General features: G+C 40.7%; 46 protein-coding genes, 1 tRNA gene and 1 CRISPR repeat array. Of the genes, 26 read left to right on the forward strand and 21 right to left on the reverse strand.

Annotation, left to right across the window (positions count from 1 at the left end):
• Positions 1-323: 323 nt before the first annotated feature.
• Together PI95_RS19815 and PI95_RS19820 are read left to right on the forward strand one after the other, a co-directional pair.
• Positions 324-1,331 carry an ABC transporter ATP-binding protein gene (locus tag PI95_RS19815; protein WP_039742862.1) on the forward strand — a complete coding sequence of 336 codons (1,008 nt, stop codon included), beginning with the start codon at positions 324-326 and terminating at the stop codon, positions 1,329-1,331.
• An 8-nt stretch (positions 1,332-1,339) separates the two neighbouring features.
• Positions 1,340-1,600 (forward strand): hypothetical protein, encoded by a 261-nt coding sequence (locus PI95_RS19820; RefSeq protein ID WP_163519024.1) that lies wholly within the window; start codon positions 1,340-1,342, stop codon positions 1,598-1,600.
• On the opposite strand, the gene PI95_RS19825 is transcribed toward PI95_RS19820, so the two are convergent.
• From PI95_RS19825 to PI95_RS19845, 5 genes are all read right to left on the reverse strand, one after another.
• Entirely contained in the window at positions 1,589-4,981 is a 3,393-nt protein-coding gene (locus tag PI95_RS19825; RefSeq protein ID WP_039742859.1) for a hybrid sensor histidine kinase/response regulator, read from the reverse strand. The two genes, PI95_RS19820 and PI95_RS19825, sit on opposite strands and share 12 nt — an antisense overlap.
• A gap of 80 nt (positions 4,982-5,061) precedes the next feature.
• Complete coding sequence (locus PI95_RS19830; RefSeq protein WP_039742857.1) at positions 5,062-7,893, reverse strand: methyl-accepting chemotaxis protein; 2,832 nt, start codon at positions 7,891-7,893, stop codon at positions 5,062-5,064.
• 62 nt (positions 7,894-7,955) lie between these two features.
• Complete coding sequence (locus PI95_RS19835) at positions 7,956-8,453, reverse strand: chemotaxis protein CheW (RefSeq protein ID WP_039742855.1); 498 nt, start codon at positions 8,451-8,453, stop codon at positions 7,956-7,958.
• A gap of 4 nt (positions 8,454-8,457) precedes the next feature.
• Complete coding sequence (locus PI95_RS19840; protein WP_039742853.1) at positions 8,458-8,835, reverse strand: response regulator; 378 nt, start codon at positions 8,833-8,835, stop codon at positions 8,458-8,460.
• 77 nt (positions 8,836-8,912) lie between these two features.
• Positions 8,913-9,983: a response regulator gene (locus PI95_RS19845; protein ID WP_039742851.1), complete on the reverse strand. Its 1,071-nt coding sequence runs from the start codon at positions 9,981-9,983 to the stop codon at positions 8,913-8,915.
• A 1,016-nt stretch (positions 9,984-10,999) separates the two neighbouring features.
• Between PI95_RS19845 and PI95_RS19850 the strand changes: the two genes are divergently transcribed.
• The 7 genes from PI95_RS19850 (at position 11,000) to PI95_RS19880 (ending at position 19,073) form a co-directional block, all read left to right on the forward strand.
• Entirely contained in the window at positions 11,000-12,754 is a 1,755-nt protein-coding gene (locus PI95_RS19850) for a TnsB C-terminal domain-containing protein (RefSeq protein ID WP_039742849.1), read from the forward strand.
• Between the two features lie 3 nt (positions 12,755-12,757).
• Positions 12,758-13,588, forward strand: coding sequence for a TniB family NTP-binding protein (locus PI95_RS19855; RefSeq protein WP_039742847.1), 831 nt, complete (start codon positions 12,758-12,760; stop codon positions 13,586-13,588).
• Complete coding sequence (locus PI95_RS19860) at positions 13,588-14,091, forward strand: TniQ family protein (RefSeq protein WP_039742845.1); 504 nt, start codon at positions 13,588-13,590, stop codon at positions 14,089-14,091. The genes PI95_RS19855 and PI95_RS19860 overlap by 1 nt, the downstream gene beginning before the upstream one ends.
• A gap of 67 nt (positions 14,092-14,158) precedes the next feature.
• Positions 14,159-15,073: a PD-(D/E)XK nuclease family protein gene (locus tag PI95_RS19865; RefSeq protein ID WP_163519025.1), complete on the forward strand. Its 915-nt coding sequence runs from the start codon at positions 14,159-14,161 to the stop codon at positions 15,071-15,073.
• Positions 15,070-17,460, forward strand: a complete 2,391-nt coding sequence (locus PI95_RS19870; protein WP_039742840.1) for an argonaute/piwi family protein — start codon at positions 15,070-15,072, stop codon at positions 17,458-17,460. The genes PI95_RS19865 and PI95_RS19870 overlap by 4 nt, the downstream gene beginning before the upstream one ends.
• A gap of 20 nt (positions 17,461-17,480) precedes the next feature.
• Positions 17,481-17,918, forward strand: a complete 438-nt coding sequence (locus PI95_RS19875; RefSeq protein ID WP_039742839.1) for a hypothetical protein — start codon at positions 17,481-17,483, stop codon at positions 17,916-17,918.
• A 9-nt stretch (positions 17,919-17,927) separates the two neighbouring features.
• On the forward strand, positions 17,928-19,073 hold the full coding sequence (locus PI95_RS19880) for a hypothetical protein (RefSeq protein ID WP_163519026.1): 1,146 nt from the start codon (positions 17,928-17,930) through the stop codon (positions 19,071-19,073).
• A 218-nt stretch (positions 19,074-19,291) separates the two neighbouring features.
• Here the strand turns inward: PI95_RS19880 and PI95_RS19885 are convergent, their stop codons facing one another.
• From PI95_RS19885 to PI95_RS19900, 4 genes are all read right to left on the reverse strand, one after another.
• Positions 19,292-19,432, reverse strand: coding sequence for a hypothetical protein (locus PI95_RS19885; protein ID WP_163519023.1), 141 nt, complete (start codon positions 19,430-19,432; stop codon positions 19,292-19,294).
• Positions 19,433-19,478: 46 nt separating this feature from the next.
• On the reverse strand, positions 19,479-19,679 hold the full coding sequence (locus PI95_RS19890; RefSeq protein WP_039742836.1) for a hypothetical protein: 201 nt from the start codon (positions 19,677-19,679) through the stop codon (positions 19,479-19,481).
• A 103-nt stretch (positions 19,680-19,782) separates the two neighbouring features.
• The gene (locus PI95_RS19895; protein ID WP_039742833.1) at positions 19,783-20,085 is read right to left on the reverse strand and encodes a hypothetical protein; all 303 of its coding nucleotides are present in this window, start codon (positions 20,083-20,085) and stop codon (positions 19,783-19,785) included.
• Positions 20,085-20,639, reverse strand: a complete 555-nt coding sequence (locus tag PI95_RS19900; protein ID WP_039742829.1) for a hypothetical protein — start codon at positions 20,637-20,639, stop codon at positions 20,085-20,087. Before PI95_RS19900 ends, PI95_RS19895 begins: the two co-directional genes overlap by 1 nt.
• Positions 20,640-20,811: 172 nt before the next feature.
• On the opposite strand from PI95_RS19900, the gene PI95_RS19905 reads away from it, so the two are divergent.
• Together PI95_RS19905 and PI95_RS19910 are read left to right on the forward strand one after the other, a co-directional pair.
• The gene (locus PI95_RS19905) at positions 20,812-20,973 is read left to right on the forward strand and encodes a ribbon-helix-helix domain-containing protein (RefSeq protein WP_163519027.1); all 162 of its coding nucleotides are present in this window, start codon (positions 20,812-20,814) and stop codon (positions 20,971-20,973) included.
• Between the two features lie 21 nt (positions 20,974-20,994).
• Complete coding sequence (locus PI95_RS19910) at positions 20,995-21,153, forward strand: hypothetical protein (RefSeq protein WP_163519028.1); 159 nt, start codon at positions 20,995-20,997, stop codon at positions 21,151-21,153.
• A 21-nt stretch (positions 21,154-21,174) separates the two neighbouring features.
• Here PI95_RS19910 and PI95_RS19915 read toward each other — a convergent pair whose 3' ends face one another.
• The 7 genes from PI95_RS19915 to PI95_RS19950 all read right to left on the reverse strand — a co-directional run bounded on the left by PI95_RS19915 (position 21,175) and on the right by PI95_RS19950 (position 28,879).
• Positions 21,175-22,884: a restriction endonuclease subunit S gene (locus PI95_RS19915; RefSeq protein WP_039742822.1), complete on the reverse strand. Its 1,710-nt coding sequence runs from the start codon at positions 22,882-22,884 to the stop codon at positions 21,175-21,177.
• Positions 22,881-23,303: a PIN domain-containing protein gene (locus PI95_RS19920; RefSeq protein WP_039742821.1), complete on the reverse strand. Its 423-nt coding sequence runs from the start codon at positions 23,301-23,303 to the stop codon at positions 22,881-22,883. Before PI95_RS19920 ends, PI95_RS19915 begins: the two co-directional genes overlap by 4 nt.
• Entirely contained in the window at positions 23,287-23,511 is a 225-nt protein-coding gene (locus PI95_RS19925) for a hypothetical protein (protein ID WP_039742818.1), read from the reverse strand. The genes PI95_RS19920 and PI95_RS19925 overlap by 17 nt, the downstream gene beginning before the upstream one ends.
• Positions 23,512-23,700: 189 nt before the next feature.
• A complete protein-coding gene (locus tag PI95_RS35300) occupies positions 23,701-24,345 on the reverse strand; it encodes a transposase (RefSeq protein WP_039742815.1) in 645 nt (214 codons plus the stop codon).
• A gap of 95 nt (positions 24,346-24,440) precedes the next feature.
• On the reverse strand, positions 24,441-25,880 hold the full coding sequence (locus PI95_RS19940) for a type I restriction-modification system subunit M (RefSeq protein WP_039742812.1): 1,440 nt from the start codon (positions 25,878-25,880) through the stop codon (positions 24,441-24,443).
• A 68-nt stretch (positions 25,881-25,948) separates the two neighbouring features.
• Positions 25,949-28,282 carry an EcoAI/FtnUII family type I restriction enzme subunit R gene (gene hsdR / locus PI95_RS19945; RefSeq protein ID WP_163519029.1) on the reverse strand — a complete coding sequence of 778 codons (2,334 nt, stop codon included), beginning with the start codon at positions 28,280-28,282 and terminating at the stop codon, positions 25,949-25,951.
• Between the two features lie 120 nt (positions 28,283-28,402).
• Positions 28,403-28,879 carry a MerR family transcriptional regulator gene (locus tag PI95_RS19950; protein ID WP_039743983.1) on the reverse strand — a complete coding sequence of 159 codons (477 nt, stop codon included), beginning with the start codon at positions 28,877-28,879 and terminating at the stop codon, positions 28,403-28,405.
• Positions 28,880-28,960: 81 nt separating this feature from the next.
• Between PI95_RS19950 and cas12k the strand changes: the two genes are divergently transcribed.
• Positions 28,961-30,880, forward strand: a complete 1,920-nt coding sequence (gene cas12k / locus PI95_RS19955; RefSeq protein WP_039742799.1) for a type V CRISPR-associated protein Cas12k — start codon at positions 28,961-28,963, stop codon at positions 30,878-30,880.
• A gap of 445 nt (positions 30,881-31,325) precedes the next feature.
• Positions 31,326-31,791: direct repeats of the CRISPR family, unit length 37 nt; unit sequence GTCGCAACCCTTCTTCCAGCTATGGGAGGGTTGAAAG.
• 280 nt (positions 31,792-32,071) lie between these two features.
• Here the strand turns inward: cas12k and PI95_RS19960 are convergent.
• Positions 32,072-32,153, reverse strand: a tRNA-Leu gene (locus tag PI95_RS19960).
• Between the two features lie 91 nt (positions 32,154-32,244).
• Between PI95_RS19960 and PI95_RS19965 the strand changes: the two genes are divergently transcribed.
• Positions 32,245-32,385 carry a hypothetical protein gene (locus PI95_RS19965; RefSeq protein ID WP_163519031.1) on the forward strand — a complete coding sequence of 47 codons (141 nt, stop codon included), beginning with the start codon at positions 32,245-32,247 and terminating at the stop codon, positions 32,383-32,385.
• Positions 32,386-32,450: 65 nt separating this feature from the next.
• Here the strand turns inward: PI95_RS19965 and alr are convergent, their stop codons facing one another.
• Together alr and PI95_RS19975 are read right to left on the reverse strand one after the other, a co-directional pair.
• The gene (gene alr / locus PI95_RS19970; RefSeq protein ID WP_039742796.1) at positions 32,451-33,638 is read right to left on the reverse strand and encodes an alanine racemase; all 1,188 of its coding nucleotides are present in this window, start codon (positions 33,636-33,638) and stop codon (positions 32,451-32,453) included.
• Positions 33,639-33,718: 80 nt separating this feature from the next.
• Positions 33,719-33,859, reverse strand: coding sequence for a hypothetical protein (locus PI95_RS19975; RefSeq protein WP_163519032.1), 141 nt, complete (start codon positions 33,857-33,859; stop codon positions 33,719-33,721).
• Positions 33,860-33,986: 127 nt separating this feature from the next.
• Between PI95_RS19975 and PI95_RS19980 the strand changes: the two genes are divergently transcribed.
• From PI95_RS19980 to PI95_RS20015, 8 genes are all read left to right on the forward strand, one after another.
• Positions 33,987-34,484, forward strand: coding sequence for an HNH endonuclease (locus PI95_RS19980; protein WP_039742791.1), 498 nt, complete (start codon positions 33,987-33,989; stop codon positions 34,482-34,484).
• Between the two features lie 722 nt (positions 34,485-35,206).
• The gene (locus PI95_RS19985; RefSeq protein ID WP_039742778.1) at positions 35,207-36,481 is read left to right on the forward strand and encodes a DHH family phosphoesterase; all 1,275 of its coding nucleotides are present in this window, start codon (positions 35,207-35,209) and stop codon (positions 36,479-36,481) included.
• Positions 36,482-36,638: 157 nt separating this feature from the next.
• Positions 36,639-37,133, forward strand: a complete 495-nt coding sequence (sixA, locus tag PI95_RS19990; RefSeq protein ID WP_039742774.1) for a phosphohistidine phosphatase SixA — start codon at positions 36,639-36,641, stop codon at positions 37,131-37,133.
• Positions 37,134-37,245: 112 nt separating this feature from the next.
• The gene (locus tag PI95_RS19995; protein ID WP_039742770.1) at positions 37,246-38,382 is read left to right on the forward strand and encodes a citrate synthase; all 1,137 of its coding nucleotides are present in this window, start codon (positions 37,246-37,248) and stop codon (positions 38,380-38,382) included.
• A complete protein-coding gene (locus PI95_RS20000; RefSeq protein ID WP_163519033.1) occupies positions 38,382-38,540 on the forward strand; it encodes a hypothetical protein in 159 nt (52 codons plus the stop codon). The genes PI95_RS19995 and PI95_RS20000 overlap by 1 nt, the downstream gene beginning before the upstream one ends.
• A 131-nt stretch (positions 38,541-38,671) precedes the next feature.
• Complete coding sequence (gene nuoH, locus PI95_RS20005; RefSeq protein WP_039742767.1) at positions 38,672-39,790, forward strand: NADH-quinone oxidoreductase subunit NuoH; 1,119 nt, start codon at positions 38,672-38,674, stop codon at positions 39,788-39,790.
• 94 nt (positions 39,791-39,884) lie between these two features.
• The gene (gene ndhI, locus PI95_RS20010) at positions 39,885-40,469 is read left to right on the forward strand and encodes an NAD(P)H-quinone oxidoreductase subunit I (protein ID WP_039742763.1); all 585 of its coding nucleotides are present in this window, start codon (positions 39,885-39,887) and stop codon (positions 40,467-40,469) included.
• Positions 40,470-40,685: 216 nt separating this feature from the next.
• Positions 40,686-41,333, forward strand: coding sequence for an NADH-quinone oxidoreductase subunit J (locus PI95_RS20015; RefSeq protein WP_039742759.1), 648 nt, complete (start codon positions 40,686-40,688; stop codon positions 41,331-41,333).
• On the opposite strand, the gene PI95_RS20020 is transcribed toward PI95_RS20015, so the two are convergent.
• Positions 41,306-41,533 (reverse strand): hypothetical protein, encoded by a 228-nt coding sequence (locus tag PI95_RS20020; RefSeq protein ID WP_236117120.1) that lies wholly within the window; start codon positions 41,531-41,533, stop codon positions 41,306-41,308. The two genes, PI95_RS20015 and PI95_RS20020, sit on opposite strands and share 28 nt — an antisense overlap.
• Between PI95_RS20020 and nuoK the strand changes: the two genes are divergently transcribed.
• Positions 41,528-41,833, forward strand: coding sequence for an NADH-quinone oxidoreductase subunit NuoK (gene nuoK / locus PI95_RS20025; RefSeq protein ID WP_029636295.1), 306 nt, complete (start codon positions 41,528-41,530; stop codon positions 41,831-41,833). The genes PI95_RS20020 and nuoK overlap by 6 nt on opposite strands.
• A gap of 6 nt (positions 41,834-41,839) precedes the next feature.
• Positions 41,840-42,763, forward strand: a complete 924-nt coding sequence (locus PI95_RS20030; RefSeq protein WP_039742752.1) for an NAD(+) kinase — start codon at positions 41,840-41,842, stop codon at positions 42,761-42,763.
• 91 nt (positions 42,764-42,854) lie between these two features.
• On the opposite strand, the gene PI95_RS20035 is transcribed toward PI95_RS20030, so the two are convergent.
• Complete coding sequence (locus tag PI95_RS20035; protein WP_039742748.1) at positions 42,855-43,247, reverse strand: RidA family protein; 393 nt, start codon at positions 43,245-43,247, stop codon at positions 42,855-42,857.
• A 396-nt stretch (positions 43,248-43,643) separates the two neighbouring features.
• Here PI95_RS20035 and PI95_RS20040 point away from each other — a divergent pair, with 396 nt between their 5' ends.
• From PI95_RS20040 to PI95_RS20050, 3 genes are all read left to right on the forward strand, one after another.
• On the forward strand, positions 43,644-45,272 hold the full coding sequence (locus PI95_RS20040) for a glycosyltransferase family 39 protein (protein ID WP_039742745.1): 1,629 nt from the start codon (positions 43,644-43,646) through the stop codon (positions 45,270-45,272).
• Positions 45,273-45,449: 177 nt separating this feature from the next.
• A complete protein-coding gene (locus PI95_RS20045) occupies positions 45,450-45,926 on the forward strand; it encodes a DM13 domain-containing protein (protein ID WP_039742742.1) in 477 nt (158 codons plus the stop codon).
• A 165-nt stretch (positions 45,927-46,091) separates the two neighbouring features.
• Complete coding sequence (locus tag PI95_RS20050) at positions 46,092-47,534, forward strand: ATP-binding protein (RefSeq protein WP_039742740.1); 1,443 nt, start codon at positions 46,092-46,094, stop codon at positions 47,532-47,534.
• Positions 47,535-47,669: the final 135 nt, after the last annotated feature.

A 47,669-nucleotide genomic window follows, 5' to 3' on the forward strand; every position in this document is an offset into this window, starting at 1 on the left:
CAAAAATGGACAGGCTTCATCCTTTGTGACTCGCTATCGTGTTGAGGATCTTTAAAACAAGCCTGTCCATTTTTGTCTACATGAGTGTGAAACCCCCCGTTGAGTGGACTGGCGTGCGCTTAATCCAAGCGCCCTTTCTTTCCAAGATATTTGTATCACCCAAAAAGTGAAATGGTATTAAAAGTTAGAAGTCAGGAAATATGATTAAATCTGGCTGATGATTTTTTTATTTATCTAAGAATCGCCAGAAATCATCAGATAATTTCGAGCGATCGCCCTTGGCGGCGGCTTCCGCATCGCGTGCATCACCTAAAAGAAAATCTATGTCAATCATCGTTGCTGAAAACCTGAGCAAAGTTTATCCGGTGGCAGTTAAAGAGCCAGGTATAAAAGGGACAATTACCCACTTTTTCCGCCGCACCTACCGGGAAATTAAAGCAGTTCAAGATGTTTCCTTTGAAATCGCTTCCGGTGAAGTTGTCGGGTTTTTGGGACCGAATGGTGCTGGTAAAACCACTACACTGAAAATGCTCACAGGGCTGATTCACCCCTCTAGCGGAAATGTCAGAGTATCTGGACAAATTCCCTTTCGGCGTCAAGAGGCTTTTTTGCAAAAAATTACCTTGGTGATGGGACAAAAGCAGCAGTTGATTTGGGATTTACCAGCGCTGGATTCTTTAAAAATTAACGCCGCTGTTTACAACATCTCAGATAAAGAGTTCCGGCGGCGAGTCGGAGAATTAACAGAAATGTTGTCCCTGGAAGGTAAGCTTACTCAAGCTGTGCGGAAGCTATCTTTAGGTGAGCGGATGAAAGCAGAACTTTTAGCCGCACTTTTGCACCGTCCCTCTGTGCTGTTTCTTGATGAACCGACGCTGGGACTAGATGTGAATGCTCAAGTTGGGGTGCGGGATTTTTTACGCGAGTACAATCAGCGCTATCAAGCGACGGTGTTATTGACTAGCCATTACATGGCTGATATTACAGCTTTGTGTCAACGGGTGCTATTAATTCACCAAGGAAAGTTGATGTATGACGGTAGCTTGGATGGACTGTTAGAACGTTTCGCTCCTTACCGAGAAGTTCATGTAGAGTTAGCTCATCCGCTACCGAGAGAGAAACTGATGTCCTACGGTGATGTAAAGCTTTTAGAAGGGCATACACAACAAACAGATGAAAATCAGACATCGGTGTGTTTTGTGGTGCCGCAAGAGGCTCTTACTCGTACTGTGTCGCGAATTTTGGCGGATTTGGCAGTAGTTGATTTAACTGTAACAGAACCACCTGTGGAAGAAGTGATTGGGCGAGTGTTTCAAGCAGGGGTTGTTTAATAATGGGCATGGGGCATAGGGCAATGGGCATAGGTTTGGCTGTGCGTTGGGGAGGCAGTGCGTTGGTGAAGCAGCGCGGTCATGTTCGTTACCCCCATGAGCGACTGCTGAAAGGGTTTCCCGGCAGACGCGCACCTGCGGTCGGCTCCGCCGACTTGAAGCACCTGCCGTCATGGGGCATAGGGCAATGGGCATTGGTAATTCCTCCTTGTCTCCTTGTCTCCTTGTCTCCATCCCCCATTGCCCCATACCCAAGTTTAATTAGATGATGCTGCCTCTGCCATACGAAAGATGATTTGCTCTAAAGTTCGCAACAATTCTTGCTCATTGTAAGGTTTAGAAAAGTAAGCTCGCGCACCTAATTGCAATGCGAGTTGCCGATGTTTATCACTACTGCGAGATGTTAACATGGCAATCGGTATATTTTTCATATCATTGTTTGATTTCACACGACCTAAAAAGCCGTAACCATCAATGCGCGGCATTTCGATATCACAAATCACCGCTTGAACTTGCAAGCCACTATTAAGTTTATCCAAAGCATCTTGACCATCTTTCGCCTGTTCTACTTGATACCCTCCTTTTTCGAGAGTCAAAGCCAAAAAGCGCCGGACATTTATTGAGTCATCTACGATCAAAATAGTGCCTTTTTGGTTATCAGGTTGCGGCAAAATTGCTTTATCATCATTAGGTACGAGGAAGGCAGTTTTTAATTTTGTTGATGGCAATTTACTGGTTTTAGGTGTGCGCTGATTAGTGGCAATCCAATACAGTAACTCGTTAGCGTTAACTAAAGCCACTACTCGACCATCACCAAGAATTGTACAGTTGCTAAAACCATTAGGCAAAGGTATATTTCCCTCAACTTGGCGGATGGCAACTTCTTGTTCACCCCAACAACGGTCTATTTGCACTGCTGCCGGCTGGTTGTTACCTTTGATGATTAACACATTGGCAGCATTAATCGCCGGGGCAGTTTCTAAATCTGGGCTATTATAACGGGGGCAATTAAATTCTAAGTGCTGTCCTAAGCGAATCAAAGGCAGCATAGTTCCTTGCCAATTGATAACTTCGCTACCAGCCATTGGGAAAACTTGATCGTTTTGGAGTAAGAATATTTCCAAAACTACATCTGTGGGAAATGCCAATAGCATTCGATTACTTTCTACCAGCAGTACTCGTGCTACAGAAAGTGTAAACGGCACTGACATGGTAATAGTGGTTCCAACTCCGAGGACTGTATCAACTTTGACATCTCCCCGGATTTGTTTCAGGTTGTTGCGAACCACATCCATACCGACACCGCGACCGGATAATGTTGTAACTTGGTCGGAGGTGCTAAATCCCGGTTCAAAAATGAGCGATAACAGTTCTTCGTCACTTGCTTGTGCCAGAAGAGTTGCATCTAAACCCATAGCTGCGGCACGATCGCGAATTTTATCCAAGTCCATGCCACGTCCATCATCACGCATAGTAATGATTGTACGATTACTGCGGTGAGTGGCTTTAATTTCAATCAATGCTTGTTCCGGTTTACCGGCAGCGCGACGGGTAGCTGGATCTTCGATGCCGTGATCGAAAGCATTTCTTAATAGATGCATTAAAGGATCGTTTAATGCTTCTAAAATGCTGCGTTCAATTAAAGTGTTGCCACCTTCAACTTTCAACTGAACATTTTTGCCATATTCTACATTCATGTCGCGCAAAGCTCTAGGAAAGCGATCGAGTAAATCTGATAACGGACGCATCCGTATTTGTGTAAGCTTTGTTTGTAAATGCTTTGATGTTTTGTTTAACTTTCTGGCAAATTGATCTGTATCGTCAACACTCAGTTGAATATCAGTTGTGACTTCTTGTACTTGAACAATGGTTTCCATTACCTCTTGCGACAAGAGGCTTAATTCGTTATAGCGATCCATTTCTAAGGTATCAAATCCCCGATCTTGCTGGGGTGAATAGTCGCTATCGTCAAATGCAAAGTTGTCTGAATTGCCATTACCTGGATATGTTAGTGATGGTGAATTAGATGGTACTCCAGCATGAGTAGTAATTTTGTCGTATGCTGTGCGTAGTTCCTGATTTTCTCGCTCTAAAACATGCACTCGCTGGCTAAGATTACGTATGAGTTTGCGTAATCTTTCCATTTGCAAGTTCAGTCCATTGCGCTGAATAATTAGTTCCCCAAATAAATCGTTAATTTGCTCAAGTTGTTTGCTGGGAACTCTAACTGTATTTTCATGAACTTCGCGGTCTTTGCCAACTGGAATTGGCTCTGGTTTGCGTTCAACAAATTTGTAATCTGTGGGGGAAAATTCTCTAGAAACTACTACGCTTGGTGGCTCGTCAATAGTAGCGTTGTCATCGATAATTTCTGCTTCCAAAGATTCAAAACTTGCGGCAATTATTTCTGGATTTAGCCAAGCTTCTTCGCTGTCTTCTGTTTCTAAAAGTAGTGGTTCTACTATTTCTGCATCTTTATCTTGAGATTCTAGCGCATCGCTTGCGAGAAACTCAGCTAGAGCCTCTTGTACTTCTTTATCTTGAGATTCTAGCGCATCGCTTGCGAGAAACTCAGCTAGAGCCTCTTGTACTTCTTTATCATGAGATTCTAGCGCATCGCTTGCGAGAAACTCAGCTAGAGCCTCTTGTACATCTTTATCATGAGATTCTAGCGCATCGCTTGCGAGAAACTCAGCTAGAGCCTCTTGTACATCTTTATCGTGAGATTCTAGCGCATCGCTTGCGAGAAACTCAGCTAGAGCTTCTTGTACTTCTTTATCATGAGATTCTACCGCATCGCTTGCGAGAAATTCAGCTAGAGCATCTTCTGTGGATAGCAGATCCATATTCGCATAACTCGGAGGTGCGATCGCCTCAACTTCGATATCTGTAGGTAAACTATCTCGTTGATTTGTCAGCACCAAAGCTTGCGATCGCCGCCATGCTTGCAATGCTAACCGAGCAATTTGTTCAACTTGTGTATCCGTAACGGTAGCTGCTATGTGATGCGCGATCGACTCACAAAGCTGGGTAAAAGCTGGTAATTGCAACATTTCTCCCAAACCGCCCAATTCAGCTGCCATAATCGCAACTTCTTCTCGCAAGCAAGGTTGTTGACTATCTGCCAACACAGATTCTAGACGTTGCAAACATCCTTCTACTTCTGTCTCAAAAAGCAGAGGTATAATATCTTGCCCCTCGTCTGCGGAAAGTATGGTTGAGGCATCTTCTGGGGTAGGATCGCCCAGGCGATCGTGCAGTTCATCAAAAACTGGATAACAAAAAGTTGCTAACCAATCATCTTCAACCACATTACCCTCTGACAGCAATTCCACTATCTGACGCAGCCAATCTACGCCAGATAGCAGCAAGCTTTGTAATTGCGTGTCAATTTCTAAAGAGTTTTTTCGCGTCCTTAAAACTTTAAAAGAATCTTCTAAACGGTGAGCCAAATCACTTAGGGCACGAAACCCCATCATCCCCGCGCCACCTTTGATAGAATGAGCAGCTCTGAGTGCGGCATTAATTTTATCTAATTCGATGCGGTTGGTTGCGTTGATTTCCAGCAATACTTCTTCTAAAGTATTGAGATAATCTGTTGCTTCCTCCAGAAACTGCATCTGGATTTCAAGTTCTTTATCCTTTGACATAGTTTTTGTCCATAGTCAACAGTAAACAGTCAACAGTCAAGAGTCAAAAGTGCGATCGCCCTTTGACTAATGACTGATGACTAATCCACCTTGAAAGTTTCAACAGTTTCCTGTAACTCTTGGGAAATCACCGCAGTTTGTTGCAAAGATTCAGAAACTTGCCGCGAAGAATAGCTGGTGCGCTCTGATACCTTGGCAATTTCTCTCATCAAGTGGCTGACAGTTTGCGAGGTTTCTACCTGCGATGTGGTAGCGGTGGAAATCGACTGTACTAAAGAATCAATTTGGCGCGAAACATCCAAAATTTGACTCAAGCTGTGTTTAGCATCTTCAACAATTCGGGTTCCTTCTACAACTTGGGCGGTTCCGACTTCCATCGCTTGCACAACTTCGCTAGTTTCTCTTTGAATGTTCTCGACAATTTGCTCAATTTCTTTTGTTGCCGCTGCACTTCGGGCAGCTAATTCACCTACTTCTTCCGCAACTACAGCAAAACCTTGACCTTCTTCGCCCGCACGCGCTGCTTCTATGCCGGCGTTGATGGCGAGTAAGTTGGTTTGCATGGCGATTTGATTAATCAAAGATACCACGCGGGAAATTTGTTGGGTAGATTCTCCCAAACGCTTGACTTTTTTCGCTGTTTCGCCTACAGTTTCCCGCAATCTGAGGATATTTTGCACTGTCATATCCATTGCTTTGCCGCTCTTTTTGGCGGTGTGCGAAGCATTTTGAGCAACATAAGCCGCTTGTTGGGCGTTTTCGGCTACATATTGTATGGAATTGGTCATTTGATCAACAGCATCTAAGGTGCGGTTGATTTCTGAGGCTTGGGTGATAGCATCTTCTGCCAGTTCGCGCATCGCTCCTTGGTTAGAACCGATCGCATAGTTTACTTGATAAGCCGCTTGTTTTACTTGGGTAACAATCAACCGCAAATTTTCCACGATGGAGTTGAAAAAGTCGGCGACGGTGCCAATTTCCCCGGTGGTGACATCAGCCCGCACTGTCAAATCTCCGCTGGCTGCACCTTCTACTTCCCCTAGTAGTTCAAGAAGTTGCATTTGCAAAGCTTCTTTTTGTTGACGTTCATCTTCGGAACCTTGTTCTGCCTTGTGTCTACCTTGTTCTACTTCCTCTAAAAGTTTTGCTTGTTCTAAAGCATAGCCAACTTGAGTGGCTACTTGCTTAAATAAATCAATTTCTGCTTGTTGCCAAAAACGGGGGCTATCGCATTGATGAGTAATCATTAAACCCACCAATTGCCCGTCTGTAATCATCGGTGCGATTAAATTTGCCTTGACGGAAAATTTTTCCAACATTCTAATGTAACAATTTGCATTTCGCAAGCTTGGCTCTTGATAAATGTTAGCCATCGCTCGCACTCTTCCATCTTTATAAGTTTCTACATGGCGTTCTCGAAAACATGGATCGTCGATTTGCACTCCCATCATTTTCGGATAACCGGGCGCAACCGATTCGGCAACGACCATTCCATCCCAAGTGCTACGATCGAAGTTATAGATAACTACGCGATCGCTTCTCAAGCACGAGCGAACTTCTCTCACCGCTGTTTTAAAAATATCTTCGGTTTTGAGATTTCGGCGAATCCGCAAGGTAATTTCTGTGATTATTTTTGCTCGTTCTGCATCCAGTTCTTGTTCTTTTAACAACAACTGTAATTGCTCTGCCATCAAATTAATATTTTCACCCAATTCGCCGAATTCGTCTTCTGAGTCTATTTCTAAGCGAGTAGTGAGTTCACCTTGTCCCAGCCTTGCTACTGTCTGAGTCGCATTCAAAATTGGTTGTGTCGCACGTTTAGCTAACCAAGCTGCAAGCAGAGACACCAACAATGTTGTTAATACCGTCCCACCTAATATAGCCAGAAGTAAGTCTCTTTGCGGCGCAAAGACGATCGCTGTATCTGTAGCCAAAATTACTTGCCATTTTAAATCTGGCAAACCGTTGAGCTTTTCGCCTGCGTAGCTAACTAGCTGTTCTTTATTGTCAATTTGGTTAATTGTTTTGAATGTGGCTTCTTTTTGTGTGGCTTGTAGGTTCGCAAAGCCAGGAAAATTTCTTCTTGCTTCTCTACCTATTTGCTTTGATTGCGAAGACATGAAAAATTTTCCGGAAGCATCAATTAAATGATATTCTTGCCCTTCTAATGCATAATTTTTTACTACTTCTTCTAAAGATTTTACGGGCATCCGCGCTCTGACTATGGCGATAGTTTGCCCGGTGACTGCATCTTTAACTGGCGCAAAGGTGAAAATGCTATTAACTTTTGTATCTTTAGATACTTGTGGTTGACTAATTAATGGGCTGTTGAGTGCAGCTTGAAAGTAATCGCGATCGCTATAATTGGTGAGTGGTTGTGCTTGTGATTGTAAAATCGGCTCGCCCTTTAAGTCAAACACAGCAATGCTGTCATAGACTTTCTTACTCTCTCTAATCTTATCGAGTACTGCTTTTTTATCTTGTTCGCTTACAGCTGTCTTAACGGTGGAATTTGTGAGAATCGGCAGATTAGCCAGCACTTGAATATCGCTATACCGTTCAATCATGAAACGGTTTACTTTGTCTGCCAAGGCTTCGGCTTCAGCTTGTTGCAGCTCGGAAATTTTGTTACTAATCGAAAGGCTTGCAATGTGATAAGCTAAAGTACCAATACCTAATACAGGCAGAGTGCTGATAGCGATCGCCAAAACTGTAGCTTTGCTACGCAAATTGAGGCGTTTGAAAGCAGTTAAGGCACGATTCAAGGGAGAATTGGCATTTTTTGGCGATCGCGCATTGCTTCTCAATCGTGGTATATTACTATCCGCGATTTCCGATGATACTTCAGACGAAATAAACGATGCGTTTTTATCAGCATCACTACTCTTAGCCGAATCAGTTTTATTAAACATAAAGTAATTTGCTTGAATAGGTTTATCTAAAAACCAAAAATCCGTTCTTTTAGTAGTACACCCTAATCATTACGAAGAATCGAAGACTGGACAATTGCCTGTGCATCTAATACCAGCAAGATTTCTTTGTGTTGCACAAAGCATCCACGTAAATAGGGAACTAAACTAGATGCAACTTGTCCTATAGGAGAGTGGATTTCATCCGGCGTAAACTTGGTAGTACCTGTGATTTCTTGCACCACTAAACCCAAAAGCACTGATTCCACTCGAATAATTATCACATTGTATTGCCGCTGTCTATAATCTAGGCTTTCTAGATTCAGCATTTTTGACAGATCAACTGCCCAAACTATCCGACTGCGCCAATTCATCAATCCCAGTACGCAAGCTGGCATACTGGGAATTGCAGCTACAGACTCAACAGAAACAACAATCGCTTCTTGCGTGTGCTTCATTGATAATACAGCAGCCGTCTGGCGATTTAATTGAAATCTAAGATAGCCATCTCCTAAGTTATTTTGAGCTTCTTTGCCAGAGAGTATAGTCTTTGAACTATTCATTGATTCAAATCGCTACTGATTTAATAGCCCGCAGAAGTTGTTCGCGAGTATACGGCTTAGTTACATAGGCATCAGCACCTTGTCTCATTGCCCACAATCGATCAATTTCCTGATTTTTAGAACTGCAAATCACTATCGGTACTTTTTGAGTAATGGGATTTCTTTTGAGAGAACGACACAACTCAAACCCGCTCATTCCCGGCATTACTACGTCGGTAACAATTACGTCTGGCTGTTCTGACACAGCTTTTTCTAAAGCTTCTTTTGCACCACTTGCTTTTATCACGTTGTAACCACTCTCGTTGAGATAATGGCTCATTAGTTCCAATTCACTGGGGGAATCTTCAACAATCAGAATTGTGCCAAGCAAAGTTAGACTCACTCCTAAATCTCCTAAAAAAGTAATTTTGGACTATTAAAGTTACTTTTTCTAATTTTTACTCCTTATTAAGTTATCAGTTAACCAATGTGTTTAAACACCATTTTCAGCAATTCGGGTTGAGTGAAAGGCTTAGTTAAATAGCCTGATGCCCTAACCATCTTTGCCTTGGCTCTATCTATAAATCCTGTTCTGCCCGTTACCATAATGATAGGTGTATTTTTGAATGCTGAATGCCTCCGCAATAAAGAACATAACTCGTAGCCGTCTAAATTCGGCATTTCCACGTCTAATAAGATGAGATCGGGCTTGCTGCGAAGAATTTGCATCAACGCTTTCACCGGGTCGTTAATCATAACAACTGAAAATGTGTTCTCCTCCAAAAAGTTCTTGATGGAATTTAAGACTGTTTGGCTATCATCAATGCAGGCAACTGTATACAGTTGTTTGCTAGCAGTTTGCGCTGGCATTTTATTATTGTTACTATCTTGACTATCAAAATTGCTTTGTTTTGGCAATGGTTGCCCAAGCTGCATTAGTTGGGGCTGAGATTGCGGCAGCTTGGTTGCTTTTTCCACTGGCTTTTGTCCAGGGGAAGGAAGTGGTGACTGGTTATTTTGCTGACTTCTCAATTGCTTTTGACAGTGTTCGACTAACAAGCGTAAATCCAAGCTACAGAATTTTGGCAGTTGATTTAAGCTATTCTCAGCAATAAACTCATAGCTTCCTTCTTTTAAGGTAAGAAATAACTCCACTACTTCTTTAGCCAAGTTCTCTATCAGCGTTTCTGCTTGCGAAGAAGTGATATGATCTTGATTAACTAACCAGCAAATAGCTTGATAATCTGCATCTGATGTCGGCTGGTTTTCTCCCTTCGGTTCAAACATCAGCCGCATCTGCACGCGAGTGGCACTGTTGAGAGCGGGAATTTGCTGACTCAACTGTTGTAAATGGTTATCCAGCCGCTCAAATAACTTATCTGAATAAGAGGCGTAAGTAAGTTTACCGTCCTCTAGATAGATTGACCAAGAAACACTCCCGGTAAATATCCGTAAGCAACCTGTAGCACGCCGACTGGTTAGTTGTGCTAACAGAGATAGCGGGTGTAGTTTCTGGGAAAACTTGTAGCTACCTATAGGAGTTGTGCTCATTTTACTTTTACTAGGGATAATTTCGATACATTTAATCTAAAATTGTACAGAGGTTTTGACAATTTTAATCAAATATTGATATCATAACTGCTGTAGCTTAAAAGACAAACATTATAGCGCTCTTTTGTGGCAGAGCTTAATGGTAGCAAGGTTTTCTATCTATTAAATTTTAGTAAGAGTGTTAATTTACTTACCTGAGATTAACAAACATTCTTTGAGAATAATCACAAAAAATGTAAAGACTAAATAAAGGCAGTCACCTATAGGTAAATGTTCTATAGTCCTAACCGCAATAATAATGTCTTCGGTCACAAGTTCCAACAGGTAAGTTGTAGTATTAATACTTAAGGTTTTTTTTCAGCCAGAAAATATAAAGTAAAATTAATAAAAAGTAACTTTACTTATTGTTAACAAGAATGATGTTCTCACCGTTACTTGAGATTTAAAATGCGATCGCTCGTAATATATGTAATATAGCGGTCAAGGGTTGCGTCCAATACACGCTTATAAGCGTGTATTTCACTCAATTGAGAACCGCTATATATTTTTTATACAAAGTATATTTTCACATTGTTTGACCCTTTCCCCAGCAAAGCACCTAGGAACGTGATACGGCACTCTTTATCAACGAGGGTGAATAAACCTCGATTTTATACAAGTTTTAAGCAAGCAATGAATCAAGCTTTAAACTACATTCTTGCCTAAACAAGATGCCAGTAGAAGCTGACAGTCGCCGCTGAAATGATTGTTTAAGTGTACAGTGACTTTTTATTTGTCGTCGTGACAAATTAATGTCATTGCTAAAATGCTTGTACAGTATATCTTATAGCGTTTTCACAAAATTAGGATCACTTCTTCATGGTGACAAAATAAATGTCGTTATCCGTAATAGTGACAAATTAGTTGTCGCTTTTTTAAATAGAAAAAAGCTTTTGTGTATTTTCATAATGACAAATTGACTGTCGCTTTATCTACACCTAGAATAACAATATGTATTTATAAAAAACTTATGTATTATGAACAGTCAGCAAAATCCTGATTTAGCTGTTCATACCTCAGCTATTCCTACAGAAGGCTTACAAGAAGAAAGCGATAAACCTCTTGAGAGGAATGTGATTGTCACAGCACTCTCAGAGGAAGCCCAACTCAAGCTAGAGGTAATCCAAAGTTTGCTGGAAAAGAGCGATCGCACTACCTATGGGCAGAAGTTGAAAGAGGCTGCTGAAAAACTAAGTGTATCGGTGCGAACTGTGCAGCGATTAGTCAAAAAGTGGGAGCAAGATGGTGTAGTCGGATTTACTCAAACTGGCAGGGCTGATAAAGGAAGGCATCGAATTGGTGAGTTTTGGGAAAACTTTATTCTCAAGACCTACCGGGAGGGTAACAAGGGTAGTAAACGCATGACCCCTAAACAAGTTGCTCTCAGAGTCCAGGCTAAAGCCCGTGAGTTGGAGGACTCTAAGCCACCGAATTACAGAACCGTTTTACGGGTACTAGCACCTGTATTAGAAAAGCAAGAAAAAGCCAAGAGTATCCGTAGCCCTGGATGGAGAGGAACTACACTTTCAGTTAAAACCCGTGAAGGAAAAGATTTATCTGTTGATTACAGTAACCATGTTTGGCAATGTGATCATACTCGTGTAGATGTTTTACTTGTGGATCAACATGGTCAACTGCTAAGTCGTCCCTGGCTAACAACGGTAATTGACACTTACTCTCGTTGCATTATGGGTATTAATTTGGGTTTTGATGCACCGAGTTCAGTGGTAGTGGCTTTAGCGTTACGCCATGCGATTTTACCCAAACAGTACGGTTCTGAGTACAAACTGCATTGCGAGTGGGGAACTTATGGGAAACCAGAACACTTTTATACTGATGGCGGTAAAGACTTTCGCTCCAACCACTTGAGTCAGATTGGAGCGCAGTTAGGGTTTGTCTGTCATTTACGCGATCGCCCTTCTGAAGGTGGAGTAGTAGAACGTCCTTTCAAAACATTGAATGACCAACTATTTTCAACACTTCCTGGATACACCGGATCTAATGTGCAGGAACGCCCAGAAGATGCGGAAAAGGACGCAAGGCTCACTCTGAGAGAACTAGAACAGCTACTTGTACGCTATCTCGTTGACCGCTACAACCAAAGTATTGATGCGCGAATGGGTGATCAAACTCGCTTTGAGCGTTGGGAAGCAGGATTGCCCACAGTACCAGTACCAATACCAGAACGAGATTTGGATATCTGTTTAATGAAGCAGTCACGGCGCACTGTGCAAAGAGGTGGTTGCTTGCAGTTCCAGAACTTGATGTATCAAGGAGAATATCTGGCAGGTTATGCCGGAGAAACTGTCAACTTAAGGTTTGACCCCAGAGACATTACAACAATTTTGGTTTATCGCCAGGAAAACAATCAGGAAGTATTTCTGACCCGCGCTCACGCTCAAGGTTTGGAGACAGAGCAACTGGCATTAGATGAGGCTGAAGCTGCAAGTCGCAGACTCCGCACCGCAGGCAAAACTATCAGTAACCAATCATTATTGCAAGAAGTTGTTGACCGCGATGCTCTTGTAGCAACCAAGAAAAGCCGTAAAGAGCGCCAAAAATTGGAACAGGCGGTTTTGCGATCTGCTGGGGTTGATGAAAGTAAAACTGAATCCTTGTCTTCCCAAGTAGTTGAACCAGATGAAGTGGAATCTACTGCTGAGATTAACTCTCAATACGAAGACATGGAAGTGTGGGACTATGAACAACTTCGTGAAGAATACGGGTTTTAAACAATGACAGAAGCGAGTGCGATCGCCAAGCAGTTGGGTGGGGTAAAACCGGATGATGAGTGGTTGCAAGCTGAAATTGCTCGTCTCAAGGGTAAGAGCATTGTGCCGTTACAGCAGGTAAAAACTCTCCATGATTGGTTAGATGGCAAGCGCAAAGCACGGCAATCCTGTCGAGTAGTAGGGGAATCACGGACTGGCAAGACAGTTGCCTGTGATGCCTATAGGTACAGGCACAAGCCACACCAAGAAGTTGGGCGACCTCCGATTGTGCCTGTAGTTTATATTCAGCCTCCGCAAAAATGCGGCTCTAAGGATTTATTCAAGGAGATGATTGAGTACCTCAAGTTTCGGGCAACAAAGGGAACTGTTTCTGATTTTCGTGGGAGGGCGATGGAGGTACTTAAAGGGTGTGAGGTAGAAATGCTGATTATTGATGAAGCCGATCGCCTCAAACCTGAGACGTTTGCTGAAGTGCGAGATATTTATGACAAGTTAGGAATTGCTGTGGTATTGGTGGGAACAGATCGCTTGGAAGCGGTAATCAAACGGGATGAACAAGTTTATAACCGCTTTCGGGCTTGTCATCGCTTCGGCAAGTTATCAGGGAAAGATTTCCAAGATACTGTGCAAGCCTGGGAAGATAGGGTTTTGAAACTGCCTGTCTCTTCTAATTTAACTAGCAAGGATATGCTGCGGATTCTCACATTGGCAACTGAAGGTTACATTGGTCGGCTGGATGAGATTCTCAGGGAAACTGCGATTCGTTCTTTATCGAAGGGATTTAAGAAGATTGATAAGGCTGTTTTACAAGAAGTGGCGAAAGAGTATAAGTAATGACAGCACCAGATGTTAAGCCTTGGCTTTTTATTATAGAACCCTATCCTGGGGAAAGCCTGAGTCATTTTCTCGGTCGGTTTAGACGTGCTAACCATTTATCTGCTGCTGGGTTGGGTAATCTAGCTGGGATTGGTGCTGTAGTGGCACGGTGGGAAAGATTTCATTTTAACCCTCGCCCTAGTCAGCAAGAATTGGAAGCGATCGCATCTGTAGTAGAGGTAGATGCAGACAGGTTAGCTCAAATGCTGCCACCTTTGGGAGTTGGAATGCAGCATGAGCCAATCCGCCTGTGTGGGGCTTGTTATGCTGTAACACCTTGTCACCAAATTGAATGGCAGTTTAAGGAAATGGGAGGATGCAATCGCCATAATTTGCGTTTACTGTCCAAGTGTCCCAAGTGTGAAGATAGGTTTAAAATACCTGCTTTATGGGAGTATGGACTTTGTGGCAGGTGTAGAACACCCTTTGCTGAAATGGCTGAGTGCCAAAAGAGGATTTGAGTCTTTGTCTTGTCGATTCAGCCTAAATAATTGAGAATGTAAAAATAAAGACTTAACCCTCTTGATAATGAAGTGGTCTATATCTACCCATAATTGTTTTCGTAGGTGTCAAAAACAGTACTTCTTCAGCCAAACGATGGCATCTCACAATGCCAAAGATACTCTTCGTCGGGAAGCATTTATACTTAAACAGTTAAGTAGCCTTGATGAATGGCGAGGATCTCTAATTCACAAAGCTCTTGAAGAGTATCTAGCACCATCTTTACAAAAGCACCAAATCATCTCTGTTAATGAACTCATTGAGCAAACAATTTCTTTGGCGAAAAAGCAGTTTGAATTTTCAAAACAGAAAAAGTATAGAGACGCTAATATCACTAAAAAAGCAGCAGGCAACTCATTTTTGGCTTTGCGAGACCACGAATATGATATCATAATCCCTCAAATATTTATTGATGATTTATATAAACAAATAAAGCAGTGTTATGAATATTTATATTCTCAAGAAAGATTCATTCAATTTTTACAGCAAGGAAATGATTATTTTACCGAGTGTTTAATACAATTTAATATTCATAATTGTCCGGTTTCAGCTAAATTAGATTTAGTAATGAATTACGGGAAAAATAAGTTGTGTATTATTGACTGGAAAATTAGTCGAAGCAAAACTAGTGATTATTCCAAGCAGTTAAATATATATGCTCTAGCAGCTTTAAATAGATGGAAATGGAAAAAATATAATCCAGAAGATTTATTACTAGTTGAAGCTAATATTTTTCAAGGTAAGCTAACGAAACATTATGTGAATGAAGACAGCATAAATACTATAGATAATTTTATTTATCAAAGCATTTCACAAATAAAAGCTTTATCTAGTGATAATAAATATAATCTCGATAATCTAGAGGATTATGATTATGCGAATAGTAATTTATCTTGTGAATATTGTAATTTTCAACAAATCTGTGTGAGGCTCACTTCATGACGAATCACGTTCTAAATTTATTTGCCATCAAAAATTTATCTGAACTATCCTATAAGTACAGATTGTTGGAAGTCACTAAACTTCCACATAAAAATAAAAACTACCTCGAAAATCTTCATCGATTAGCTGGAATGGTTGCATCTTCATTATGCAAACCTGTTTGTCTATATTGGCAAGGAAACAAAGTCTACCTTGCTACTACTGAGCTTACAAAGGATATAAAAACAGAATGGCGTTTAATTCCGCACGTAGCAGTTCTTGTACCAGATTCCAATATCTATGAACTGAATTTTAGTGATATTACTCCTCATCAAATCAAGTTAGCACTTAGACTGTTAAGCTATAATATTCGCTCCGCTTTAATAAAAGTACCAGAAATTTGGAATGATAGCTATGGCTCATTTTATTTTCGAGAAGCTATCAATGCAGGAGATGATAGCCAAGTCGATGTATTACGAGGCTTTGTTTATCGTCTTCACTATTTAGCGGATAAAAATATTTATATATCCTTAGATACAACAATCCGTTATGTAGATAGAATATCTCTTTGGGCGCGTGTAATTAATGGTGAAGATGTAAATCATTACAGAATGCACCATTTTCTCTATAAATTTGGCGTTCAATGGTATCGAATACAATTTTTAGCTTCTACAGATTACTGTATTAGTGAACAAATCTTTTATTCTGAAAGAGATAAGAAAACTTATAATGTGTATGATTACACGAAAAAATTTGCGACTGCTTCTGAGTTAGAAATTACCACACAAGTAGATCCAAATTCAATAGCTATTGTTTACCAATATCCTTATAAAAATCTAGAAAGATATGGAGCATCTGATTTATGTTACAAAACCTATAAAACTAATGATCAAAAAGTGGCAAAATTGCATACTTATTCCATTTTAAAGCCAATAGACAGATTAGAAAAAAGCAAAGAACTGATAGATAAATACTTTCAGAATATTGATTTGGGCAATAATTTTAAATTAGTCATACCCGCAGAACCTTTAGAAAAAAATATAGATAAGTTTGAAATACCTGATTTAATTTTTGGTAATAATAAAATCTTACACATTAACAGAAATGATGAAAACACAGGAATAAATATTCAAGATTATGGAAAAACTAGGTTGAAATTATTACTAGAGAAAGAAGCGGGATTATTAACTAGAGATGCACTTCAAGTTCAGTATATATTTATACCTAAATCTATACATCGCTCTATTGCTCAGAAGTTTCAAGAGGATTTTGAGTATCAAATGGGGAAATTTTTTCCCCATTCTTACAAATTTAAAAAAATAATCTATGATGACCAAAAAGCCAAAAACTTGCGCCAGCAAGTAGAAGTTATTAAAGGAGAAGTAGAGAAGAATGAAATTGATAGAGGTTGTGCTTTATTAATACTACCAGAGAACGCACACTCTGATTTCCATAATTTTATTAAAAGAGAATTGTATGAAACTTTGCAGTTTCAATGTGTGGATGCAGGTAATGTAAAGAAGTTCTTCCTATCAAAAAATAATGAATATCAAATAAATGAAAATCCAAAACAAAAACAAAGGTATTTCTCTTATATACGGTTTACAGCTTTAGGAATGCTGTTGGTTAATCGTCAATGGCCTTTTGCTCTCAAAGATTCTCTGTATTATGAAGTATATATAGGAATTGATGTACTCAATAATTATGCAGGATTTACTTATATATACAATGGGGGAAAAGATTGCTATTTTCGTCCATATCCATCTGCTCAGGGAGAAAAACTTACAGAAAGACAAATTCTGAGCATACTAAAGAAAGATTTACAGAAAGATATTAACTCTCTAGATTTGCACCCGAAATCAATTATCATTCATCGAGATGGGCGAAGTTATATAGAAGAATATCAGGGATTTATCAAGGCAATTAATACTTTACAGCAAGAAGGATTTTTAGTAAAAGATGTTCAGGTAGGAGTAATAGAAATTCACAAAACCAGTTCATCACGTTTACGGTTGTACTATAAGCAAACGAACGAACCAAGTAATACTGTAGAAAATCCTAGTATCGGTGACTACTTTATAATTAATAATGCAGAAGGCATTGTCTGTACAACTGGATGGCCATTTAATTTTTCAGGTACAGCGAATCCATTACATATTAAAATTGCATATAGCAATTTAGAGTTAGATATAACACAGGCACTCAATGATGTCTTTAGCCTATCACAATTGGGGGCTTGGGCTGCCCCTGACAAATCTGCTCGATATCCCGCTACTATAAAATTAGGAGATACTTTCCTGGAACCTATAGCTAGTGAGTCTGATGATGAAGCTGCTCTTTATAGTGAAGATGAGCCTGATGAAGAGGAAAGAGGTACGTATTTAACTGATGAAGATGAAGATGAATAAAATAAGTGAGGTGAAAGATAATGAGCGGAATTGGAATAATTTCTCAAGAATACAAAAGTACCGCTAATTTGTTCAAAAATCTTAACGATTATATTATTCTGCTAAAAAAGCACCACTTTAAGCTACAGAGTGCAAATAAAATAACGGATCAAGAAATTATTACGGCACGAAATTATCTTGCTAATATCTTAGGACAAATAGTTGCACAACTAAGTGACAGTAATGGAGTAGGGGAAAATGAACAAAATCCTTCTCAAGTACCACCCTTTTTTATTAAGCGTTTACAGGAACAACATAAAGGAGATATCTCTTGGTATAAAAATGATCTTGAAGAAGTTCAACAGCGTCTAGTTGGCAATGAACCTCTAACAGAGAAGTTTATTGGTCATCTTGATGAACTATGTGAACAACTTGACGCTGAAACTACAAGGCTATATCGCAAATTGCGAAGAAGGTAGATAAATTTTATGATGTCACAATTTTTCTGCGGACAAGTAATGTTATTACTTAAACGTTGCCATAAATTAATTGAACATTTGAAAGATTTAAACAATTTACCAGAAGAATTTAAATTACATATTAACAATGTATCTACAGAATTAGAAAAATTAGCTTATGATATAGAGGAAATTATTAATGATCCTGATTTTGGTGTAGAAATTCTACTAAAAAATCAAATTAACTCATATAGACGTTATGCAGAAGACGTAAATATTTTAGAAACATCTAAGATCACTTTATTATATCATTTTAATAGAAAAGATTACTATTTTTATAAATTTGCTAAACTCTTTTGCGAGCAAGTAAATTACTCTTGTGAAGAGTATCCTTTAATCAGTACTCACAGTTCAGATTATTTTTCTGCCCTTCCTATAGAAAATATAATTAATATTCCTTTATGTGAAGATAATTTTTTACTAGCTATACCAGATTTTGTACATGAACTAGGGCATTTGGTATATAACTATTACGAAACAGAAATTACTCAACCTTTCTCAAAAATTCTATGTAAATACATTAAGGAACAAAGGGACATCCTAAAAAATAAAACCCCATCAAAAGCTTATCAAAATCATTTTAAGTTATTAGAGCAAACATGGTTACAGGAATATATAGTTGAGTTTTCTTGTGATATCTGTGCTACTTACTTAGTTGGTTCTGCATATGGCTGGTCTCATTTAAGATTGTTGCTGGAATCTGATCCAGAAATTTACTATCCAAGTTTTGGGCAAGAAGGAAGTCATCCTGCCGACGAAGCAAGAATGAGAGCAATTTTATTAACACTAGATGAACTTGGAGACTCTGAACAAGTAGAAAACATAACTCAAGAATGGGAATATTTTAAGTTAATTCTAGTAGATTCGCCTGATGGAGAATATGAATACTGTTACCCAAATGAAATTTTACGGCAACTGGCTAAACAAGTGATAAAGGTATGGGAAAAAGTTGGTCTAGTTCCTTACTACAAGCAACCTGATAGTAAAGAGAATCTACCATTTCTTATGCGGAACGCATGGCAAAAATTTCATGATAACCCTATAGAGTATACGAAATGGGAAACAAAGACAGTAACAGAGTTACAATCAGTTTTGTTAAAAAACACAAGTTATTAATAAAAATTATGCATAATATTTGTATAGATTTAAAAAAATCTAAAAACTAACCAAACTTATTAAACATTCTACACTCTTAATTAGCACAATTTAGTTTTTAGTGGTTATGACTAAGCAATAAAAATATCTAAAATGCTCTGCCTGAATATTCATGTAGCAGGACTTATAAAAAATTTCGTGATGTCCTGAATGTTATCCTCCAAGGTGCAGAATGTTTGCTAAAAATCTTCAGCGAGATTACTGAAGCTTTTGAGATTATCCCTTAATTGTTGATGCACGCGATCGCACCAAAAAGGAATTACAGTTTGTCCCTTGCAAGGAATTACAGTTTGTCCCTTGCAAAGTGCTTCTAACGCCACTTGCTCTCAGTGGCAGTTTCAGGTAACAAGAGGATGCGATCGCTACTTACTTTAAAGCAGTCAAATCTTGTTGCTCTACCCCCACATTGAAAATCAGTGTAAAACTCACACTAGGAATGAGTCGGCGCAAAACTTGTAGATGAGCTTCTGCATCACTGCGGCGACGAAAACGAGCTACAATCTGGTTTTGCATATTAGGGAAAAGCCGGACTATACACCAAGGATTGAGCTTTTCAAGATAAGTCATGAAATTCTCCCGGTAAAATCTGTAATTTCTAAGACAAAAGCCAGCCTACTTTGATGGTGGCTGGCAAGAAATATCATTTTGATATTGAAATTAGATTCAGTTTCTACTCACTTTCGTCTGGAAAACACAGCTTCTGCAATAGTTCTTCGGGAATCTCCTCAAAGTGTTCCAGCAAAAAGTTCATCAGCGCCAGGTGGCGTAAATCGGCTGGCATTGGACGGCGGTAGTTTTTACCTCTAGCAAACCAGCGGCGAACAGTGGAAAGGGAACGATCGCAAATCTGAGCCATTTGTTCGTGGTTTACCTGCCACTTGGTGTAAAACTGCTTGGGAGTCATTCCCAATTGACAATAACTATAGAATTGCATCAAATCTTGCTCTCGCTGCTTGAGTGGATGAGGATTCATCAGTGTGTCTCCTCGCTGATTGGTTCTAAATCTTCTTCCCAAGCAATATCGGCAGATGTCCAAGCAGCACTCTGGCTCTCTTTACTCAACCAAATCAGGTAGCACCAACTCCAGCAGCAGCGATCGCTAGAAAAGCTATAAAATCGACCTATGACAATACCCCAGTCAGTATCGCTTTCATTAGAGAGCCAACGCAAGCGATCGCCATATAAAAATCTGGGTGTCTTCGCTACATGAGGAAAGTTGACAGGAAGCTCAATAGATGCATCTGGGCATTTCAGCTTAATCAAGCCTGGAACTATATCTTGGTTACTGTGCCGGATGAGATTGAGATAATTAGCGATCAACTTACCATTGATGCTGTGAGTTAACTGTGAAATCAGAATCGCAGCTAGACTTTCTATTTCTTGCGGCTGAAGTTGCATCCAAGTGCTATCAAAGTCTGGGTCAGAGTAGTTGTTGAGCTTTGCTAGTAATTCTGTGATGCCGAAATCATCTAAAGCTTGTTGATAAGCTCTGTGTTCGTCTGTTTTGTAGCTAACAGGCTTTAACATTGTATATGTCTCCTGTGATATGGGGGCCAAAAGCCAGCATCCGCCCTGAGAAAGTTGATGGCTGGCTTTTGACTTATAAGTAATTATACGCTAAAATAAAGTGTTTTTATGTTAATTAGTGTGTTTTAATGCGTTAAACATAAAAACAATCAAAATTGCTTATGATGATCACATGGCAAAAGTAACTGTAACTATTTATATGGAAGAAGAAGACAAAGAAGCCCTGCAATTGTTAGCTGATGCAGAGGAGCGTTCTTTGTCTCAAATGGCGGTGTTAATTTTGAAACGAGCGATTAAACAAGCTCAGAATGAGGGGACAATTACACCAAAATAATTCGTAATTTGTTAAGGAAGCGTGGGTAGCGACTGTCTAATTTCTGCCTATCTGTTAGGAGACTTTGGTTATGTGATGCTTGTGATGTACTGCTGTACATCTTGGAGATATTCGCAGAGCGATCGCAGTTTTCCACAATTTGAGTTAACAGTATTCAGCGATCGCTTGCAAGCTGATTGAATGCGAAACGCTAGGAAGTTATCAGACTGTTAACACCTGCTTTGCTGCGACTTCCATCAGTTTCTCGCTGCTATCTCGCCCTTGTTTCAATCTGGCTTCTAGGGTATCGCAGAGAGACATCAGGCGATCGCACTTCTCTACAATGCGTTTTTGTTCAGCGAGGGGTGGAAGGACAATTTTTATTTCCTTAATTTTTCCTAGAAAAAGGTTTGCTTGTGCTGATGTCTTTGATTTTTCAATTATTTGATTTTGCACGAATAAGGATCTCAGGGTATAGGCAAGGAATTCACTAATTACATAATCTTGAAATGGCTTAACCAAGGCTGCACTTCTCACCATTACATAAGTTTTATCTCTGTCTACAATTGCTACTCTGCCAACACTTCCTGAGCAAGAGATAAGGATGTCTCCTTTATTTGGATCGCATCTTTTTCTAATTCTTAGAAATTCGTTTTCAGGAACATAATCAACATCATCTAGGGCAATTCCTTCATCTCTAACATTTCTAGCTGATAGAAGGTAGTAGCCGCTAGAAGCTCTTTGAGGGGTCAGGTGTTCTCCATCTGTGATTTTTGTTGAGATATCAGAGACATAACACCATTCCCACCCTTTTGGAATTACAAACGGTACAATATCTTCTTCAATTTTAGGTAAAGCTTTATCTTGTTTTATTTGTTTGCTTTTAATGAGTTGCTCTTTCTCACATTGAATATTTTTCAATAGAGTTAAAGCTGGTTCATCAATTGGATCTTGAGGTACAAGTTTACCCTGCACAGCCAATTGCAAAATCGCCTGACGCAGTTTAGGAATTGTTTCAGGGATGCTGTAGAGTAAGTCAAAATTATTGCAAATGCGCTGCCAGTGTTGGCGGAATTCGTCGGGATTTTGGGAGGAGAGGAGTTGAGCGATCGCACTCTCATTCATCCTCACAATGCTCTCTTGCCTTTGCTGCTGTCGTTTTTCGATTTCGTCACAGGTTGAGAGGAGGCGATCGCACTTTTCTACAATCCGTTTTTGTTCTGCAAGCGGTGGTAAAGGAATAATTGCATCAGCTATTCGTTTCAAAGCTAACTTAGGTTGAGCTTGCTGATTTGTTTTTTCTTTAAACTGACTTTGCACTATATTAGAGTTTAGAGCAGTAAGAAAATATTTTTTATTTAATTCTTTGAATATAATTCTTGCTGCATTTTCGGTTAAGTTCATTTGATGGCAAAAATCAGGAACTTCTCCAACTTGTCCTATTGTACCTGCAATAGAAATATATAAGTCTTCTTTCTCAATAATGTAATTTTTAATTGCTTGATATACATCCTCATCAATATACTTTAGCCCCTCATTTACAATAGTTCCATTCTTCATATTGGTAACTTGAATGTAAATATAGGGGGTTGTAATTATAGCAAATGAAGCTCCTTGAGGTAAACGTTTTCCACCTCTAACTAAAGCCATTTCTCCAATACGAACCCACTTCCAGTTTTGAGGAATTTTATAGGGTTGTTCATCCAATTTAACGGGTAATACTTTTTCAAAACTTCTATATTTTTTCTCATCAATAAGTTTTGCTAACGTTTTTTGGGCTTCACTAACTAAAATACTGGCACATTCATCATCAGCTTGTTGTGAAAGTTTTCCGCATACTGACAATTGTAAAATGATTTCCCGTAACTTTCCGATTGCATTCGGTGCATCAGTCAACAATTCAAAATTCTGAAAAAACGTATCTACTTTCATTTAAACGGATTCACAATTTGTAATTGATTATCTACCACTAACCCATCCTGCATATCTTCAGAATAGAGAATACTTGCTCCCGCAGCTAAAGCACAAGCAACAATTAAACTATCCCAAAAAGAGAAATTATATCTACTACGAAGATTGGAAGAGTTCACCAAAATATCACGATTAAATGAAATAATGTGAGAACCTTTATAAAATGCCTCTATTAACTGTGTTATTTGTTGCTCAGTAAAAGAAGATTTTTTAATTAGATTTAGACATACTTCATTAACAACTTGTGTACTAATGATTACCCCTTCAGCATCAACTAGACGACAAGCTATATTGCGTTTGTTAATATCTTGATTATTCGCTAGAGCATAAATCCAGATATTAGAATCCAGAAAATAGCCATTCTCATGAATTGCGGTCATAAATCTCTTCTCGGTTCAAAGGAGGCCATTCAAACTCCACCGGATGCTTTATGAGTTCAGCAATAATATCAACTGCTGCTGTTTTTCTAACTTTTTTCATAACAATTACTTTGACAGACTCCCCATCTAGCTCTCCTTTATAAATTTCAGGAATTTGAATTACACCATCTTTGACAATACCTTGAAATTCTACTACTTCCATCTGCATAATCTAATCTCCAGATATTTTAAGATATTTTGTTTATCTGTATTATTCTATAGTAGGGGCGGGTTCACAAATAGTATCGAACATAAACGATGATCTTGGTAAACCCGCCTTTACTGTATATGTTGAAATCTCAACGATGATTTTTATGAACTTGCCCTTAAATATGTAATTATTATCCATCAAAATTAATTACCATTTCGACGGATTATTTGGATGCAATTGATCTTGTTCCCAGGATAAATAATTGTTAATTATATATTCACGAATTTTTTGCAATGCTTCTTCCTTTCGTATAATATGTTCATAATAATTACGCTGCCAAACAGGTATACCTTTTGAGTCTCTCAACTGATTAATACGACGAGCAGAAGATGTTTTAAAATTTTGTATTATTTCTGATAATGATTTATCTCCTGATTTGTTTAATTGAATTATTCCATGTATATGGTTAGGCATTATTACAAATTCATCTAACTGCACATTATTAAACTTCTTAGCCAGAATATTCCAGTTATATTGAACTACTTGTCCATAACGACTTAATTTTATATAGGTAGGGGCAGGTTTATTGATATCATCGTTGAGATTTGATAATATTTGTGAACCTGCCCCCGTTTTATCCAATTCATCATTATCAATCACGGTTGTAGGGGCAGGTTTACCCGGATCGTCATTGGTGGTTGATAATATTTGTGAACCTGCCCCTACCACGTTTCCTAATAGGCATTCACGTTGCCAAATACAAATGGTTATAAAATACATTCCTGCCTGTGTATAATCATAACCCTGTAACCGAATTGATCTACGATGATGTTTTTCTGGATTATATTTCATAATTTATATTATTAATTTATCATTGTAAATCGCAGATGTAGGGGCGGGTTTATGAATATTATCGTTGATAATTGAGCATATCTGTGAACCCGCCCCTACCCATCACCCTCTAACGCTTCCATTAATTCAAATTTCAACTTATTCCGCACATCACCCAACTCTGCTATGAGTTTTTCATGCTCTGCTAACATCTCATCTAAATTAGCGTGTTCTACATCAACTTTGTGAGGATTTTTAATATCTAGATTGTAATTATTCGCTTTCAAATCTGCAATTGAAACCTGCCAAGCAAATTCATTTTCCTCGCGGTTATCCCACCATTCTTGTTCCGGTGCAAATTCCTCAAAGCGAATTGGTTTAGTTTTTGAGTAAGACTTATAACCTGCTGGGTAAGGGTGTTCATAATACCAAATCGTTTCTGTTGGTTCACCTTTAGTGAAAAATAGCAGATTAGTTTTAATACCTGTGTAGGGATTAAATACACCATTTGGTAAGCGAACAATTGTATGAAGGTTACAATCTTGCAGCAGTTTTTCTTTAATCCGCGTTTTCACACCTTCCCCAAACAGTGTTCCATCTGGTAAAACTATTGCCCCTCTACCACCTTCTTTGAGTAAATGAGCAATCAGCACCAGAAATAAATCTGCCGTTTCTCGTGTGCGGAACGTAGTGGGAAAATTGTCCTCAATGCCATCTTCTTCCATCCCACCAAAAGGCGGATTAGTGATAATTACATCCACCCGTTCTTGAGGACTGTAATCGCGCAGTGGTCGTGCCAAAGTGTTATCATGTTCCGCTTCCGGCACATCAATACCATGTAAAATCAAATTCGTCACGCAAAGGTTATAAGGTAACGGCTTTTTCTCAGTACCGCGAATCGTCCGTTGCAGAATTTCTGGAACATCAGCACTTTGAAAATGTTGGCGAATGTAATCAATAGCTGCTGTTAAAAAGCCACCTGTACCGCAAGCTGGGTCAAATACAATTTCGCCTAATTGCGGCTTGATTCTATCAACAATAAACTTTGTCACCGCACGGGGAGTATAATATTCTCCCGCATTACCCGCACTCTGCAAATCTTTGAGAATCTTCTCGTAAATTTCGCTGAACTGCTTTTTCTGCTCTTTTTTATTAAAATCAACTTCGTTGAGCTTATTAATTACTTGGCGGATGAGAGTGCCATTTTTCATATAGTTGTAGGCATCCTCAAACACCTTACCAATCATCTGCCCACGCGCATCAGTTGCCGTAGTTCTCAGTTCTTTGAGAGTTTTAAATAAAGCATTATCTACAAAATCTAGTAAAGCATCTCCAGTCATACCTTCTGCATCTGCTGCCCAGTTACGCCAACGCAACCCTTCAGGAATCGGAGATTTATAATTATCCTCTAGCAGTTCATATTCTTCTTCACGGGCATCAAAAACCTTGAGGAATATCATCCAAACTAACTGGTTAATGCGTTGCGCGTCGCCATCAACGCCCGCATCCTTCCGCATGATATCTTGAATAGTTTTAATTGTAGTGCTGATTGACATAATATGAGACTGCGATCGCCGATTGGCACGATTAACCTAGAAGAGAAATCATATCCTATTCCAGGATGTCAAGATACTCGATATAGTTCTGACTTAAGAACGGACAATGCTTGTAAGTAAGCTTGCTTACCACCAAAAATCTTAATTATCTCTAACGGAGTGCCTAAATCGCTGATTGGTTTCACCTTTAATACATCCAGACTTTCAATATCTTCAATCCCCTCATCAGCATATTTATCCAACAAAGCATTGAGAACAGTTCTAGCTTGTTCGCCATACTTGCTAAAGTAGTCACGCTTGCGGACATTGTTCGCCCTTTCTTTCCGTGTTAGTGGCGGTTGATCAAAGACAATATGACAAATCAAGTCTAAGGGGTCAAAATCCTTACCAACCTCATTTTCCAAAGCTTCTAAAGGCACTCCCAACACTTGTAACTCTTGGATAATAGCCTGCTTCTGCTCCGTAGAGTGCCATTTCTTCAAGAAAGCATCTAACGAGGCATACTCCTGACTAACTGTTTTGCGAGTATAGTCTTTAATCGATTCCGTAATTAGCTTACCGTCTTTGCCGTGGTATTGCTCTCGGATAAAAGCAACAGACACCTCTTCGTCTGCAATTACATACCTATCCCGCGTTTGCTTGCGGCTAATCTCGCCATCATCTATAACTACCTCATCGTCTCCAGGATCGGGTGGGACAATTGGATCAATTGGCTTAGGTTGATAAATTTGTACAGGATCGCCATCAAAGTCAGGGTCAGCAAATAACTCAGTCGCTTTTTTAAAGTCGATAATTGTGAAGAACATTTTGCCATAGTCTTCATCAATGCGAGTTCCGCGACCAATAATTTGCTTAAACTTGGTCATTGACAGGATGCGCTGGTCTAAAACAATCAATTTACAGGTTTTAGCATCAACACCAGTCGTCAGTAACTCAGAGGTAGTAACAATCGTGGGATATTTACTTTCTGGGTCAATGAAATTATCTAGTTCTGCCTTACCCTGAGTATCATCCCCAGTAATTCGCATAACGTAGCGGCTATTCTCCGCCATCAAATCAGTATTTTCGTTCACCAATGCCACCCGCATCCGTTCTGCGTGGTCAGTCGTCTCACAAAAAATGATCGTTTTGGCAAAGCGATCGCTTGATTTGAGATAATCAGAAATAATCCGTGCAACTAACTCGGTACGCTTCTCTAAAACCAGAGTTCTATCAAAATCTCGCTGATTAAATACTTGGTCGGGAATTTCTTTACCATATTTATCCGTTTGTCCTGGCTTTGGTTTCCACCCACTCAAATCTTGAGCGAAGTCAATGCGAATTACTTTGTAGGGAGCTAAAAAACCATCTTCAATCCCTTGTTTGAGCGAATAGGTAAAAACTGACTCGCCAAAATAATTGATATTAGAAACTTCTTCTGTTTCTCTTGGGGTAGCTGTCAAGCCAATCTGCGTAGCATTTCTAAAATATTGTAAAATTTCTCGCCATGCCGAATCCTCAGCCGCGCTTCCCCGATGGCACTCATCTATAATAATTAAGTCAAAAAAATCTGGTGAAAATTGGCGATAAATGTTTTTCGCCTCTTCATTTCCCGTTACTGCCTGATATAGACATAGATAAATTTCGTAAGATTTATCTATCTGTCGCTGCTTAATTTTGGTCATTTTTGAGGCAAAGGGTTTAAAGTCATTGACTCTAGTTTGATCGACCAAAATATTCCGATCTGCCAAAAACAGGATACGCTTTTTCGCCCCCGACTTCCACAACCGCCAGATAATCTGAAAAGCCGTAAAAGTCTTACCTGTACCCGTCGCCATCACTAACAGAATGCGGTTTTCTCCTTTGGCGATCGCTTCAATTGTGCGATTAATGGCAATCTGTTGATAATAGCGTGGCTGTTTTTTATCAGGACTGGGATAGTAATCTTGAGCAACAATCGGCTGAATGTCTGAGTTAATTCCCTTCCAATCACAGTATTTTTGCCAAAGTTCTTCCGGTGTCGGGAACTTATCGAGGTATATTTCTCGTTCTCGCTGTCCCTGAGTAATTGTGCGATCGCACATCATAAAAGCGTCGCCATTGGAGCTAAAGATGAATGGTACATCAATTAATTCACCAGTTGCGATCGCCTGCTGCATTCCCGCGCTGACACTGTGATTATTATCTTTAGCTTCAATGACAGCCAGTGGCACACCAGGTTTGTGATACAGCACATAATCAGCGCGTTTCTGCTCACCTCGACTAGCAAGCTTACCCCTAACAATCACCCTACCTTTTGTCAGAGTCACTTCCTCACGAATCTGAGTCTTAATGTCCCATCCCCGATTAATCAGAGCAGGTGTAATGTATTTCGTACAAATGTCACGTTCACTCAGAGATTTCTTGTCAATTTCTTCTGGCATAAAAGGTCAGCTTGAGGTCGATCACACGTAGTATAATTATATACTAATTTAAAAAATCTTAAGTATGAGACTTGTGTTGCGCTATTTTGCAACCACTGAACTTATATATCCAACGTCAAATTAGCTACTAAAGCTTTTAAGATTGTCCCTTAATTGTTGATGCACGCGATCGCACCAAAATGGAATCACAGTTTGTCCTTGACAAAGGGCTTCTAGGGCAGCTTGTTTATCAAACTCTGCCATTTGCAAAGGTTGTTCATGCGATGGCGAAACGCCCACCTTCGGTGATCGCGTGGGTAATAACATTAGCCGCTTCATCTTTTCTTCGGGGACAGACTCATCAAATAACCAAGGTTCCCGTTCGCGCAGTGTTTCCAATGCTGCATGGCAAACCTCAAAATTTAAACCGATTGACAGCAACTGTTCCATTACCGTTAACGCCAACAGATCAGCTTTGGAGTAGTAAACATTACGACCTTTACCACTACTGTTAACCGTAGGTACTATAACTCCCTTCTCCCGCCAATACTGCAACTGACGGCGAGAGCAATGAGTAATTTCTGCAGCTTCGGTGCTTGTGTAGAACTTTCCTTCCATAAGAATCATCCTATAGAATGATCTTTTAAAACACATTATTTTTTCGTAAAACATGATGTGTTTTTGTGACAATTTATTTTTATGAGCCAGATTACTATTCAATGTTGCCTAATTGCCAGTGAATCTACCCGCCAAAAACTCTGGAAGTTAATGGCACATTTGAACACACCCCTAATTAACGAACTGCTTCAACAACTTAGTAAACATCCAGATTTTGAGAAATGGCGAAAAAATGGCAAACTACCGTCAACTGTTGTTAACCAACTTTGCCAACCCCTAAAAACTGACCCTAGCTTTACGGGTCAGCCCAGCCGTTTGTATCTATCAGCAATTCATGTTGTGGATTACATCTACAAATCTTGGCTGGCCATACAGAAACGGCTACAGCAGCAGCTAGATGGCAAGATACGCTGGCTAGAAATGCTGAACAGCGATGCTGAATTAATAGAAATTAGCGGTTGTAGCTTAGAGGCAATTCGTACCAAAGCTGCCGAGATTTTGGCAATAGCTACGCCAGATTCTGACGTAGCTGCTCCTTTGACTAAAACAGGAAAGGCTAAAAAATCCAAAAAATCATCCGCTTCCAATCCTGACCGTAGCTTATCTCATAAATTATTTGATGCTTACCAAGAAACGGACGACATACTCAGCCGTAGCGCCATCAGTTACCTGCTGAGAAATGGCTGCAAACTTAATGACAAAGAAGAAGACCTCGAAAAATTTGCTAAACGCCGCCGTAAGGTTGAAATCCAAATTCAACGGCTAACAGACAAGCTAACAAGTCGAATTCCCAAGGGTCGAGATTTAACCAATGCTAAATGGTTAGAGACACTCTTCACTGCTACAACCACCGTTCCAGAAGACAATGTTGAAGCAAAACGCTGGCAGGATATTCTGTTAACCCGATCAAGTTCTGTTCCATTTCCCTTAATTTTTGAAACGAACGAAGACCTAGTTTGGTCAAAAAATGAAAAAGGTAGACTCTGTGTTCACTTCAATGGCTTGAGTGATTTAACTTTTGAAGTGTATTGCGATCGCCGTCAACTGCACTGGTTTAAACGCTTCTTAGAAGACCAACAGACTAAACGCAAAAGCAAAAATCAGCATTCTAGTGGCTTGTTTACTCTCAGAAATGGTCGTTTAGCTTGGCAAGAAGGTGAAGGTAAAGGTGAACCTTGGCAAATTAACCGATTGACCCTTTATTGCTGTGTAGACAATCGCCTGTGGAGTGCTGAAGGCACAGAACAGGTTCGCCAAGAGAAAGAAGAGGAGATTACCAAATTCATCACCAAAATGAACGAGAAAAGTGACCTGAGCGAAACACAGCAAGCTTTTATTAAACGTAAAGAATCAACACTAACTCGAATTAACAATTCTTTTGAGCGTCCTAGTCAATTCCTTTACCAAGGTCAATCACACATTTTAGTAGGTGTAAGCCTGGGGCTAGAAAAACCTGCAACTGTTGCTGTAGTAGATGCGATCGCAGGCAAAGTCTTAGCTTACCGGAGTATTAAACAATTACTTGGTGACAATTACGAACTTCTCAATCGCCAGAGACGACAACAGCAGTACCTATCTCACGAACGCCACAAAGCACAAAAAAGCTTCTCTCCCAATCAATTTGGTACATCTGAGTTAGGGCAGTATGTAGACAGATTATTGGCTAAAGAAATTATTGCGATCGCACAAACCCATAAAGCTGGCAGTATAGTTTTGCCTAAGCTAGGGGATATGCGAGAGATTGTCCAAAGTGAAATTCAAGCCATAGCCGAAGAAAAATTTCCCGGTTATGTTGAAGGTCAGCAAAAATATGCCAAACAGTACCGGGTTAACGTCCATGGGTGGAGCCACAGCAGATTAATTCAGAGCATTCAAAGTAAAGCCGCTCAGATAGGAATTGTGATTGAAGAGGGAAAACAACCGATTCGAGGCAGTCCCCAGGACAAAGCAAAGGAATTAGCACTTTCTGCTTACAATCTTCGCCTAGCTAGGCGAAGTTGACAAATATCTGAACCTTGACAATAAAATAATAAATAGCGCCGCAGTTCATGCTGCTTGCAGCCTGTGAACTGTGTTAAATGAGGGTTAGTTTGACTGTAGCAATACAGTCTTGCTTTCTGACCCTAGTAGCTGCTCACCCTGATGCTGCTGTCTTCGGACAGGATAGGTGCGCTCCCAGCAATAAGGGCGCGGATGTACTGCTGTAGTGGCTACTGAATCACCCCCGATCAAGGGGGAACCCTCCCCAATTCTTCATTTGACGCTTTTTAGCAAAGTGAAATTTGCTAGAAGATTCGCGCAAACTCTGAAAACCTTACCATACAAGGAATTTAGTTATAAATTTCTTTTGTGAACAATTCAAAAATTACATCCTGGAAGGATATTTGACGAGGTTCGCGCAAGTAAGCTCTGGAAACGTTGCTAGGCAAGGGTTTGATCTAGTGCCGTCGCAACCCTTCTTCCAGCTATGGGAGGGTTGAAAGAGACCATAGCTTCCAGTCAGAAGTAGTTAACTGGTCGTCGCAACCCTTCTTCCAGCTATGGGAGGGTTGAAAGGAGCTTACAGTTCCTGCTGCCCCCAAATACAACCGTCGCAACCCTTCTTCCAGCTATGGGAGGGTTGAAAGGAAGGCTTGCCCGTTTTTCGATATTATTGAAAAAGTCGCAACCCTTCTTCCAGCTATGGGAGGGTTGAAAGCAAGCACCTTACCCGTTTTTTCATTCTACGGTAGTCGCAACCCTTCTTCCAGCTATGGGAGGGTTGAAAGTAAATGTGGTAATAGTGAATGTCATAGTATTTTTAGTTGCAACCCTTCTTCGAGCTATGGGAGGGTTGAAAGTAAAGCCATGTTGAGAGCAATATTCGCTATCAAACGTTGCAACCCTTCTTCCAGCGATGGGAGGGTTGAAAGATATTTGAAACTGAGATTAGTTTTGGGTTTCAGTAAGTATTAAATTTAGGGGTGGGTTGAAAGCAAGTCCTTTTATCCGCTTGTTTGAATTGTTCTGTATGATAATTACAGAGTGTATTATCTTAGCGACATTAATTTGTCACCATTAAATGAGCGACACCTAATTTGCCACGACGACAACTAGTCTGGCTCAATGACAACAATTTGTCACCGACGACATATAATTAGTCACTGTACATTAAGTATAAATTGTAGCCAAAAAACTACAACTTTTAAATAGTGCGGATAAAAGGACTTGAACCTTCACTCCTCTCGGAACTAGAACCTAAATCTAGCGCGTCTGCCAATTCCGCCATATCCGCATCAGTTTTCTATATTAGCATAACAAATCATCTGTGGCAATAGGGAATTGGGAATTGGGCATGGGGCAATGGGCATGGGGGAGCCAGTGCGTTGGGGAGGCAGTGCGTTGCGGGGGTGGAGGAGTTTGTAGCACCTGCCGTCGGGGATGCCGACAGTCACGCATCTGGCGTCATGGGCAATGGGGCAGGGGGGACAAGGGGGGCTTTCTTAGGCTTTCTTAGGCTTTCTTAGGCAGGGGGAGTTAAAATTACCAATGCCCAATGCCCTATGCCCTATGCCCTATGCCCAATTTTCAATCAAATCACACCAACACGAGGCAGACGATGTTTGAATCCGCAGAGAATTTCCCAAGAAATGGTGTTTAATTGTTCTGCCCAATCGTCGGCAGTAATTTTTTCTTTTCCCTCTTCCCCAAGTAAGGTGACTATTTCGCCTTCTTGTATATTTGGTAAAGTGCTGACATCGAGCATTAATTGATCCATTGTAATTGCGCCAATCTGTGGTACTCGTCTGCCTTGAATTAATACTTGCATTTTGCCGGAGAGATTGCGAGGAACTCCATCAGCATAACCAATACCGACGACGGCAAGGCGCATTTCGTGTGGGGCAATAAATTGATGACCGTAGCTGACACCAGTGCCAGCAGCGATGGTTTTGATGTGGGTGACTCGCGCTTTTAATTGTAAAACTGGCTTTAAGTCAAGACGCGATCGCAAGTGAACAGCTGGCGAAAGTCCGTATATAGCTAACCCCACACGCACCATATCATAATGTAAAGCCGGATCTGCAAGAGTGGCGGCTGAATTTGCCAAATGTAAACTTGGTGGTTTTATTCCCAAAGCTTTAATTTGGGCGATCGCCGACTCAAATCGTTGATGCTGTTGTATCATCACTTGCGGATCGAGACTATCTGCGGTTGCCAAGTGAGAATAAATGCTTTTTATTTCTAAATGAGGCAAAGAATGCACTAACTGGACAAACTCACCTGCTTGCTGCCAATTTGTACCTAATCTAGACATTCCCGTGTCTAGTTTGATGTGTACGGGGATGGAGTCAGTAAATTTAATCGCTTCTAAAGTGTCGGAAAATATTAGTGCTTGCTTTGGGCTGCACAGTGTAGGCTGAAGTTTCCAGTGAGCGATCGCGTGAATTTGCTCTAATGTATGAGTTGCTCCTAAAATCAAAATCGGAGCTTTAATTCCAGCTTCACGTAATTGAATTCCCTCTGGAACCGTAGCGACTCCTAACCAACTTGCCCCGGATTGTAACACTGTCTGAGCGACTGTTACAGATCCATGTCCATAAGCATCAGCTTTTACCACTGCCATTAACTCAGTACGTGGCGATAACAAACTTCGCAACTGATGTACATTAAAAGACAAAGCACCTAAATCAATTTCCACCCAAGCGCGTTGCGAGAACCACGCATAAGTGTCGCACTGCTGATTTTGCGCCACACTATGAGTTTGCTTGCGACTTAACATTTTTACCTTCTCCTATCACACCATTTTGATAGATATCTGTGACTATCTAGTTATTCCACCGCTAGAAGCACTCATCAGATTTAATCAGAAAGTTGACTTTTCGTCACTTGATTGGCACAAGCTGATAATTTGATGCTGGCAAAGTTAAGTCTAGTATCATTTTTCACTCCCCCTTGTCCCCCCACTCCCCCTTGTCCCCCCACTCCCCCTTGTCCCCCCACTCCCCACTCCCCTAGAAAGACTTATCAAAAATATCTAAATTCTGCCGGAAGTATAATTTATTCTCATCTTCCAAGCCGAGTATAATTGTGTTAATATATGTAAAACTAATACCTTGAGCGTTAATCAATGGGGAAGGTTTTAGTCCTTAACGCCTCTTACGAACCGCTCAACATCACTTCTTGGCGTCGCGCGGTGGTTTTGTTGATCAAAGGCAAGGCAGAGCGGGTGGAACACAATGGGAAATTTTTGTATTCGGAATTTCCGCTGCCAACTGTGATCCGCTTGCGCCATTATGTGCGCGTTCCCTACAAGGAAATTCCTCTTACTCGCCGAAATATATTGCATCGTGACGGTCACACTTGTCAATACTGCGGTTACACAGGAGATGAGTTGACGCTAGACCACGTTTTACCGCGATCGCGTCGTGGTGGCGATACCTGGGATAACATTGTTACAGCTTGTGTCCGCTGCAATGTTAAAAAAGGCAACCGCACGCCTCACGAAGCTAACATGCCTTTGCGTCATCCGCCCAGACAGCCTTATAGCAGCCTCTACTTTGAGGTCAGCAAACATCTTAAAAGTGGACTTCACCAAGAGTGGCAAAAATATGTCATAGGACTTTGATAATTATTTTTCCTTTCTACACAGCAGTTGGAAGAAAGTAAGCGTTTTTGTCGCCTATTCCCAGGACAGACATTTTAACTTTCCTTTGCGGGTTATGAACTGTTCTAGAGATAACGCCGCATTTTAGCTTAATCAATAGAATTTTGCCACATCATCTGCCAAAGCTGTCAGCGAAAATAAGCGTGCGAACTAAGGTAGCTTTTAATTATACATCAAAGTGCTACCAAGTAACTAAGATACGCTTTAAATGAGCGGAATATTCACACGCAAACATTAACAGCCCGTTTTTGCGCTCGAAATAATTGTTAATTGTTGATTTCGCTTTTAGCGGGAAGTAGAGACTAGTACACATAGATGAAAATTAAAAATTAAAAATTCGCGCAAGAAGATTGAAAGTTCCTATCTTATTTTTTTTGCTCGAACTTTACGCAAAATTAAAAAACCTGTATTCTGAGCTTGTGATTCATTTTCATCCATGTGTACTAGTAATAAGTACATAGATAGGGAAAAATTTCAAACCTCAAAAGTTATAGTTTTTGCCTATATTGTAAAGATTAATCTTTACAATTAGCCTTGGGGAAAAAAATCAACTTGCAGACACAGTGCTAGGCTGCAAAAATTTTGCGAAGATCATATAGGTGTGGCGAAACCAATAAATGAGCAGTTGTATTTATTAACAAATAAATTTAAATCAAGCCTCACACTCACAAAAAAACTTGTTTATGCAATTAAATTCTCACCGTACTCAATTGAAAAGCTTGTCATTGACTTCGGAAGTCAACCCTGATGATTTGGAAATAAACCAAGAAGCGATTGAGCTTCCAACCACAAAGCCGTCCTTTGTGACAAGTGATGTCCATAATTCTTTAGCTGGACGTAACAGCGAGGGAAATCAGAAGTCAGAAGAGTTGCGTCATACGCTTACAGCACACCGACACGATCGCCAGCTGATAATTCTACAAGATTTTCCTGACCCGGATGCTCTTTCTTCTGCTTGGGCTTATCAGTTAATTGCCCAGCAGTACGATATAAAATGTGAAATAATTTACGCTGGCACACTCTCGCATCAAGAAAACATTGCCTTAGTCAAGCTGACAGGTTTACCAGCACAGCGCTGGTCAGTGCAAACCCTCAGAAGCAAGGATTTGTCATCTTATCAAGGTTTCGTATTAATCGATAACCAAGGAACGACCAGTCAACTATTGCCAGTAGTGCAGCAGGCAGGAATGCCACTAGTAGCGGTCATCGATCATCATAGTTCACAAGGAGAACTAAAGTCAGAATTTGTTGATATCCGTCCGTTTGTGCGAGCGACGGCAACGATTTTTACACAGTACTTACAAGCAGGGCTACTGAGCTTAGATAATGGCACAAATCAGCATATAAAATGCGCTACTGCCTTGATGCATGGCTTGCGATCTGATACAAATCGTCTGATGCAAGCGCAAGAAGAGGATTTTATGGCAGCTGCGTATCTAAGTCGGTTTTGTGACGTACAATTGCTGAACGCGGTACTTCAGGCAAATCGTTCCAAGCCTGTGATGGATGTGATTGAGCGATCGCTTAAAAATCGCATCGTCCAAAATAACTTCTCGATAGCTGGTGTGGGTTATTTACGCTACGATGACCGCGATGCCATCCCCCAAGCGGCTGATTTTCTGGTGACAGAAGAAAACGTGCATACCGCCGTAGTTTACGGCATTGTTCACGACGAAGATGACGAACTCGAAGTAGTTGTCGGTTCTTTGAGAACTACCAAACTTACCTTAGACCCCGACGAGTTTATCAAAGAAGCCTTTGGGCAAGATAGTACAGGACGCTTTTTTGGTGGTGGGAGAACCAGCGCAGGTGGTTTTGAGATTCCGATGGGTTTCTTGTCTGGAGGCAACGAAAATTCTGCCTATGCGAAGATGAAATGGGAAGTCTTTGATGCTCAAATTAAGCAAAAGTTGTTGCGGTTGGTGAATCCTAAAGATAATTTGATTCAAGCTGAGTAGGGATAGTGGATAGTGGGTAATGGGTAGTGGGTAATGGGTAATGGGGATTTGAAGAGGGGGAAAGGGGAAGAATTATTCCTAATTCCCAATTACCTATTACCAATTCCCAATTACCAATGCCCAATGCCCATTGACAACTATCAACTAACAACTAACTGTGGAACTGTATTTAATTCGTCACGGTATCGCCGAATCGGGTGGATCTCAGATAACAGATGAAGAGCGATCGCTTACCAAAGAAGGGCGACAAAAAACAGAAAAAATTGCCCAACGCCTGAAAACGTTGGGTTTACACTTTGATTTGATCGCCACCAGTCCCTTAGTACGCGCTCGCCAAACCGCCGAAATCCTCATTGCCACCGGATTAAGTTCGCAAATGGAAGAATGTACCCACCTGGGCTTTGATGGCGATATTCGTAGTTGGGTTGCGGACTGGTTGGAACCGAGAAATTATTCATCCCAAACGCAACTTGCGCTGGTTGGACATGAACCTTGTTTGAGCGAATGGGCGTCCATTCTCCTTTGGGGTGATGCCAAACAAGGTTTAGTCTTGAAAAAAGCAGGTATGATCGGAATAAAACTACCAGAAAAAGGCTCATATCTGGGTCGTAGTCAGATGTTTTGGTTGACACCACCCAAGTACTTGCTATAGCGGTTTCTTTATAGTTTTCAAAGAACTATGGTTACAAGAGATACTGTTATGGCGATAACAATTTCTGGTAAGTTAGCTTGAGCAAAACTTTCAAAAAACAGATGGTGTTGCCATGATGGTGTGCGAATATAAGCCCGGTTTGGAAGGCATTCCCGCCGCCGAATCCAGTGTCAGCGATGTTGACGGGCAAAAGGGAATACTAGAATATCGTGGCATCCGAATTGAGGAACTAGCACAAAAAAGTACATTTCTGGAAACTGCTTATCTGTTAATCTGGGGTCAGTTGCCCACCTCAGAAGAACTGCAAGCGTTTGAGCATGAAGTTCGCTTCCACAGACGGATAAAATATCGCATCCGTGACATGATGAAATGCTTTCCAGAAAGCGGTCATCCAATGGATGCTCTGCAAGCCTCAGCCGCAGCTTTAGGCTTGTTTTATTCGCGCCGTGACTTACATAACCCTGCCTACATTCGGGATGCAGTGGTTCGCTTGTTGGCAACCATTCCGACAATGGTAGCAGCGTTTCAGTTAATGCGAAAAGGTAACGATCCGGTGCGTCCTCGCGATGACCTGGATTACTCCGCTAACTTTCTCTATATGTTGAACGAGAAAGAACCCGATCCGCTAGCGGCACGAATTTTTGATGTCTGCTTGATACTTCATGCCGAGCATACGATGAATGCTTCCACCTTCAGCGCGAGGGTGACAGCTTCTACCTTAACTGACCCTTACGCCGTGGTTGCAAGTGCAGTCGGAACCTTGGGAGGACCTTTGCACGGTGGGGCAAACGAAGAAGTAATTCAGATGTTAGAAGAAATTGGCTCGGTAGGGAATGTGCGTCCCTACTTAGAAGATTGTCTGCAACGCAAAGCCAAAATTATGGGCTTTGGACATCGTGTCTACAAAGTGAAAGACCCGCGAGCCACCATTTTGCAAGACTTAGCACAGCAATTGTTTGCGAAGTTCGGCAGTGACAAGTACTATGACATCGCCGTTGAGATGGAACGGGTGGTAGAAGAGAAACTCGCTCACAAAGGAATTTATCCGAATGTTGACTTTTATTCGGGTTTGGTGTATGCAAAATTAGGAATTCCTACAGACTTGTTTACACCAATATTTGCGATCGCTCGTGTTGCTGGTTGGTTAGCTCACTGGAAAGAACAACTCGCAGAAAACCGCATTTTCCGTCCTACCCAAGTTTACAACGGTCAGCACGAAATTGCTTACACCGCGATTGAAGAGCGTTAATGGGGAATGGGGCATCGGGCATGGGGCATCGGGCATCGGTAATAATTCTTTTCCTTTTCCCATCGCCCAATGCCCATTGCCCAATGCCCTCAATCATTACCATAGGTAAAACTTCTCATCAGGTAGACGAGGGGAAAAACCATCCAACGATATACTAGGCATGGTAATTAGCAACAAATCTTCAATCAAGCGTCAACAAGAGCAGAATTATTAATGGAAAAATTTACAAATATTAACTCAAATTAATAGTTGTAAATGACTAAGACTCGATGACTTCAACAACGGAAAAATGAATCCAGGAATTGACCTCCAAGGAACTTTTATTAAATCCCTGATGGATTTGGGGCTACCATCCGGCACAGCCAAAGCAATTTGGATGCCCCTGCCGATGATATTGATGCTCATTGGGGCAACAGTTGGTGTGCTGGTTTGTGTTTGGTTAGAAAGGAAGATTTCCGCAGCCGCACAGCAGCGGATTGGACCTGAATACATAGGACCTTTAGGCTTGTTGGCTCCTGTAGCCGATGGTCTAAAGTTGGTATTCAAAGAAGATGTAGTGCCAACTCAAGCTGACCCCTGGCTGTTTACCCTCGGTCCAATCATCGTTGTATTGCCAGTATTTCTGTCATATCTGATTGTGCCTTTTGGACAGAATATCCTGATTAGCAATATTGGTACAGGAGTCTTTTTGTGGATTGCTTTATCTAGCATTCAGCCGATTGGCTTGCTGATGGCTGGTTACGCCTCAAATAACAAATACTCCCTCTTAGGGGGGTTGCGGGCAGCAGCGCAATCGATTAGTTATGAGATTCCTTTGGCGTTATCGGTGTTAGCGATCGTCATGATGTCTAACAGCCTCAGCACCGTTGATATCGTCAATCAACAATCGGGTTACGGCATTTTAGGCTGGAACGTTTGGCGGCAACCTGTTGGTTTCGTCATCTTTTGGATCTCCGCTCTTGCCGAATGCGAACGTATGCCTTTTGACCTACCCGAAGCCGAAGAAGAAATAGTAGCAGGCTACCAGACTGAATACTCTGGGATGAAATTCGCTCTGTTCTACCTAAGTTCTTATGTCAACCTGGTGCTTTCTGCCTTGCTAGTATCAGTTTTATATTTGGGTGGCTGGGATTTTCCCATTTCACTTAACTTGATTGCCAGTTGGGTCGGAGTTAGCGAAACTAATCCGGTATTGCAGATTATAGATGCCTCACTAGGCATCACCATGACTCTACTTAAGGCTTACTTCTTAGTCTTTCTCGCAATTCTGTTGCGCTGGACAGTGCCACGGGTTCGCATTGACCAATTGCTAGATTTAGGATGGAAATTCTTACTACCAGTTGGGTTGGTTAACCTTCTATTAACCGCAGCCTTGAAACTAGCCTTTCCCTTTGCTTTTGGAGGCTAAACCAATTTTAGATTTTAGATTTTAGATTTTGGATTGATTCTAAAATCTAAAATCCCAAATCCAAAATCCAAAATTGATAAGAGAGAGACACAAAATGTTAAAGTTCCTAAAACAAGTTGGTGATTACGCCAAAGAAACGGTACAAGCGGCTCGTTACATTGGTCAAGGTTTGTCTGTCACCTTCGACCACATGCAACGGCGTCCAATAACGGTACAGTATCCTTACGAAAAACTGATTCTTGGGGAGCGGTTTCGCGGTAGAATTCACTTTGAATTTGATAAGTGCATTGCTTGCGAGGTCTGTGTTCGTGTTTGTCCAATTAACCTGCCTGTAGTTGATTGGGAATACGACAAGGCAAGCAAAAAGAAAAAGCTCAACCACTACAGCATCGACTTTGGAGTTTGTATCTTCTGCGGTAACTGCGTAGAATTTTGCCCAACTAACTGTTTATCGATGACAGAAGAGTATGAGCTTTCCACATACGATCGCCATGAGTTGAACTATGACAACGTGGCGTTAGGTCGTTTGCCTTACAAAGTTACAAATGACCCGATGGTAACACCGCTACGCGAACTGGTCTACCTACCCAAAGGCGTGATGGAACCCCACGGTTTGCCAGCCGATGCACCCCGCGCCGGTGCCCGTCCAGAAGACTTAGTGGAACAGGAAAAATCATAATGTTAGTGGGAGCGTGGGAGCGTAGATAGTGGATGGTGGAAGCGTGGGAGCGTAGATAGTGGATGGTGGATAGTTGATAGTTAATAACTGTTAACCGTCAACCATCAACCAACAACCATCAACCAACAACTATCAACCAACAACCAACAACCAACAACTATCAACCAACAACCAACAACTAACAACTAACAATCAACCGACAGAGGACAAAAAACAGTGAATCTAGCGGAAGGAGTACAAATTGTTTCCTTTGGCATACTGGCGGTGATGATGGTAGGATCGGCGCTTGGTGTAGTGCTGTTCTCAAGCATCGTCTATTCTGCTTTTATGTTAGGAGGCGTGTTTATTAGCATTGCTGGCTTGTATCTGTTGCTCAATGGCGACTTTGTAGCATCAGCACAATTGCTAATTTACGTCGGTGCGGTGAACGTGCTGATTTTGTTTGCCATTATGTTGGTAAATAAACGGGAAGATTTTGTGCCGTTTCCCAATGCTTGGATACGTAAAGCCCTAACGGGGGTAGTCAGTCTAGGATTGTTTGCCCTGTTAAGTACGATGGTCTTAGCGACACCTTGGAGTCATTCAACTCCTGTTGTGGGTGGTGAAAGTTCCATCGTTTTGATTGGTGAGCATTTCTTTACTGACTTTTTGCTACCTTTTGAACTCGCTTCCATTTTGTTGCTGATGGCAATGGTGGGAGCAATTATTTTGGCGCGTCGCGAGTATTTGCCAGAGGCATCATCATCTGGATTGCCGCAAACCATTTTAACTTTGCCAGAACGCCCCAGAGAACTAGTATCGGCTGGTACTAGTACTGACTTAGATGGTACTGATACTTATCGTGGTGGTTCTCGTCGCGAATAATCAAACAAGGGAATGGGGAATGGGTAATGGGGAATAGGGAATGGGGAATGGGGAATAGGTGAATAAAAATAATTACTGCGTTCCCAATTACCGCGTTCCCAATTACCCATGCCCAATGCCCCAATGCCCAATGCCCCATGCCCAATTCCCAATGCCCAATTCCCAATGCCCATTAACAACCAACAAACAAATTCATGCAACTCCAGTACTTTTTATTACTAGCAGCGGCTTTGTTCTGTATTGGCATCTTTGGCTTGATTACTAGCCGTAATGCCGTGCGGGTGCTGATGTCGATTGAGTTGATGCTGAATGCTGTTAATCTGAATTTAATGGCATTTTCCAACTTCCTAGACTCAACATTAATTAAAGGTCAGGTTTTCACAGTATTTGTGATTACCGTGGCAGCTGCTGAAGCGGCAGTTGGTTTAGCGATCGTGCTTGCCATTTATCGCAACCGCGATACTGTCGATATGGAGCAGTTTAATCTTCTGAAGTGGTGATATGAAGTGCAACTCAAGCAAGTAATCATTGCTTATAAAGCCAGAGACCCCCAAAGCAAACGCTGGGCTGAAATCTGCGCCAAGCAACTTGAAGACCGCCAATGCCACGTATTGATGGGACCCAGTGGACCAAAAGACAATCCTTATCCGGTGTTTTTGGCTTCTGTAGGGCAACCAATCGATCTGGCTGTGGTACTTGGCGGTGATGGTACTGTTTTAACTGGTGCAAGACATTTAGCCCCAGCTGGTATCCCAATTCTGGCAGTGAATGTGGGAGGTCATCTGGGGTTTTTAACTGAGTCGGTGGAAGAATTTCAGGATACAGAGAAGGTTTGGGATCGACTGCTGGAGGATCGTTATGCTATCCAGCGGCGTATGATGCTACAAGCTGCGGTTTATGAGGGACATGGGACAAATATAGAACCTGTTACCGAACGCTACCTGGCTTTGAATGATATGAGTATTAAACCCGCTTCCGCCGATCGCATGATCACTTCAATTTTAGAAATGGAAATTGATAGTGAAATTGTCGATCAGTATCAAGGAGATGGTTTAATTCTAGCTACTCCCACAGGTTCGACTGGTTACACCGTTTCTGCCAATGGTCCGATTATGCACGATGGTATGGAAGCGATTACCATTACTCCCATTTGTCCGATGAGTCTTTCTAGTCGTCCTTTGGTCTTACCTCCCGGTTCCGTTGTCAGCATCTGGCCCTTGGGGGATTATGAGTTAAGTACCAAGCTGTGGATGGATGGAGTGTTAGCTACTTCGATTTGGCCCGGACACCGCGTTGATGTGCGAATGGCAGATTGTCGCTCTAAGTTTATTATTCTGCGGGAAAATTATTCCTACTATCAAACGCTGCGAGAAAAACTACTGTGGACGGGGACAAGGATTCGCTACAGTAATAATAATCAGCACAATTGATAGAAGTAGAAGCGATCGCAGTTATTGAGTTAACAAAGAATATGCGATCGCTTGATAACTACTTGTCACCAGATATTGCCTTCAAATTTCACTACACATCTGGGCAAACTGCATCTACCTCAACTTCAATCAACATCGCTGGATCAATCAAAGATTTTACTTCAACCATACTTGTAGCAGGCGGATTTTCTCCAAAAAATTCTTGATGCGCTCGTCCAAATTCAGCCCAAAGGGTGATGTCTGTGACAAACATCCGCGTTCGTACTACACAGCTTGTATCAGCACCCAAGTCTTGCAAAGCTTTTTGAATAATCTCAAAGCAGCGTTTTGCTTGCTTGTAAGCATCACCAGACGCAAACACGCTACCAGCTTCATCAACTGACGCAGTACCGGAAAGATAAATCAAATTTGCAACTTTCACCCCTCGACAGTAGCCTACTTTTGACTCCCAAGATGCACCAGAAAATGTTCGCTTAACTTGCATGGTAAATAAACCATGTGAAACGTTATGTTAATTAATTAGGAATGAGCGCAAAAATAATAGCCAAAGCCTATTATACAGTAGCGGCAATTCATGAATTACCGCTACTTACGACACGGCGTTATTATTGCGTAAGTTTTGTTAATCTTACCTGCAATAACAATACCAGGACTTACGCAGTTTAAAAGTAGTTTTGAGAAATTTAATACAAATTTACTATATTATTTTCAGAGTTAATAAAGATAAGGTATTTATCGCTAATGTGCCAAATTAGGTTACTGTCAAAGTAAGTTTGGTGATATTTTACAATAAACGGCTCTGTGTGAGTACGCGAGTAAGCCCGATCTAATTAATTCACCTACTTTTGTAATTTTTTTTAACAACTTCTTGGGATTAGTTATGCATCATTTTAAACTTGCTCCCAGTTGGTTGCGATTTTTAATTGTTGTCTTGTTGGTGATAGGTATATTTTTTCGTTTTGTTAACCTGGAGCGTAAAGTTTACTGGCATGATGAAACTTATACCTCATTGCGGATTTCGGGTTACACAGTAAAGGAAGTAAGACAGCAAATTTTTAATAATCGTGTAATTACGGGGACATATTTTGATAAGTACCAACGTCCTAATTCGGAAAAGAACTTAGGTGACACAATTAAATCTTTAGCAATAGAAGATCCACAGCATCCACCACTTTATTACATAATAGCTCGATTTTGGGTGCAAATTTTTGGCAGTTCAGTAACAGCAATTAGAAGTTTGTCTGCTTTTATCAGCTTGCTGGTGTTTCCGTGCGTTTATTGGTTATGCAAAGAATTATTTAGAGTGCCATTGTCAGTTCCTTTTATAGCGATCGCTCTTATGGCAATCTCCCCGATTCATCTTGTCTATGCTCAAGAAGCACGAGAATACATGCTTTGGACAGTAACTATATTACTATCTAGCGCCTCACTGCTGCGAGCAATTCGACTAGAATCAAAAAGTAAAGAGTTAGCCAAAAAACACCAAGCGTCAGATTCTATTTTTGCATGGGGAATTTATGCAGCTACTTTAGCAGTAAGCTTATATACATTTTTATTAAGTGGATTTGTCGCGCTTGCTCATGCTATTTATATACTAGCAAGTGCTAAATTTCAGTTTACTAAAACAGTAAAAAATTATCTTTTTGCTTCACTGGCAGGCTTTTTAGCCTTTATGCCTTGGATATTAGTTGTCTTGTTCAACTTTTCTCAATTGGACTTGGTAACATCTTGGACAAAGACGCAAACTAATTTTGTCACTTTAATTCAAGGTTGGCTGATTCAATTAAGCCATATTTTCTTTGATTTTAACTTGGGCTTTGAAAATCCTCTCAGCTATTTCATTGCACCAGTTATTTTAATATTCGTTGGTTATGCAATTTATTTTCTTTATCGGACAACTAACCAAAAAAGCTGGTTGTTTATTGTCTTATTAATTGCCGTCCCAGCGTTACCTTTAATCTTACCAGATTTGCTGTTTGGGGGAATACGCTCATTAAGCGATCGCTATTTATTGCCTTCTTATTTGGGTATTCAAATTGCTGCTGCTTATCTGTTAGCTACTCAGATATATAGCGGAAATTTAGCCCGTCGGCAAATCTGGCAAATAATTACAGTGCTAGTAATTACCTGTGGAATGATTTCTTGTGGGGTAAATTCTCAAGCCGAAACTTGGTGGAGTAAGCTAATTAGTTATGGTAATCCACAAGTTGCCACAATTATCAATCAAGCTTCTCGCCCACTTTTAATTAGTGATTCTTTTGGCATTAATTATGGAAATGTCTTTTCTCTCAGCTATCTTTTAGAACCAAAAGTGCGCTTTCAGTTAGTGAAAGAACAAAAGACACCTAAAATTTATAATCAATTTACAGATATATTTTTCCTAAATCCTGCAAATGATTTCCGCCAAAAAATAGAAAAAAGCAATAAATCTAAACTAAATGTTGTTTATCAAGATAACTATTATTCACTTTGGAAACTAGCAAAATCCCACATCTTGCGCCGACTTTGATATTTGACTTCCAAACTGAAAAAATCAAATACCTAACTTCGAGCGAGAAGTCGGGTATCTGAACAAGTTAGAAAAAACTGAACAGAAAATCTAAACCAATTCTCAGCTTAAATTAATTTAGTCAGGGGAATGAGGCTTTAAAGTGTCATTAGAGACGAATTTAAGGACACTAAAGCTATGAAATTCAAGTTTTTAGCAGTTTTGGGTATCGCTGCTGTTTTAAGCGTAAGCTATGCAAAAGAGGCAACCTCAAAGCAAGTAAGTACGCAGATGCAGCATACAACGGCAAGTACTACTGTTGCACAAGCGACGCAAGGTACAGCCACAGATTCTGGAACTTTTAAAGCTGGGGAACACCCTACTCAAGGTACGGTTAGCGTAGTTACCGATAAAGGAAAACGCTACCTAGAGTTTGATCAAAGTTTCAAAACTGATAATGGTCCCGACTTATACGTGATTTTGCATCGTTCGGATGCACCCCCAATAACGGGTATTAAAAAGAAAGATTATGCAAGCATTGCCCGTTTACAAAAGACAAGCGGTGCTCAACGTTATGCGCTTCCTGACAATGTTAATTTAGCAGACTTTCGTTCTGTGGCGGTATGGTGTCGTAAATTCAATGCTACTTTTGGCTACGCACCTTTGGGTAAATAGTTATACTGTGAGTAGCAAGCATGAAGGAGGTAATTGGTAATTAAATTTGTGAGTTAGGAGTTAGGAGTTAAGTATAAGAAAATACAAATACGAAAAGTATTCAATTGAATTCGCTATTACTCTTAACTCCTTAATATTTAATCCTAACTATAGCCAAACATAAGAGTGAATCAAATCAAGAAAATTTGCAGAAATATTGACCCGTTTTCATTGCGGGTGCGCTTAACAATTGGTGTTGCTGCGGTTTCAGCTTTGGGATTAGGTAGCCTCGCTATCTGGACAAGTTGGGAAATGCAACAAATTTTGATTGATAGTCATAAACATAGTATTGAACAAATTGCTACACGTTTACCGCGTGATGTGCAACTTTATAGTGAAATGTTGCCCCCCGAAACAGGGTTGCAAAAGGCAATTAATAACTTAACTAGTGCAAATACATTGTTATGGGTAAAAAATCCTGAAAGCAAAATGCTGGTAAAATCTACCATTGGCAATTTGCTATCTGATTCTACAGCAGCCGAGTTAATGTCTTTGACAGAAATGCCGGCTAAACCCCAGGTTCACAAAGTTAGTCAACGCTACTTTGTTTTATATTGTAATTCATTGCGCGTGCAGGGCAAGGTGCTGGGAAATCTGTTTGTTGTGCAGGATATTACCTACGAACAAACAATGTTTCAAGCAATGCTGAGGAGTTTGAGTATTGCCAGTGTTTTGGCGATTCTGATGATTTCTGTGGCGATCGCCTTTTATATTAAACGTTCTTTGCAACCTCTGCGCCAGCTTAGTCAAATGACAGAAGTTATTTCTGCTGAAGATTTACCAGAAGCGCATTTATATCTTGATAACGCACCTAGCGAAGTTAAAGAATTAACGCAAACATTCAATATGATGTTATCTCGCCTCTCTCAATCTTGGGAGCAAGAGCGACAATTTGTTAGTAATGTTTCTCACGAATTACGCACGCCTTTAACTATTGTACATGGTTACTTGCAAAGCGTATTGCGGCGGCAAAATAACTTAACAGAAATTCAACGCGAAGCTTTAGAAACAGCTGCATCCGAAGCCGAACGCACGATTCGACTTTTACAAGATTTACTTGACTTAGCACGGGCAGATAGTGGTTATTTGCATTTTCGGATAGAACCTTGCGTGCTGAATGACTTAGTTGCAGAAGTTGTGACTATGGCAAAAAAGTATAGCGATCGCACTATTATAATTGAATCAAAAAATGAATCACTCTTAGTAAAAGCAGACTACAACCGCCTCAAACAAGTATTGCTTAATTTAATTGATAATGCTGTTAAGTATTCGCAACCCGATACAACCGTGATTGTGAAGTTATATCAACAAGAAGAATCGGCAATAATTCAAGTTCGCGACAAAGGTTATGGGATTCCTTTACAACACCAATCGCGGATTTTTGAGAGATTTTACCGTGTAGATGAAGCGCGTACAAGTTCCACCGGGGGTTGTGGTTTGGGGTTGTCGATTGTGAAGACACTTGTCGAGGGTATGGATGGAAGTGTCACAGTGCGATCGCGTTTAAGTGAAGGAAGTGTGTTTACAATCACCTTGCCCGCTTTGGGGACAAGGAGACAAGGGGGATAAGGAGACAAGGAGACAAGGGCGACGGGCGTGGGGGACAAGGGTTTCACACTCATGTAGACAAAAATGGACAGGCTTGTTTTAAAGATCCTCAACACGATAGCGAGTCACAAAGGATGTTCGCGCTTCGCGTCTGGT

Origin of the sequence: Hassallia byssoidea VB512170, from assembly GCF_000817785.2 — a bacterium.
Lineage (GTDB): Bacteria > Cyanobacteriota > Cyanobacteriia > Cyanobacteriales > Nostocaceae > Hassallia > Hassallia carrinoi.

Excerpts from the sequence above, each read along its gene's own strand:
- PI95_RS19845 (WP_039742851.1), bottom strand. The coding sequence starts at position 9,983 with ATGAGCACAACTCCTATAGGTAGCTACAAGTTTTCCCAGAAACTACAC.
- PI95_RS20040 (WP_039742745.1), top strand. The coding sequence starts at position 43,644 with ATGCATCATTTTAAACTTGCTCCCAGTTGGTTGCGATTTTTAATTGTT.
- PI95_RS19825 (WP_039742859.1), bottom strand. The coding sequence starts at position 4,981 with ATGTCAAAGGATAAAGAACTTGAAATCCAGATGCAGTTTCTGGAGGAA.
- PI95_RS19915 (WP_039742822.1), bottom strand. The coding sequence starts at position 22,884 with ATGAAAGTAGATACGTTTTTTCAGAATTTTGAATTGTTGACTGATGCA.
- PI95_RS19950 (WP_039743983.1), bottom strand. The coding sequence starts at position 28,879 with ATGGAAGGAAAGTTCTACACAAGCACCGAAGCTGCAGAAATTACTCAT.
- nuoK (WP_029636295.1), top strand. The coding sequence starts at position 41,528 with ATGCAACTCCAGTACTTTTTATTACTAGCAGCGGCTTTGTTCTGTATT.
- PI95_RS19880 (WP_163519026.1), top strand. The coding sequence starts at position 17,928 with ATGATGTCACAATTTTTCTGCGGACAAGTAATGTTATTACTTAAACGT.
- nuoH (WP_039742767.1), top strand. The coding sequence starts at position 38,672 with ATGAATCCAGGAATTGACCTCCAAGGAACTTTTATTAAATCCCTGATG.
- PI95_RS19850 (WP_039742849.1), top strand. The coding sequence starts at position 11,000 with ATGAACAGTCAGCAAAATCCTGATTTAGCTGTTCATACCTCAGCTATT.
- PI95_RS19865 (WP_163519025.1), top strand. The coding sequence starts at position 14,159 with ATGAAGTGGTCTATATCTACCCATAATTGTTTTCGTAGGTGTCAAAAA.
- PI95_RS19940 (WP_039742812.1), bottom strand. The coding sequence starts at position 25,880 with ATGTCAATCAGCACTACAATTAAAACTATTCAAGATATCATGCGGAAG.
- PI95_RS19815 (WP_039742862.1), top strand. The coding sequence starts at position 324 with ATGTCAATCATCGTTGCTGAAAACCTGAGCAAAGTTTATCCGGTGGCA.
- PI95_RS19860 (WP_039742845.1), top strand. The coding sequence starts at position 13,588 with ATGACAGCACCAGATGTTAAGCCTTGGCTTTTTATTATAGAACCCTAT.
- PI95_RS19985 (WP_039742778.1), top strand. The coding sequence starts at position 35,207 with ATGCAATTAAATTCTCACCGTACTCAATTGAAAAGCTTGTCATTGACT.
- cas12k (WP_039742799.1), top strand. The coding sequence starts at position 28,961 with ATGAGCCAGATTACTATTCAATGTTGCCTAATTGCCAGTGAATCTACC.
- ndhI (WP_039742763.1), top strand. The coding sequence starts at position 39,885 with ATGTTAAAGTTCCTAAAACAAGTTGGTGATTACGCCAAAGAAACGGTA.
- PI95_RS19980 (WP_039742791.1), top strand. The coding sequence starts at position 33,987 with ATGGGGAAGGTTTTAGTCCTTAACGCCTCTTACGAACCGCTCAACATC.
- PI95_RS35300 (WP_039742815.1), bottom strand. The coding sequence starts at position 24,345 with ATGAAATATAATCCAGAAAAACATCATCGTAGATCAATTCGGTTACAG.
- PI95_RS20035 (WP_039742748.1), bottom strand. The coding sequence starts at position 43,247 with ATGCAAGTTAAGCGAACATTTTCTGGTGCATCTTGGGAGTCAAAAGTA.
- PI95_RS19895 (WP_039742833.1), bottom strand. The coding sequence starts at position 20,085 with ATGAATCCTCATCCACTCAAGCAGCGAGAGCAAGATTTGATGCAATTC.
- PI95_RS19905 (WP_163519027.1), top strand. The coding sequence starts at position 20,812 with ATGGCAAAAGTAACTGTAACTATTTATATGGAAGAAGAAGACAAAGAA.
- PI95_RS19875 (WP_039742839.1), top strand. The coding sequence starts at position 17,481 with ATGAGCGGAATTGGAATAATTTCTCAAGAATACAAAAGTACCGCTAAT.
- hsdR (WP_163519029.1), bottom strand. The coding sequence starts at position 28,282 with ATGCCAGAAGAAATTGACAAGAAATCTCTGAGTGAACGTGACATTTGT.
- PI95_RS19870 (WP_039742840.1), top strand. The coding sequence starts at position 15,070 with ATGACGAATCACGTTCTAAATTTATTTGCCATCAAAAATTTATCTGAA.
- PI95_RS19820 (WP_163519024.1), top strand. The coding sequence starts at position 1,340 with ATGGGGCATAGGGCAATGGGCATAGGTTTGGCTGTGCGTTGGGGAGGC.
- PI95_RS19995 (WP_039742770.1), top strand. The coding sequence starts at position 37,246 with ATGATGGTGTGCGAATATAAGCCCGGTTTGGAAGGCATTCCCGCCGCC.
- PI95_RS19900 (WP_039742829.1), bottom strand. The coding sequence starts at position 20,639 with ATGTTAAAGCCTGTTAGCTACAAAACAGACGAACACAGAGCTTATCAA.
- PI95_RS20000 (WP_163519033.1), top strand. The coding sequence starts at position 38,382 with ATGGGGAATGGGGCATCGGGCATGGGGCATCGGGCATCGGTAATAATT.
- PI95_RS19890 (WP_039742836.1), bottom strand. The coding sequence starts at position 19,679 with ATGACTTATCTTGAAAAGCTCAATCCTTGGTGTATAGTCCGGCTTTTC.
- PI95_RS19830 (WP_039742857.1), bottom strand. The coding sequence starts at position 7,893 with ATGTTTAATAAAACTGATTCGGCTAAGAGTAGTGATGCTGATAAAAAC.
- alr (WP_039742796.1), bottom strand. The coding sequence starts at position 33,638 with ATGTTAAGTCGCAAGCAAACTCATAGTGTGGCGCAAAATCAGCAGTGC.
- PI95_RS19835 (WP_039742855.1), bottom strand. The coding sequence starts at position 8,453 with ATGAATAGTTCAAAGACTATACTCTCTGGCAAAGAAGCTCAAAATAAC.
- PI95_RS19925 (WP_039742818.1), bottom strand. The coding sequence starts at position 23,511 with ATGCAGATGGAAGTAGTAGAATTTCAAGGTATTGTCAAAGATGGTGTA.
- PI95_RS19855 (WP_039742847.1), top strand. The coding sequence starts at position 12,758 with ATGACAGAAGCGAGTGCGATCGCCAAGCAGTTGGGTGGGGTAAAACCG.
- PI95_RS20045 (WP_039742742.1), top strand. The coding sequence starts at position 45,450 with ATGAAATTCAAGTTTTTAGCAGTTTTGGGTATCGCTGCTGTTTTAAGC.
- PI95_RS19920 (WP_039742821.1), bottom strand. The coding sequence starts at position 23,303 with ATGACCGCAATTCATGAGAATGGCTATTTTCTGGATTCTAATATCTGG.